Raw genomic sequence first — 56,154 nt, forward strand, 5'->3', positions numbered from 1 at the left:
ACGCATGCAATATCGGCCCGATCTGATCGACGGCTTCTTCGCCGAGACCGGCCTGACCCTCGAACTGACCTAACCCCGGGAATTCATCCTCAGTATCTACTCGCAGTCCGGTAGCTTCTGTCCTCCTCGCTGTCCAAAAGTCCCGGCCGTGCCCACCGCCTCAAGAGCGCCTACGGCGTCGCTACGCGATCGGCTCCGCTGCCCCTTGCCCCGGCCAGACCCGGCCTCGGGGATCGGCAGCTACGAGGAGGAAGGGAAGCAGGCCGGGGGCCAGCCCAGTCGACTCGGCACTGCGCCAGGCCACACGTGTGATCACCGTGCATCGAGTTGCAGTTTTGGTTGCAGTTCGCCGCCATCCCGCCCCGTTCTGGATGGACCGCCGAGCCATCGCAATCCAGGTTGAACGGATCTGGACGCTTGAGATCCGAGCTGCTAATGCGGTATGGCGCAGATTTGGATGCCGCCGTAGCGATGCGGGTCTCCCGATCGCCTGACTGTGGCTGGCCGCCGTAGGGTGTTGGGGGCGATCGAAGGTCCAGGGCTTCGTTCCTCAGCCCCGGCCCACCGGGTAACGTGGCTGGTCAGGGTTCATCCTGACACCATGGTGGCGATACCTAAGTGTGCCAAGCCCAGTAGAGGAGCCGGATTCCAAGATCCGGAGTATGCGCGGAACGATCAGTCTCGGAGAGGGTGTGGCAGCACCTGAAGCGCCAGGTCAGAGCGTCACGAAGGGCAAGAAGCGCCTTCCATTTTTAATCCGTGGTTTTTGGTATCAAGTTCTAGGCGCCTTGCCAGCGAACCCCCCGGAAGGATTACTTTCCGGAGGATTCGCTAACGGCTTGGCACAAGCAGGAGATCTTGAAGTGCGGATTTTGTATCCTATAGCTTTTGCGTTACAACAGCTTGAGGGCGTGAAGCACCCCTAGGAGCAGTGCCACTGTTCCAGCAAACGCACCACCGCCAGCAATGAAGCACCGGGAGACACTTCCCTCGTCGATGGCGACGAGGATGCCTGTTGTCTCGCCAACGATGACTCCAATGAGCATGGCGACAAAGATCAACAGCATTCTGCGGGAGGTTTCGCTCACGGTTTCCCCTTATCGGCTCTGCCTACCCAGGAGTCCTTGATCGACGTCGATCAGGACATAGCTCCGCCTGGGTAGTATCCAAATTCGCCGCGGGGAAGTCGCGGTGGCGTGGCAACCATGGTTGACTCACGCGGCCCATCTCATGGATAAGGCCCCGATATTGTAAGCTGCCCGATGTCTGTCAGCAAAGTGTTTGGTTCGCCTGTTTATGCGAAGCTGGTCAGCTCGACGAGGAGACGGTCACGCGGGTCAGTCCTCAGCTCTGGACCATCGGACACCGGGGTTGCACTTCGGGTTGCAATACAGGGGCGTTCAGAGCCGTTCAAGATGGACCACTCACGCCCTCTGACCTGCATTGAACCGTCCGGAACGGCCTGAGGGCGATCTTTTAATCCGTAGGTTCTGGGTTCGAGTCCCAGGCGCCCTACTCTTCAACCCCTTGCCCAGCAGGGGGTTCTTCTTTTTCCCGGCCCCCGTGGAATCCGTAGGGGCGATCGCACGCCTGGGGGAGACCACGGGTGCCGGACGTCTCCCCACGATGACCTTCCGCGGCACCGGGGCGGCGGACGGTGCCGTGCGCCACGCCGTGTTCCTGCCGGCTTTCGGTCGTGGCCGTGTACCAGAAGTACAGTTCAGAGCCGATCTGGCTGATTCTCGTGGTGTCCGCTCCTGCTGCGGTCGCGGCCACAGTGGGGTTCGTGCGGGAGAGACGGGAAAGGCGACGGCGCCCCGAACGGGCAGCGGAGGATCCCGGTGAGGTTTTGCGGCGTCGCGTCGAGGCCGTCAACGCGACGTTCACCGTTGTCCGCTTCTGGCCAGGGAGCGGGACCGCTCTCCCGGGTTACCTTCGAGGCGCTCCCCGAACGGTCTCGCCAGCCTCCTCCGTGGAAGGGCACCCCCATGTCCTTGATCAAGCGCCTCGCTGTCACTGCTGCCGCCGTGGTTCTCGCTTCCCCGTTGGCGGCGATCCCGGCCGCCGCCTCCGCCAGCTCCAATTTCGTTTGCGCTCAGGGGAGGTGGGAGAGCGGGGAGCCGCTTTTCCACTTCTTGTGGCTGATCGGAGAGGACTGTACTGGGACCGCGGACCCGGCGCCCGGTCCCAACGTGATCACTGTCACCTCCTGGAACGCGACCTATAGCTGCGCGAAATTGCGCACACTTGACGGGAAGCGCGTTTTCGCCGACGCAAAGAAATGCGTCCAGGTGTAGCGGCTGCGTGACTTCATGACGGCGCCCCTGCCCAGGAGGACAGGGGCGCCGTGGCGTGCCGGGTGCCGGGCTCATCGTCAGCGGGGGCGGAAGCGCAGACCCTGGCGGTGGCCGGTCACGGTTCCGGCGTGGTGGCCCAGCCGGTAGGCGATGAGCGACACCGGTTCGGTCACGACCGCACACAGCCGGGCGTCGTCGCCTTCGGTGCTGTCCCACACCTGTCGGACGGCGATCAGCATGCCTCCGCTCTGGAGGACTCGATGCGGGCCGGGCGGACGACCGTGTAGCCCTCTCCAACAGCGTGGCGAGGGGTGTGCATGCCAACCTGGTTTCCGTACTCGGTGCAGAGCCGACCCGCGCCGAAGGGGAGTCGATCGCGAGGACTCCAGCCATCGAAAAAGAAGCACCCCGTTGGCGCTCCCGGAAATGAGTTCCGTCGGCCGGCTCCCGTCACCGGCCACAAGGACTCCCGAGTGATCATCGGGCTCTTGCCTCGCACGCCAGGATGTGTCCATGGCTGATCCGACAGACGACCTGACGGTCGAGGTCATTGAGCGCTACGCGGTCGCCGCGCCGGAGCATGAGACCGCCCGTTACCTTGATCTTCTGCATGGCAACTTCGTCGACCTGGCCGACCAGGAGCGAACCAGGTTCCTCCGCTCGTTGGGCCACGACGCTCGGCAGATCACCGACGCCGACCTTGAACGCATGCTTCGACGGGGAGAGTTCTCCGGTTGGCGGGAGCGGCTCGCCGCGGCGTGGCTCATCGGCCTCGACCGGCGTACCCGGTTCCGTGAAATCCTGGCCGACCTCCTCCTGGAAAGCGGCCTCGTCTACGCCGGTCAGGGGTACAGCTTCGCCATCACCCGATTCGGGCAACCGGAGGACGCCGGCGTTCTCACCGCCTACCTGGAGAGGTACCTGCCGCAGCGCGACTGCCATTACGACCAGGACTGGGTCCTCGGCGGCCTCCTCCACCTCGACGAGACGCTGGGCACGGACCACGCCCCGGGATTCCTCACTCCCGACGGTCTCTGGAGCGGCTCCTCGTTCTCACGCCAGGACCCGGCCGACTGCCACCGCCGGATCGCCGGACTTCTCCGTTTCGCCGACCAGGCGATGGAAGCCGCCGCCTGAGACCGCCACGGCCCGACTCGGTCAGATCCTGGCGCACTGTTGTGTCCCATGCGCTTCGCGCCGAGCGTCAAGATCGACGGGGAATCTATGTCCCTCATCCGTGATGACAGACCCAGGCCATCATGTGGACCGACGAAGCCCTGGACTACGGCATGGAACCGGGCGACCGGCGCGTCATCTCCTGTGTCCTCATGCGCAAAAGCGCCCTCGCCGGCAAGTTCGGCGACCACGGTCCCGGCCTGACCAATGCCAAGGCCGCCCGATGGCTCTGTTCCCCACCAGGGAAGGCTCGCAACAACCGCATGCTCTCTATGCTGCGGTACAGCGCAGCGATCAGAGGAAGGCCGGGGATGTCCGAGCGAAGCACCTGGACCATGCACCACTTCTCCCAGGCCAACCCGAAGGGGCCAGAGCAAGGAGATGTGCCCGCGCTCCTTCGTAGGGTCGCAGATTCCATCGAGGAACTGGGCGCTGTCGAAGTCCACGACGTGATCATGCACAACGAGATCACCGAGGACGGCGACTGGCCAAGCCTCACCGTGTACTTCGACTACCGGACCGATAGTGCCTGACCTGGAGTTCGGCTCTGATGGAATCCACCGGCCACCTCCATCCCTACCGCTGACGCCCTTGGCTCATGAAGATCGGAACATGGGCGGAACGGTCTCGACACCGCCAGGGGTCAGAGAGTGGCGCCGAGGATGGGGCGGTGAAGGTGGTGGGGGTTGATCGTGACGCCGGTGATGCGGCCGGCGAGGGCCAGGGCCGCCGGGATGGGGTTGTCGACGCTGTCCTCGGCGGTCGGATCGATGCCCAGTTCGCGGAGGTGGTGGTTGAGCCGGTCGGGGTCCGTACCCCACCTGTCGATGGGAAATCCCGGGTTGATGTCGGTGATGAGCCGGCCGTCGACGGCATAGGCGACATGGTGCCGGGCGTAGTCATGCCGATGCACCGTCACGACCTCTCCGCCGTCGCGTGACAGGGCGACCAGAGTCTCTCGTCGTGCTCCGCGCCAGCCGCAGTCCTCGACCGCGACGGTCCAGTCCCCGATTCGCCTCACGGTGACGATCTGTGGTCCCTCTGGACAGGAGTGGTCCCCGTCTTCGATCAGCCGGATGTCCTCGTCCGCGGCGCCGAGTCGGCGCAGCACCTCGTGTTCGTCGAGCCCACGGACGAAGACGATCGTGTAGACGTCCCCGAGCCGGCTGTTCCCCTCCCACGCGTAGTCCTCCGGCGACGGGCCGGGGGTTCTCGCGGTGGCGTGGACCATCTCGAACGTTCTCGCCTGCTCGACAACCTCGGGATGGGCGGTGAGGAAGGCGTCGATGACCTCCTGTGCGACCCGGCCACGCCAGCTGACGGTGTAACCCTTCGCCTTCGCCCATGTGCGCATGCGGAGGGAGGTCTCGCGGGAGAGCCCCACACGGTGGGTGACGCGGAGGGGCGTGAGGTCGGCATCGGACATGATCAGAAACTACCGACGGGGTTGATGTCCTGCCTCGCCGTCCAGGCATCGTGCTTCTCGCTGCGGGCCATGGTGACGAAGCGCGCTCTGGCGGAAAACGTGAGTTGACGAGGTCTTCGGCCGCGACACCCCATTCCAAGATCCGGAACATACACGGAGCTTTTCGTCTCGCTTCACAAAGTTGAGGCGAGATGATCCTTTGACGAGTTGACCTGCGCGAAGAGGGCGGCAGCGCGGGACGCGCCAGGCCTTCGGCTGCGTGTTCACCCGCTCGCCGGGGTCACGAAGCCTGGCGTGGGTGGAGTTGGAGCCCTTCTGCGAGACGGGCCTGTTCCCGTCCTTGTACGGCACGCGGACGTGCTCACCGGCACCGAGGCGGCCCTTGTCGGCGAGCGTGATCAGACCGGTGGTCTTCAGGTGGTGCGGGGTGTGGACGACCACGCCGCACGGAAGGCACTGTGGACGGCCCCGCCCAGGGCCGAGTGGGCGGCGTGCCCCGCGCTGGTGGCCGAGGCGCGCCTGTCAGGCTCAGGGAATGTAGACGGCGTAGTAATAGCCGTCCTGCCACTGGTACGGCCGGTCCTCGTAGTGGCAGGCGCGTGCCCCGTTGATTCCGCCGTTCTCGGCTTCTTTCTGCAGGCGTGCCTTGCAGATCTCCAAGGTGGCGAAGGGGCCTCTCTCGTACCAGTCCGGCGGCAGCGTCGGGGCGACGGCGGGTTCGGCACCGGACGGGGTGGCGGGTGCGGCGCTGGCCACGGTGGCGGATGTGACGCCCGCCAGGGCGGCGGTGCCCAGTGCCGCCGCGAGCAGAGCTGCGGCTGGTAATCGGCGGATCTTCACGGGGACTCTCCTCGGTCGGGTGGGTGGGAGAACACCTCAAGGTGATCATCGATCGGCGTCGGCGGGGAGCTTGCATTTCTTCATATTTCGGCTGCATGGTCCCGCTTCGGCGCCCGCTGGATCGGACCCGAATCAGCTGCTCGCCTGGCCGGTTGTCACGCCTCTGCGGCTTTCAGTGCCTGCTCGGCTGTCCGGTCTTTGAGCGGGGTCGGAGCCGGTCTCCGATGAGTGCGAGAACCTGCGGCCGTAGCTCCTGGAAACCGCCCCTGGCGACGCCCGCCGAGGTTGGCCATGGGGGGAAGCGAGCGAGCGTCCATAGTGGGACACACATCCGATCCTCCCCGGGCGAGGCGTTCAGGCTTCCCGCGCCGGGCTGCGGGGACGACCTCGGGCGGGGGCCGAAGCGTGGACGACTCCGGTCCTCACCCATCCGTGCGTCATGAAGGAGGCATCGGTGGTCACGAGGTGAACCAGCGGGGCCGACTGTTGTCCGGTCAGTTGTGGGAGCCGGATTCCGCGGCGGTCTTGAGATCGTTGAGCCAGGCTTCCAGGCCCATGTCCGAGGTGGGGTCGGCTTGGGGGCCGGTGTGGCTTTCCTCGGTGCGGACGAGGACGCCGCCGGGGACCTTGACGAAATTCCAGACGTGGATGCCGTCGATGTGGAAACCGGCGCCGTCGGCGGGTCCGGTCCAGCGGATGCATCTGCCGTACTGGAGTTGCCGGACGGTGGAGGTGATGACCACCGTGGAGGGCGGGGACGGGGGGTTGGGGGGCAGGTGAACGGTCGCCCGGAACCGTGAGCGCTCGCGCAGTGGACCCGGGTCGAGACGCTTTATGGTCATGGGCGCGACGGGCTTCTGCCAGGAGGGCCAGTCTTCCACGTCGGTCTGCAGATCCCAGATCGTGCGGAGCGGCGCCTGGATGAGGATTTCGGTCCGGTAGCGGGCCTTGGCGGCCGGGTCGACACCTCTGCCTTGGCAGGTCAGCGAGGCCGGGCCGGTGCCGTGATCGTGGGTGACGGCCTGGACGGGCACGGCGGTGGCGCCGAGGACACCGGCGACGGTCAGCGGAACCGCGAGCAGGGCGGCGCGCGTGCCGCTCCGGCGGCGAGGGGTTCGCGAGGTGGCCGAGCGAGTACGGAACATCCTTCTCCTCTGTTCGTCGACCGGGTCGACCAGTCGAGCTATCAGCACTAGCGACCGTTAGACCATATAACGATTAACAGTAAGCAGCAATAGGAAAAGTTAGAACCAATAACTGTCGTGAACCTGCTTTCCGGACGGCGTCCATGGTGGCCGTGCCGCGAAAAGAGGGCCGGACCGGCGGGAGCCCTGTCCCAGGGGCCGGGCCGCGTACGGGGTGCCGGCCGAGGCGGCTTCGAGGGGGTTGTGAGGGGTAGGCACGGATCAGAGAGGCCGCGGAAGGCCGCTGTCACACCGATCGTGACCGGCGCGCGGTCAGGTGACGGAAGGTGGCGGGACGCGTGAAGGACCGGGTTGTCCGCGCCGTCGGCGCTGGGTTGGCGGCCGTCTCCGAGAAGGCGGCGCGACTGCGACACGGGAGGCCGCTGCACCCTGACGGGCTCGTTCTCCACGCCACCCTGCGTTTGCGGGGCGTGTCTCCACAGATGGGCGCCGCCTTCCTGGACGAGCCCATGACCCTGACCGGGGTGGCTCGCCTGTCTCGCGCGGCCGGCCTGCCGCCGCCGCTGCCGGACATCCTCGGCCTCGCCGTCCGCTGGTCCGCGGCCGGGCTGCCGGGTGACACGGGCGAGGGTGTCTGCGACCTGCTGCTGGCCACCACGGGACACACCGTCCTCGGCCGGCGTGCGTTGCGGCCCACGAGGCGGTGGGGGCCGGGCATGTACGGCTCGCTGCTGTCGTTCGCCCTCGACGGCCGGAACCGGAAGGTGTTGCTCGGCGCCGTCGCGCGGTCGTCATGGGCCTCGTGGGCCGACCTTGACGAGCTCGCACTGGCGGTTGAGCGTGAACCGCTGGTGCTGGACCTGGTGGTGGCCTGTCCGTTGACGCCCTGGCGGCGCTTCGGCCTGCTGGAACTGACCGGCCCGCCGCTACCGGACTCCGCGGCGCCGATGCGGTTCGACCCGGCCCGGCATCCGATTCCCGGCCTGCCTCCTGCGGGTGTGATGCAGCGGGTACGCGGACCGGTGTACGCCGCCGCCCAGCGCGTGCCACAGGCGGGGGTGCGGGACCGTGACCGGGTCACTCCCGGCTGACCTGCCGGGCCGGGTTCGAGACCCCCGCCGCAGTCGCGACCATGCGCCTTTGCCGTGCGCCTCCGCTGTGCCGAACGTGCGCACCAGCGAACTCCAACCCGGGCGCAAGCACGGGGCGACATGGTGCTCTCATGCGGAAACCTCGTTCGCGTGGCCAGTACCGGCGTTCCGGCCGACCGACACCCGGTAGGCGGCTGTCGTCACGGCGTTCGAAGTACGGCAAGCGCGACTCTCTGGGTTCTCATCTCTGGACGGCGTGCATCGCCGTGTCCGCGACCCTCATGGTCGGGTATCTGGGGTACCAGGCGGTGACGAGTCTGATGAACGCCGCGTTGTCTGCCGGTCTGGTCGGGGAGCCCGGAACGCTGCTGGTCACCGAGTGTCGCTCGGGCAGCGGCCGCAGGAGCCTGCGGGCCTGCACGGGGGTCTTCACCTACGCCTCCACCGGTGACCGTGTGATGGTCAAGGCCTTCTCGTGGGCCGAGAGCAGCGCGGTCTATCCCGCCCAGATCAACGCCGGTGGGGACCGGGCCAGCCTTCGGGGCGTGCTGGGGGTGGCGGCGTCGTTGCCGTTCTTCTGGTTCCTGCTGGCCCTGTGTAGTGGCGGGCTCTGGATCTGGTACCTGGACGAGCTGGTGGGGCGGGTGGCGGGCCGGGTCTGCCTGGTGGCGGCGGCCGGGTTCCTGGTCGGCCTCTTCGCGATGGTCGCCAGCTGAGCGGCCGTGCCGGTCATCGGCCGGCCGTGCCGACCGATGACCGGTGCTCCGCCCGGTCGCCCTCACGACCGGCGAGCGAGCGGCCGAGTCGATGTGCCGGCCGCCTCACCCGGCCGCGGGACGGTAGCCGCGGACGTAGTCGACCGTGAACTCCCGTGGATACGGCCGTGCCGGCTCCGGGCCCGTACGGGGGAACTCGTAAATGCCGAGCATGAGCTGCATCGGGTAGCGCGGCGACTGGGGCACGGTCCTGACGCGTTCCCCGTCGATGAGGAAGGTCACCCGGCCGGGTGTCCACTCGGCCGCGTACACGTGGAAGTCACGGGCGTCGATGGGTACGGACTCCACGGTGAAATCGTCGGTGATGTCCGGGTCGCCGAAGGGGTGCAGCCCCATGCCGATCCGCGCGCCGTCCGGCCGGACGTCCCTGCCGAAGATCTCACAGACGCAGATCTCGGCCGAACGTTCCGGCTCGTCCTCGTAGCCGATCATCCACAGCGCGACCATGGCACGGGGGTCGTCGGTCGCCTTGGCCCGCATCTCGACGAGGCCGTACCGGGGGGTGTAGAGCCTGACGTCGGCCTGCGCCTCGCGGACGACCATGCCGGGCCCGCGGCCGTGCTGCCCGACGCCGCTGCCCACGGGTCCGGCGAAGAGACCGGTCTGCAGGGAGGAGACACGGAGTTCCCCCTCGGCCTCGGGGCACCACGGCGGCTGGTCCTCCTCGATCAGGAGCCGCAGCAGGCCGCCGCCGACCCGGTACCGGGCGAGGGACGCCGTACCGGTGGTCCACTGGGGCAGGTAACGGGGCACCCATCGGTTCTCGTCGAGGCGATCGCCGTCGAAGACGTCCTCGAACTCCAACTCGTAACCGTTCTTGGTGACCGGATCGGGCGTGCCCTCCACGTGTCTCTCCTTCCGAGGGAACAGGACGGGGTTCAGCGGACGGTCCAGCCGCCGTCCACGACGAGCGTGTGCCCGGTGACCAGCGAAGCGGCCGGCGAGGCGAGGAACAGCACCGCCCCGGCGACCTCCATGGGCTCTCCGATGCGGTGCAGGGCCGCGATGCGCTCGATCACGTCGGCTTCGAACTCCGGGTCGGCCAGTGCCGCGGCCGTCCCGGGAGTACGAGGGCGACCCGCCCGGCCACGCCGAAGTCGGGAAACGATGTCACGGAGCCTCCTGTCGACGGCGGAAGCCCGCACGTTCGTCATTACCGTAATGGTTTAGCTCATGACATTACACCGCTGCCGACGAGCCCGTAGGCTGCCCCTGTGTCCACCGTTGCGCCCGCCGCACCCGCCGCGACGACGGGCGGCAGCCCGCTGACGCCCTCCCCTGCCGCCGAACTGGTGCTGGCCTTCGTCAACACCCGGGCGCTGCGCGGTGAGCGGGAGCGCCTGGCGGACACCGAGTCCTTCCGCGACTGGCTGGCCGCCGCCGGGCTGGCGGACTCCGGGGTCCGCGTCACCGCGACCGACCTGGCCGCGGCACGCGAACTGCGCGAGGCCCTGATCGGCGTCCTGCTCTCACACGCCGGCGCCCCGGTCCGTGACGAGGACGTCGACCGCCTGCGGCGCTTCGGGGAGCTGTATCCGGTCCGTCCCGTCGTCGGCGTCCTCGACGCCGCGCTGTGCCCGGTCGCCGGAGGTACGGCGGGCGCCTTCGCCCGGGTGCTCGCGTCCGCCGCCGAGCTGGCCCTGCGCGGGACGTGGAGCCGGGTGAAGGCGTGCCGCAACCCGCCCTGCGAACTCGGCTACTACGACCGCTCCCGCAACCAGGCCGCGGTTTACTGCGACGCCCGCACCTGCGGCGCCCAGATGGCGACACGGGCGTACCGGGCCAGAGCCAGGGCGAACTCCGGTCCGTAGGTTCGGAGGCCGGATCCAGGCATTTCCTTGGTCAGACATCGGTCCCCTGCCGGACCCACCCGGAAACGATCACATTGGCGTTCTCACAGCAATCAGACGTGTCCCCAACCGTCCGTTTCCACGCCGCATACAGGTCCATCAACGTCCCCGACAACCAAACGTCCCGCAGGCGGTGATCTCCGGGATCCGCGCCACCGGCATCCACTCGGCCGGGCCTGCCCCAGTTCACCCATAACCCGACCTCACGCGTGAGGAGGCAGGTTGCGCTCGGGGACGACCAGGATGGTTCCTCTCATGTTGGCGAATCTCCTGGATATTTCCCGCTGCCCGTACGAAGACACATGTGATCCTCTATGGTTCTGCCGGTCGGGCAGGACGGCAGGCAGGAGGGCCAATGGTCGACTTGAGCGAGTGGTCGAGCCTGGTCACAGGCCGCCACGACGACTTCGACGCCCTCACCGTACGCGCCTTGACAGGTAGTGCGATGGGCCAGTCGTTCGCCAGCCCGTTTCCCGTGATCGGCAGTGACAACCGCAGGTATTTCGTGAAGGCGCTGGGAGGCTGTCCTGAACATGCTCGCGGATCTCTAGCCGTGGAATACGTCGTCGCCCAGGTGGGACGACTCATCGGGGCTCCTGTCTGTGACAGCGGTCTGATCCGCATCCCGGATGATCTCGCGGGTTGGCCGATGCCGTTCGGCAAGCTCCAGCCAGGGATCGCTCACGCCTGTCTCGCACTGGACCGTGCCATCGAGACTCGGCCACAGCTGACCAGCCGGACTCAGGATGACAACCGTAGACGTCAGGTCGGTGTCTACGCCCTTTACGACTGGTGTTTCGGGTCAGACCCTCAGTGGCTGCACGATCTGAGCAACGACCGCTCGATCTACAGCCACGACCACGGTCTCTATCTGCCTCCCAACGACGGGACTGTCCGTCGTGCATACCTGGAGCTCAGCGTCGATGAGCCAAATGAGTTGCCGGACCCCCCGAGTGGACTCGACCCTGATGCGATCGACGAAGTGTCGGCCGCGCTTGAGAGAATAGGTCGCGATGCTCTCGTCAAGGTTGTGCGTGGCGTGCCAGCATCGTGGCCAGTGAGCGACGACGATCTGGAAGCACTCGGCTGGTTCCTGGAACGCCGGGCGCCCACCACAGCCGCCAGGTTGCGAGCATTGATCTGAAGGGAGGTCGGTCCAATGAGTCGTTACGTTTACTCGATTGTCCGCTGTCTCCCGGACCCACGCACAGGTGAGTTCGTCAACGTCGGAGCGGTCGCCGGCGATCCGGTGACAGGCGACTGGACGATCAGGCAGATCAGCAACCTGGACCGTGCGCGGAAGTTCGCCGGTACTGCGGCACTGGAAACCGCGATCAGTCAACTGATCCATCTGGACGAGGAGATCGACAGAAGTCGCACGGCTCTACTGGAGGATCGCGGCGAGCCCCTGGGCGAGGAATGGCTGCTCAAGCTTCACCGCGATCACCGCAATGTGGTGCAGTTCAGCGAACCGGCGCCCCTGCTGGCTCACAGCGCCGAAGAGGCGCTGGCGTTCGTCTTCGAGCACCTCATCATCGACCCCGTGTCCGCGTCGAAACACCCCTCGGTCACTAAGCGTGATCTACATCGCGATCTCCGAGAGGCGTTCCGGGCCGCTTTGATCTCGGAGGAGTACATCCGGGCAAAGGTCCAGATCCACGTCGGAGCACGAGTTCACACCCCGGTTGACTTCGCCATCGCGAACGGTCGAGTGGTCCAGCTCACGCAAACCTGGTCGTTCCGGCTTGCGCAGGTTGAAGATGTTCCTCTCCAGGTGAAGGCGTGGGGTTATGCCCTGGAGCGACTTCGCCGAGGCGAGGATGCCAGAGTCATCGACTCGCTGGGCCGGACCAGCACCATCTCACCGGACGTGGATCTTCAGGTTGTGATCGCGCCACCGGAGACACGTAAGCAGACAGAGGCCTTCGAGGAGTCCCAGCAGGTTTTCGACACGCTCTATGCGCATGTCCACTCCCTCGACGAAGTCCAGGCCGTCACCTCCCGGGCCGCAGAACTGGCACAGGCCCTCCACTAAGTGGTCCGCGCCGCCGTCTTCCCGGGTCGCGGTAGAAGGCGTTTGGGTACCGTGCGCGGTACGACCGCCGGTCGGCGCCCGCGTCTGGTGGGGGTGTTCCCCGATCTCTTCGTTGACATCATCACTCTGCTATGCGCCGCGGGCGAGGACGGCCCTCTGGCGGACACGGTCGGAGACCTGCTGTTCCTACGGCATGTGCACCTGTCGTACCGGCACCCGCGAGGTCGAGCGCGTTTCCTGGACCCCATGTGGACGGCCGTGAACTGAGCCGAACGCCGTCGTGTGGAGGTGGGCGTGGGTACGGCTCCGCTCGGGCGAGGAGTGCCGGTCGGTCCTCAGAAGGACGACGCCCGGTGGTTTCCGCGCCTACCTTCCCAACCTGACCGCCCTGTTCGTCGCGGTCTTCATGGAAGGGGAAGGTCAATGTCGGTGCTCGCGGATCCCCGCGCCTTTCGCAGAACGGTGGCCGGGCTCAGCCTGGTCGTCGCGCCGCTGCTCTATGTGGTGGCCGTCGTCGCCGACCCGGCGCTCAGACAGGGCGGTGACACCGTCGGCGTCTACGGCCGATATCCGGAGCAGGTCTCGGTCAGCGCCTCGCTGCTCCACTGGAGCTGGGTTCTGCTGCTCCCGGGCATCGTCGGGATGGTCCACCTGATCCGGGGGCGTGGCGTCGTCTTCGGGCACATCGCCGGAGGGCTCGCGTTCTTCGGCGTCGTGAACTTCTCGGGGCTGATGCTCGGCGACTTCTTCTACTCGTATCTCGAAAGGGCTCTGCCCGCCGCGCAGGGCGCCGCGCTCGCGGACCAGGCGATCACCGATCCCGGGGCCCGGTACGCGTTCCAGATCCCGGGGTTCGTCGGGCTCGTCGGCCTGCTCCTGCTCGGGCTGGCCCTGGCCTACGCCCGGCGCGGGCCGTGGTGGGCTCCCTTCGCGATGCTGGCCGGCATCCTGACGGGGCCGATCTTCCCGTTCGGCACGATCGCGGGCGGGGCGCTCTACATCGCCGGTGCCGGAGTCATCGGGCTCAGGATGCTGCGCATGAGCGACGAGGAGTGGTCGGGAGAGCCGGTTCAGCCGACCCCCACCGGGTCGCCGAGCGGGAACCTCGCGAACACCCGGTAGTGCCCGCCCGGGATGGGGCCGACGGACAGTTCGCCACCGTGCATCTCGATCCGTTCCCGCATCCCGATCAGGCCGTGTCCGCCCTCTGGCGGACGGCGGGCCGTGTCGCCGGCGGCGGGGTCCGCCCCGTCGTTGATCACGAGGATGCTCAGCTCGGCGGGGCCGTACGCGATGGTGATGTCGACGTTGGAGGCGCGCGCGTGTTTCAGCACGTTCGTCAGCGCCTCCTGGATCAGGCGGTAGGCGGACAGGTCCAACCCCGACGACAGGGGCGTCGGGGTTCCGATGATCCGCGGCTCGATCCGCGGCCCCGCCTCCCGGACCTGGGCGATCAGCTCGTCCAGACGGTCCAGGCCGGGCTGGGGGGCGGGGACGTCGCCGTCACCCAGGGACCGCAGCATCCCCAGCATGAGCGTGAGCTCGGCGACGGCCTCCCGGCCCGCCTGTTCGACGCCGAGCAGCAGGGTGCGTTCGCGTTCCCTTTCCCGGTCGTCGCCGAGCATCCTGCGTACCCCGCCCACGTGCAGGGTCATCAGGCTCACGTTGTGGGAGACGATGTCGTGCAGTTCGCGGGCGATCCGCGCGCGTTCCTCTGCCACCGCCCAGCGGGCCCGCTCCTCACGTTCCATCTCCAGGCGGGTGGTGTGCTGGGCCAGCCGTGCCGTCCGGTCCATCTGCCTGCGCAGCAGGATGCCGCTGGTGTACGCCACCCCCACGAAGATCGCGCTGATCAGGACCTCCGGGATGTCCACCAGTCTCAGGGTCTGCAGGTGGCCGTAGGCGATCAACAGGCAGAACAGCCCGGCGATCCCCCGGCGGCTGCGCAGCTCGGCGGCGCTCGCCACGCTGTGCAGCAGGATCAGGGTCGAGTAGAAGTGCCACGCGGCGTAGTACTCCGGGTTCGTCGTCCTCTGCATGGTGAAGCCGAGCACGGTCAGCATCAGGAGAGCCGTCATCGGAAACGCGCGCCGGAAGAGCAGCAGCACCCCGGAGACGATCGCCCCCGCCGCCATCGTCACCGGGTTCTCGATCTGGCCGTATCCGGCCCCCTGACGGCCGTAGGACTCCACCAGCCCGGCCACGGTCACGGCGAGGGAGAGCAGCAGGTCGGGCCAGGTGGGACGTCGGCCGTTGAGCAGTCGCGTCAGCACGACCCGTCCCTCACGTCGTCCCGCCCCCTGCCCGGCCGTACGACTCCGGCCTCGTAGGCGAACACGACCGCGTGGATGCGGTCGCGCAGGCTGAGCTTGCGCAGGATGTGCCCGACGTGGGTTCGTACGGTCACCTCGCCGATGCGCAGGTCCCGCGCTATCTCGGGGTTGGACATCCCGTCCGCGAGCAGCCGCAGCACCTCCAGCTCACGTGGGGTGAGCGTGGCCAGCTCGGGCGCCGGGACCGGCTGGGGCTGGGTCGCGAACGAGTCGATCACCCGCGGGGTGACCGCGGGGTCGATGACCGCGCCTCCGGCCGCCGCCACGCGCACGGCCTCGATGAGCTGCTCGGCCGGTGAGCTCTTGAGGAGGAAGCCGTGGACCCGCGCGCGCAGTGAGGCGTGCAGGTTGTCGTCGGTGTTGAAGGTGGTCAACATGATGATCTTGGGTGGTTCCGGATCCTCAAGGAGTTGCCTGGCGGCGCTCAGCCCGTCCAGTCCCGGCATGGCGATGTCCATCAGCAGGACGTCCGGCCGCAGCTGACGGGCCACGGTGAGAACCTGACGGCCGTCGGCCGCCTCCCCCACGACCTCGATGCCCGGCGCCGTCTCGATGACGAGCCGCAGCCCGGTGCGGATCATCGCCTGGTCGTCCGCGATGACCAACCTGATCGCCACTGGATTCTCCGGTCTTTCAGCAGGACAACAGGGTAGAAGGTACGGGAGGCCGGGGGCGGTGCGCCTCCTCCACGTGGTGGACCCCGCCTCCACCACGTGCACGACCCGGTCCCCGCTAGAGCTCCGCACGCTTTCGGCGCCTACCAATCCGGTGAGCGAAATGTCTCGTACTTTGGGCTGATTATGGGGGGGGTGCGGGCTCTCGTACCATGACTTCGTGCGCGGCCTTATTCGCTCCGTGTGGCATGAGCCCCGTTCCCCCGACGCGCCACGACGGGTGTGGCGAGACTGGGTGCTCGTGGGGGTGTTGCTGCCGGTCGCGCTGCTCGAAGGAGTGGTACGGCCGGACATGCCCTCGCGGGTCGTCTCGGTCGGCCTCGCGGCCGGGCTGGTGCCCACCCTGTTGTGGCGCCGCACCCGGCCGTTGCCGATGATCGTGATCGCGTTCGGCCTGTCGGGTGTGGCCCAGGTGCTGACGGGCGGGGTCTCCCCCGAGTCGAACACCATGGTCTATCTGCTCCTCCTGCCCTACGCGCTGTTCCGGTGGGGGTCCGGGCGGGAGGCGATCGTCGGGTTGGCGGTCATCCTCGTCAAGACCGCGTTCTCGGTGGTCGTGGACCACCGAGGTCCCGCCGACACGGCCGCCGCGTTCGCCGTCGTGTTCTCGGTGGTCGCCGTGGGAGCCGCGTTCCGGTACCGGACGAGGGCGCGGACGCGGGAACTCGACCAGGTCAAACTGCTCGAACGCGAACAACTGGCCCGGGATCTGCACGACACCGTCGCCCATCACGTCTCGGCGATGGCGATCCGGGCGCAGGCGGGACTGGCGATGGCGGCCTCCCAGCCGGACGCCGCAACCGAGGCGTTGCGGGTGATCGAGGCCGAGGCGGCCCAGGCGCTCACCGAGATGCGCGCCATGGTTCACGTCCTGCGCCGGAACACACCCGCCGACCTGGAGCCGGGGCGCGGTATCGCCGACCTCTCCCAGCTGGAGGGTCCGGGGCGGTCCGGGCCGTCCGTCCGGGTGGAGGTCGAGGGGGACACCGCCGGTCTTCCCCCTTCCGTCGAGGCCGCGATCTACCGTCTCTCCCAGGAGTCGGTCACCAACGCCCGGCGGCACGCGCGGCACGCCACCCGGGTCCTGGTCCGGATCAGCGCGGGCGACACCTCGGTCCGTCTGCACGTGAGCGACGACGGCGATCCCGTCCGCCCCGCGGGGACACCCGGTTACGGGATCACCGGCATGATCGAACGGGCCGACCTCCTCGGGGGGACCTGTGTGGCGGGCCCCAATCCCGACCGGGGGTGGAGCGTCACCGCCGTACTACCGCGCACCGGGGTGACCGGGTGAGCGTCCGGGTGCTGGTCGCCGACGACCAGGAGATCGTCCGTACCGGACTGGCGATGATCCTCAACGCGCAGCCGGGGATCGAGGTGGTCGGCGAGGCCCCGGACGGGCGGCGGGCGGTCGACCTCGCCCGGCGGATCCGGCCTGACGTGTGCCTTCTCGACATCCGGATGCCCGTGCTCAACGGCATCGAGGCCACCCGGATGCTCGCCGGGCCCGCCGTGGAGGACCCGATCCCCGTCGTGGTCATCACCACCTTCGACCTCGACGAGTACGTCTACGCGGCGCTGCGCGCGGGGGCCAGGGGGTTCCTGCTGAAGAACGCCGGCGCCGAACTGCTCTCCCAGGCCGTGCACACCGCGGCGGCCGGTGACGCCCTCATCGCTCCGAGCGTCACCGCCCGTCTGCTCACCGCCTTCGCGCACGCCGGGCCCGCCGCGCCGCCCGCCCGTCCCGTCGAGGCGCTCACCGAGCGTGAGGAGCAGATCCTCGTCACGGTGGCCCGGGGACGTACCAACAACGAGATCGCCGACGAGCTTCACATCTCGCTCAGCACCGTCAAGACCCACATCGCCAGCCTGATGGCCAAGCTCGGCGCCAGGAACCGGGTGGAGATCGCCATCTGGGCGTACGAGACCCACCGGGTCAGGCTCTGAACCGGGAAGGTCAGTGGCCGAGGCCGGCGTCGCGGGCTCGGATGATCGCCTCGGCCCGGTCGGCGACGTGCAGCTTGGCGAAGATGTTCGAGACGTTGTTACGCACGGTCTTCTGCGACAGGAACAGCGTGGAGGCGATCTGCGCGTTCGACCTTCCCGCGGCGAGCAGCGACAGGACCTCCCGTTCGCGTGGCGTGAGCTGCGGGAACACATGATCACCCGACGCCGTCGGCCCGTTGGTGAGGAACTCCGCCACGCGGCGCGCGACCGCGGGACCGAAGATCGCCTCACCGTTGGCGACCGCGGTGATCGCGCGCCCGATCTCGGCCTGGTTGGCGCCCTTCAGCAGGTAGCCGCGCGCCCCGGCCCGCATCGCGGCGAACAGGGTGGCGTCCTCCTCCGACATCGTCAGCACGACCACCGCGATGTGCGGGCTGTGCGCGGAGATCCGCCGGGTCGCCTCGATCCCGTCCAGTCCCGGCATCCTGACGTCCATGACCACCACGTCCGGCTGTGTCTCCGTGGCCAGTTCGACCGCCTCCAGCCCGGTACCGGCCATGCCCACCACCTCGATGCCGGACATCGAGCTCAGCAGCGCCGCCAGGCCTTCGCGGTACACCGGGTGGTCGTCGGCGAGGAACACCCGGATCGGCTCATGGGACACCCTCCACCTCCACCACCTGTTCCAGCGGAAGTCTCGCACGGACCAGCGTTCCGCCGTCGGCCAGGCAGGCGATCTCGCAGTCGCCGCCGAGTTCGGCCGCCCGTTCCCGCAACGAGGACATCCCCACACCGGCTGTGACGTCCGCCCCGATTCCCGCGCCGTCGTCGCGCACCAGGACGTCGAGGACCCCCTCGTGCACGCTCAGAGCGATGTCGCAGCGCGAGGCGCCCGCGTGCCGGACGACGTTCGTCAGCGCCTCCGACACGATCCGGTACGCCGCCACCTCCACCGCGGCGGGCAGCGCGCCGAGCGCCCCGCCGCCGGTGACGACGACCTCAAGGCCGCTCGGACGGAAACGGTCCACCTGCTGCCGGACCGCCTGGATCAGGCCCAGCTCGTCGAGTGCCGGCGGACGCAGGTCGTGCACTATGCGCCGGATGTCCGCCACGACCGTGGCGACCTCGGCGGCCGTCCGGTCGAGGATGCGCTCGGCCTCACCGGGTGACGTGCGGGTCAGGTTCCTGGCGGTCTCGATCCGCAACGCCACCGCGCCGAGGTTCGGTCCCAGCCCGTCGTGCAGGTCGCGCCGCAGCCTGCGACGTTCCTCCTCACGGGCGACCACGAGCTGGGCGCGGATGCGCTGCAGGTCGGTGCTGAGTTCAGAGGCGCGTGCCGCCGCGGCCGCCTGCCGTACCAGGTCGCCCAGGAGCCGCTGGTCCCGTTCGGTCAGGTCGGTCCGGCACAGCACCAGCCGCCCGACCAGCTCGGAGCGGTACGCGACCGGCAGTGAGAGCGACGGCCCTCGCGGTGACCCGTACTCCACCACGGAGCGCTCACCCCCCGGGCGTTCGATCTCCACCCGCACGTAGGACAGCCGGAACGCCTCGGCCAGCGTCCGTGCCACCGCGACCAGCTGCTCCCGCGGGTCGGTGGCCAGTTCGAGCCGCTTCGCCAGCGTCGAGACCGTCGCGTACGGGTCCTCCCGCGACCCGCGCACCAGCACGCGGACCACCCGCATCAGCCAGGTCCGCAGCGGCATGTAGACCGCCGCGACGATCACGAGGGCGGCGAGCGCGGCGTTGCGTTCGTCGATCACGGTGCCGACGACGGTGAACACGGCGATGTCGACCAGGATCACCAGCGCGGCGAGCATGCCGTACAGGGCCGTCGCCGAGAGCAACCGGTCGATGCCGTACAGCCGGTACTTGGTCACCGCGACCACCACGGCGGAGGAGGTGAGCGCGATCGCGAGACCGAGCGTGGCCCCGGAGAGCTCCGGCGGCAGCATGTACCCCAGCAGCAGCACGAACATGTCCACCAGCGCGGCCCACATCAGCCAGCGGATCTGGGCCCGCCGGTCGGGGTCGGCGGCGCGGTAGCGGCGCACCATGACCGTGAACGGCACCACCAGGCTCACCACGATCCCGGTGTAGGCGATCTTCAGAGCCGGATGCCAGAAGCCGTACGGCAGGTCGACGCCGAACGGGTCGGACGCGAGCCGTGCGATCTCGGGAGGCAGCGGCGTGGCGAGGTAGCGCGTCAGGACGGCCTGCGGCACCACCATCATCACCGTCGGCAGCAGCGCGGTCAGCGCGAGGCTGACGACGGACAGCCGGCGCCACAGCCTGTCCTTCGGCAGGCGCCCGTCGGGGAACACCAGGATCAGCAGCGGCAGCCCGAGCAGCAACGTCGCGCCGAACCGGGCGTAGAACCAGTGGGCGGCCGACGCGCCCGGCGTGCCCGGCGACACGTGGACCGCGTACGTGGTCCAGGCCGCGGCGAAGCCGTCCAGGACCCAGACGAGGCCGGAGACGGTCAGCACCCAGGCGACCGAGTGCCGGGGAAGCCGCCGGAGCAGGAGAACACCGGGGATCACCTGCGCGAGGCCGGTCAGTGCCAACGTCCAGCCGGGGTCGATGCCGCTCGGTGCCTTCACCTCCCGGTTCAGGACGTCCAGAACCACCGCGCCGACGGCCAGCGCGACGGCGACGGCCGGTACGGCCACCAGGAGGGATCTGCGTGTCGCCGTCGGACCACGTGGGGTCACGTTCTTCACGAAATGCATTCTCACCAAGAGTGTCCCGATTGTCGCGAGACTGCCGTCCCGCCGGGATCGGGAACTTCGAGGGCCGGGATCGGGACGGTCTGCTCTGCTCAGCCGGGGCCGAGGGCGCCGATCGTGGAGGCCGGGCGGCGCACCGGCGGCCCTCGTGGAAAGGAGCCGACCGACGATGGATGCGCAGGGGCGTATGGATACGAGGGCCGCCGGCTCCCCGCCCGCCGGGCACCGTGACACGATCCGCAACCTCGGGCTCGGGCTGACGGTCTGCACGCTGCCCTGGGTGGTGAGCAACGTCCTGTTCGGCCCCCACGGTGACGGGCCGGGCTCGCGGATCAACGACCTGACCGCACTGCTCTTCCAGATCGGCCTGTTCGCGCTGGTCACGGCGCAGCTGCGGACCCGGGCGACCGGGACCTCGCGCGCCTCCGTGATCCTGCTCAGGGTCGAGACGGTGCTGCTCGTCCCGGCCTGCCTGTGGTCGCTGCTGCACGGGATCCTGCCCGTCGAGGCGCGCGGCGCCACATGGCTGGCCGTACTCGACGTCTTCTGGCCGCTGTCGATGCTGGGCATGTTCACGATCGGGGTGAAACTCGCGTTCGCCGGACGGTGGCGGGGAGTGCTGCGGTGGTGGCCTCTGGTCGCGGAGAGCTGGGCGTTCGTGGCCATCCCGTCGCTGTGGCTGCTGGGCGAGCCCGTCGGACGATGGATCGGCGCCGGTCACCTGGTCGCCGGGTACGCCACGCTGGGACTGCTGCTCGCCCGGAGTCCGGAGCTGACCGTCACCCCGCGTGAGCGTGGCTAGGGCCTGCGGATGATCCACTCGGCCACGGCGAGGTTGATGACCCATCCGGCGCCCACGAGCAGGGCCCTGGGGATCTCGTCGAGGGGGCCGACGAGGAGCATCCAGGGGAGTTGGGTGAACGCCTGGGTGCCCGCGGCCACGCCGATCGCGTAGCCGCGGATCATCCAGGCGCGGTGGCGGCGAAGGTCCCTCCGCAGGACGGCGGCGAGGCCGAGCACCAGGGAGACCGTCATCGCCGTGCCGAACACGAGCCGGAACAGCGCCAGGAGGTCGCCGTCGCCCGGTGGGCGAGGGTAGAACACGGTCATCCACAGGCCGGAGAGCGCGGCCACGAGTCCGCACCCGACGAGGACCCGGCCTGCCGTACGGTGCCAGCCCGGCCTCCGGCGCCGGAACTCCCCCGCGAACTGGAAGACGCCCACGATGCCGTAGACGGACGCCCCGATGATGTGCAGCACCACGGGGAGCGGCGTCGCGAGGAACCGCGCGTTGGCGGGGGTGACCGCCGCGCCTCCCGCCACCTCTCCCAGCCGGAGCGCACCGGCGACCACCGGGATCACGCTGAGCGCGATCAGGCCGGTCGGCCCCACCCATCCGGGGACCCTGGAGCCCCGCCGGGCCTTCTGGATCTTCTGGGGCCTCGCGCCCCTCACGCTGCTCTCGGTCATGAGGGGATCGTGACTTTTTCGCCTGTATCAACTCATCGCAAGAAAGGCCCGATTCGAGTCGGCCGATCGTCCGGGGATCGGGCGTACTTTCGGCTGAACCGGCGGCGTGGAGGGCACTCGCGCGCCGATCAGTCGTCGTCCCCCTTCCGGACCCTGGCGTAGTGCCGGGCCGCTCGCGCCCGGTTGCCGCAGCCGGGTGAGCACCACTCGCGCCGCGGGGTGTCGCGGACGAAGTGCAGCACACAGCCCGGACCGTGGCAGGCGCGAAGCTGACGGCGCGACGGCCCGGCGAACAGGTCGGCGGCCTCCTCGGCCAGCGCGGCGAACACGGCGGCGACGGGACGGCCCTCGAAGCGCACCACCGTGTGCGGCTCGGGAGCGGTGCGCAGCTCACGCCAGCGGGGGGTCCGGCCCGCGTGCCGGTTGAGGGTCGCGACCGCGTCCGGATCAAGGTCGCGGCCGTCCACGGTCGCGGCGGAGAGTGCCCCGATGGCGTCCCTCAGCTCCCTGGCCAGGCACAGGTCACGGTCGGTCACGCCGTGGATGTCGGCGTCGGTGAGGTCGACCGCGAGGCGCGGGCGCATGTCGCGCAGCCACGCGCCCAGGTGCTCGACGCTTCGCAGACCGTCCTTGGGACGGCCTCTCACGGCGTACGCGGTGTTGCCCAGCTCGACGGGCGGCGGTTCGCCGAGGAGCGGAGCGCCACCGCTCACGAGGTCTGCCACTTTCACCCTTCTAACGGTACATCCCGGTTGACAGCGTTAGAGACACCCGGCATATTCTAATGGCGTCAGAGGAATTGAACCGTTAGAAAAGTTGGAGGCATCCCATGAGCACACCGGCCCTGCGAACCGGGCACGTCGGCCTGAACGTGACCGACCTGACGCGCTCCGTCGCCTTCTACCGTCAGGTCTTCGGCTTCGAGGTCCTGGACGAGCGGAGTGACGGCGAGCGCAGATTCGCCTTCCTCGGCCGCGAGGGAACCCTGATGGTCACCTTGTGGCAGCAGAGCGGCGGCGTCTTCCCCGTCGACCGGCCCGGCCTGCACCACCTGTCGTTCCAGGTGCCCGACATCGAGGCCGTCCGTCGTGCCGAGGCCACCCTGCGCGAGCTCGGCGTGCGGCCGGTCCACGACGGGGTCGTCCCGCACGGCGAGGGGGCGTCCTCCGGCGGTGTGTTCTTCACCGATCCGGACGGCATCCGCCTGGAGATCTACGCGCCGAGCGGCGCCGACACCGCGCCGGCGCCTACCCAAGGTGCCCCGACCTGCGGTTTCTTCTAGGAGGATCGCCATGTTCCACCAAGGCGAACACGTGGTGCAGCGCCACGCCGGGGTGACCGCCGACGGCTGGGGATCCGCCGGTGTGGGGACGAGCATCCCGCCGGTGGCCGCGGAGTTCCTCGGTCTGCAGCGTCTGGTGGTGCTCTCGGCCCCCGACGAGACAGGCGCGGCATGGGTCACGATGCTCACCGGCCCGCCCGGATTCACCACCGCCGCCGACGACCGCACCGTCGCGGTCGACCGGTTGCCCGGGACCGGCGATCCCCTCGAAGGCCTCTTCGACGGCCTTCCCGGCACCGGGCGGCAGGTGGGGATGCTCGCGATCGAGCCCGCCACCCGGAGACGGATGCGCGTCAACGGCCGGGGCCGCCGGCACGGGGACCGGCTCCTGATACACACCGAGCAGGTGTACTCCAACTGCCCGAAATACCTACAAACCCGTACCTATGTCGAAGACTCGTTCCCGGCGCGCGGGACAGCGCTCGTCACCGAGGAGCTCACCGCCGGGCAGCGGCGGTGGATCGCCGCGGCCGACACGTTCTTCGTCGGCACGTACGCGGCGGGGCTGGGGGCCGACGCGTCGCATCGCGGCGGTAACCCCGGCTTCGTCACGGTGACCGGCGGCCGCCGGCTGACCTGGCCCGACTATGTCGGCAACTCGATGTACATGACGTTGGGCAACCTCGAACTCGAACCGCGCTGCGGGCTGCTGTTCCCCGACTGGGAGAACGGCAGGACCCTGCATCTGACGGGCCGGGCCCGGGTCGACTGGGACCCTGACCGTGCGACCGCCGTACCGGGTGCGCAACGGCTGGTCGATTTCGACGTCGAGCGAGCCGTCGAGATCACCGGTGGTCTCCCCCAGCGGTGGTCCTTCGGCGGACACTCCCGTTTCAACCCCGCCTGAGACCCCTTACCGCTGAAGGAGAACCATGCGCGTCCGTGTCGACATGACCCTGTGCCAGACCCACGCCCAGTGCGTGTTCGCCGCCCCGGAGGTGTTCACCCTCGACGACAACGACGAACTGGTGTACGACGCCGCGCCCGCCGACGCGTCGTGGCCCGCCGTTGAGCAGGCGGCCCGCGCCTGCCCCGTGCAGGCCATAATCCTCTGATCAGGGAGTACTCATGACCCGTCCACCCGTCCCGCCCTTCACCTCGGAGACCGCCCGCGCCAAGGTCCAGGCCGCGGAGGACGCCTGGAACACCCGCGACCCGCGGCGCGTGGCACTCGCCTACACACCCGGCTCGGTCTGGCGTAACCGCGACGAGTTCGTCACCGGCCGGGATGAGATCATCGCCTTCCTGACCCGCAAGTGGGCGAAGGAACTCGGCTACGCGCTCCGCAAGGAGCTCTGGGCGTTCACCGGCGACCGGATCGCCGTACGGTTCCAGTACGAATGGCACGACACCGACGGGCGGTGGTGGCGCAGCCACGGCAACGAGCTCTGGGAGTTCGACGCCGAAGGACTGATGCGACGACGCGAGGCGAGCGTCAACGACCTTCGGATCACCGCGGACCAGCGACGTATCCTCGGTCCGCGCCGACCCGGCGAACAGGACCTATGGCGTTGACCGCGCTCGCGCCGGGGTGGTGAGACGCCGGGTCGAGAGGGCGGTGAGGAGTCCGAGCGCGGCGTAGCAGGCACCGAACAGGCTCGCGGCCGGCCATCCCGCGACGCTGTGGGCCCAGGTCGTGGTGACCGCGCCGAGCGCGGAGCCGAGGGAGTAGAAGACCATGTAGGCGCCGATGACACCGCTGCCGCGGTCGGGGTGGGCGGTGGTGAGCAGGTGCTGGCTGCTGACGTGCACGGCCTGTACGGCGAAGTCCAGGACGACGACGCCGACGACCAGCAGCCACAGCGACGTCCCCGCCTGGGCGATCAGCAGCCAGGAGGCGGTGAGCAGGGCCAGCGACCAGCCGGTGACCGAGGACGCCAGGCCCCGGTCGGCCCATCGGCCGGTCCTGGCCGCGCCCAGCGCCCCGGCGAGGCCCGCGAGCCCGAACAGGCCGATCTCGGTGGTGCCGAGACGCCACGGCGCGGCACCGAGCGGGAGCGCCAGCCCGCTCCACAGCGTGCCGAAGGAGGCGAACAGGAAGAACGCGACCAGTCCACGGCTGAGCAGGAGCCGGTCGCCGACGACCAACCGCCCCAGCGACGCGAGCAGCGGGCCGTACCGGACCCGGGGGCGGCGGGTCTCGGCCCCGAGGGTGAGCCGGACGGCGAACGCGAGCGTCACACAGAGCCCCGCGATCACGAGGTAGGCCGTACGCCAGTCGGCCAGCTCGCCCAGCGTGCCCGAGAGCACGCGCACGCCGAGGATCCCGACGACCACGCCCGAGGTGACCGTCCCGATGTCGCGGCCACGTTCGCCGGCCGGTGAGACGGCGGCGACGTAGGCCACCGTGGTCTGGACGACCACGGCGAACAGCCCGGCCAGGGCCAGTCCCGCGATCGCGACGCCGCCGTTGGGCGCGGTCGCGGCCACCCCGGCGCCCACCGCCGTGAGCAGCAGGTGCGCGGTGATGAGGCCGCGGCGGTCGAACAGGTCACCGAGCGGGACCAGCAGCACCAGTCCCGCGAGGTAGCCGATCTGCCCGGCGGCGGCCAGCCGGCCCAACGCCCCTTCCCCGAGCCCGAGGTCCTCGCCCGCGGCCTCAAGGACGGGCTGGATGCCGTAGACGGCCGACACCGCCACCGCGCACACCAGCGCGAGCACGGTCCGCTGCCTTCCGGTCAGTCCTGACGACATGCCACCCCCAAAAGGTTTCAAAATGCAACCTATCCAGATTGGGGCATAATGGTTTCAGATTGCAACTCATCGTGGAGGGGCCGGTGGACGTCACACCCGCTGCGGGAAACGCCTGGACAGACCCGGCCTGCCCGGTCGCACGGACCGTCGACCTGGTGGGCGACCGGTGGAGCCTGCTGATCGTCCGCGACGCGATGGACGGGGCGACGACCTTCACCGAGTTCCGCCGGCGGCTCGGGATCGCCCGCAACATCCTCACCGACCGGCTCCGCAGGCTCGTCGAGTACGGCATCCTCGACCGGAGCGCCGCAACCGACGGCAGACGGCACACCTACCGGCTCACCGAGGCCGGGCAGGACCTCTTCACGACCGTCGTCGCCCTCCGCCAGTGGGGTGAGCGCCACGCCTTCGCCCCGGACGAGCCGCGCTCCTTCCTCGTCGACGAACGTGGGCGGGAGCTCGCCCGTCTCCGTCCGCTCAGCCAGGACGGCACACCGCTCTCGGCGGGAACGTCACACGTCAGGAAGACCGGCTGAGCCCGGCGGTCACCGGCTCACCGGTGGCCGGGGAGCGTCGCCCGCGTTCCGCGGTCTCCCTGGGCGTCTCCGACCAGCTCGCGGGCCATCGCGGTCACGTCGTCCCTGCTCAGAGCCTGACCGGCGGCGAGGGCCCGGCGGAAGTCGTCCTCAGGAAGCGCCGAGCGTACGGCGGCGACGTTACGCCGGCCGTCCACCGGGTCCATGATCTCGGGGGAGTAACCGACCCGGCCGCCGATGGCCTGCACCGCGCCGAGCAGCATGGCGCCCTCCTTCGCCCTCCCCGCCATACCGAGCGCGCCGCCCAGCACGTGCACGACGGCCAGCCAGCTGGTGACGTCGAGGCTCCGATCGAGCTGGACGACGGCGTGCGCGGCCTGCCGGATCGCCCGCTCCGCTTCGCCCAGGTCCATGGACACCTTCGCGGCGATCCACCACGCCGAGATGGACGCCCAGTCGTGCCCGCACAGGTCGCTGATGTCCGCGGCCTGGATGAGCTGTGTGGCGGCGAGCGGGAAGTTCCCCGTCGCCCTGGTGATCTGACCGCGGATCATCATCATCTCCGCCTCGACCCATGGCAGACCGACGGCCGGGACGAGCCGGGCCGCCTCCTGGATCAGCTCCTGCGCCAGCGCCGAGTCGCCGGTGAGCTGCTGGAAGTAGGCTCGGTACGGCAGGCTGCGGGCGAGGATCTCGATCTCACCGGACCGCTCCGCCGCCTCCGAGGCGTGGACGGCGTCGTTGTTGCCGCCCACGGCGTCGCCCACGAGGTAGCGCAGCATCGCCCGGCCAAGCAGTGCCTGCCCGCGCCCCTGGTGATCGGGACCGGCGGCGTCGAGCGTCCTGGTCAGCCAGCTGATTCCCTCGTGCGCGTACCCGGTGCGATACCAGTACCACGACAGGGCGCAGGCGAGCCGCAGGGCGCGGTCGACGTCACCCGTGACCATGGCGTGGCCCAGCGCCGCCCGCATGTTGGCCTGTTCGTGCTGGAGTCGGCGCATCCAGGTGTCGGCGTCGAGCGACCTCAGCCGCCGGCTCGCCGTCTCGGCCAGCTCCGTCGCCCAGGCGAGGTGCCGGTCCGCCCAACGACCCGCCTCGTCGCCGGTCAGCAGGCGCCCCGCGTACTGCCTGATCGTCTCCAGGATCCGGTAGCGCCGGGGAGTGCCCTCGGTCTCGGACCTGACCAGCGACTTGGAGATCAGGGCACTCAGGTTCGGCAGTATCCGGGACCGGTCGGTCAGCCACTGGGCCGCCTCCAGGTCGAATCCCCCCTCGAAGAGGGCGAGGCGGCCCAGGAGTTCCCGCTCGTCCTCGGTGAGAAGGCGGACGCTCCACTCGATCACCGCTTCCAGGTCGCGGTGCCGTGCCGGGGCCGTACGGGATGTCGTGGCGAGCAGGCCGAACCGGTCGGCGAGGCCGTCGGTGATCTGTTCCAGTGACAGGACGCGCGTCTGCGCGGCGGCCAGTTCGATCGCCAGTGGCAGTCCGTCGAGGTCGCGGCAGATCTCCGCCATGAGCTCCCGCTCCGAATGGCGGGGCTGCCAGCCCGGCCGCAGGGCCGTGGCCCGTTCGACGAACAGTTCGACGCCGGGGCCTTCGGGGTCCAGCGGCGGGATCTCCCAGGTGACCTCTCCCGTGATCGCCAGCGCCTCCCGGCTCGTGGCCAGCAGCCGCAGGTGCGGGCAGCGCGACAGCACCATCTCGGCCAGGGCGGCCACGCCCTCCACCAGGTGCTCGCAGTTGTCGAGGACGAGCAGGACCTCCCGGTCACCGATGATCGTGATCAGTTCCTCGGCGCCCCTGACGAACGGCGCCCCCATCGCGGCGCCGACGAGGCTGGGCAGGAGTGCCAGGTCGGTCAGGTCGGCCAGGAGCACCGCCCACGGCCCCTCGCCCGAGCCGTACCGCCTGGCCGCCTCGAACGCGGTGCGTGTCTTGCCCGCCCCGCCGGGCCCGGTGATCGTCACCAGTCGATGGGCCCCGAGCAGGTCCCCGACGGCCGCCACGTCGTCGTCTCGGCCGATCAGCCTGGTCAGCGGTGTGGGGACCCGGATGCCCGGCGTCGAGTCCGGCAGCGGCCGTGTCACGACGGAACGCGAGTCCGACGGTGAAACGTTCTCGTCCAGCGCCGAATCCTGGTTCAGGATCGCGGACTCCATGGCACGCAGCGCGGGGCCGGGATCGACTCCCAGTTCCTCCAGCAGATGGTCACGGGCGGTGCGCAGCGCGCCCAGCGCGTCACTCTGCCGTCCGGTCCGGTAGAGGGCGAGTGCGAGCAGTTCCCAGGCGCGTTCGGCCAGGGAGTCCTCGCGGACCAGCGCCTCAAGCTCGACGACGGCCGAGGTCGCCGCTCCGGCGGCGATCAGAGCGAAGGCGTGGTTCTGGCGGGCCTCAAGCCGGGCGCTCTCCAGCCGGGCGATCTCGGCCGCCACCACCTCGCTGTCCCGCAGGTCGAGGTAGGCGGGGCCCCGCCAGAGGGAGAGCGCGGCCGACAGGTCCTCCACCGCGGCCGCGGGATCGCTGTCCAGCGCCCGGGCGCCGCGTTCGGCGAGTGAGACGAACCATTCGGCGTCCACCGACTCCGGACGTGCGCGGAGCACGTACCCGGGGCCCTGCCGGTCCACGATCCCGTGTACCGCCCTGGGAGGCCGGTCCGGCTCGATCGCCCGGCGGAGGTTGGTCACGTAGGAGTGCATGGTGGCGACGGCGGTTTTGGGGACGTCCTTGTTCCACAGGGCGTCGATGACGCGGTCGACGGAGACGACCTTGCCCTGGGCGACGAGCAGTGTGGCGAGCAGGGTCTTCAGCCGGGGGGCGAGATCCAGTTCGACGCCTTTCCGCGTCACGGTCAGCGGACCAAGGACGGAGAACCGGATATCGGAGCTCGTCACGTCTACACCGACCGTTCCCATGCGCCGTTCCTAAATTACGCAGAATATTGGCATTTATACCTTGCTTCCCTGCCGTACGCACGGGTGGCCCACGTCCCCGGCGAAGGTCGGCGCATGAGTCTTCCCAGTTGGACGGCGTGGTGGGGGGAAACGAGGGCGACTGCCGCGTGCCCTTCCACGTCCACGGCCCAGGACCGAAAAGAAGGCGCCCGCCGGGGCGTCCCACATCCGCGGAACCGACCTGCCCGGGGGCGACCTCCTGGACCGGCTCTCCCCCTGGGCACGCGGGACGGCGAGCCTGGACGGACGGTGCCGCCGGGTCCGGGGCGCCCGTCGACGTCCGTCGACACAGCGCCGGAAAAATCACTACAAAGTATGCTGTCCGCACGTGGAAGACCACGACCAAGGCAGGTGCCTCGCATGGGCAACACACGGCTTGTCTCAGTGGAGGACGCACCCTCACTGGTGGAACGACTGAGAGAGAACCGCGACTTCCTGGCCCCGTGGGAACCCACCCGCGACGACGACTTCTTCACCGTCGCCACACAGCGCGACCTCCTCGAAACGGCGCTCAGGGCGTACTCCGACGGCACGATGCTCCCGCTCGCGATCCTCGACGACGCCGGAACACTCGTCGGCAGGCTCACCGTCAGCGGCATCACCCGGGGCGCCTTCCAGTCGGGCAGCGTCGGTTACTGGGTCAGCAGGACCCACAACGGCCGGGGAATCGCCACCAGGGCCGTGGCCGAGACCAAGGAGATCGCCTTCACAGAACTGGGGCTGCACCGCCTCCAGGCTGAGACGCTCATCCACAACACGGCATCCCAGCGCGTCCTGAAGCGCAACGGATTCGTTCCCTACGGAATCGCTCCGCAGTACCTCAAAATCGCCGGAAAATGGCAGGAACACGTTCTCTACCAGGTCCTGAACCAGGCGCCTGAGAAAGCCGGAGGCCGGTGAGGTCGCGTGCGACCGATGGATCCGGCCGAGTCTGGCGTGGACGACCGCACCGACCCCGAACCCGGCTGTGCCCTCGGCAAGGGTCTCTCCTTCACGGAGACGCACGAGAACGAGCAGAGCTTGGCGGCCGGGGTCGATGCGGCGCCAGAGAGAACCGGTCGCCGGGCGGTGGCGACCGGTCAGGCCGGACGACGTCTGATGTGACGACGAAAGCCCGGCACGATATGAAAACGGCCGAAAGCAGCCGGCGCAAAGATTGATCTTGGTCGACGACTGACGATCAGACGCGACTCACCACGCCGCGTCCACACCCTGCGGCTTCAGGCCGAAAAGGCCCAGCCGAAAAGGCTCGGGGTCAATAGGGGAGATGAACGTCAAGGTAGTAGGTGCCGATCCCGCCGTAACACCCGTCCACCCAGTAGTTCACCAACTGGTATCCCCGCTTGTCCTCGTTGCACTGGTCCCAGCTGTTGTACCAGTAACGCTCCCAGTGGCCCTCTTCACTGACATTCGCCGTCGGTGCCGAACCGCTGTTCGCCTGGGCGGCCTGGGCGGCCGTTCCCCACAGGGTGACCGCAGTGGCCGCGACCACACCGATCGTGGAGATCTTTCGTGCGACGCGAATCATGTCGCCACCTTCCTCTGACAGCCGTACGGGGGGAGGAGCCGCACCGCACCGTGAAATGCGAGGTGGATCCTCCCTGGCGGATGCGATGGACCAAAGACTTTCACGGAACCCACACCGGGCCGTGAGCGGGCGAACTGCCAACATCAGCAGGTTTCCTGCCACGAAAATCGAGAGCACCACGGTGGACAGGAAACGCTTTCACGCTTACTGGAGTGCGGCCGAGAACCAGGGCGCGGACATTGTCCAGGAGCTCACGAAGGCCCATCTTCCTGGCGGCTACTCGGTTGAGGTTCCCGCATCCCGGCGATGACTCCACCCGGCTGAGACCACGGCGGCCCTCACTTTCCCTCCTCGGGGACCAGGTCGAAGCGGCCGTCGACGAGTGCCGTGATCGCGGCTTCCATGTGGGCGCGGGTGACCTGGTCGATCACGATGAGGTTGGGCTCCCTGAAGGCGGCGTGGAGCGGCGCGGAACCTGCGAAGGCCGGGGGCTCATCTGACGCGGCCTCGGCGCCGGGGCAGAGGAGGGAGTTCGCCTATCGGGGCCACCGTGTGTCCTTCATCGGCCGTGCAGCGCCATACGGCGGTCTCGTTCTCCGCTTCGGTGTACAGACCCCGGTCGTGCACCGGGCAGACGGGCCACGCCCTCCAGATCACCTCCATGATCGCCTCCTGGGCGGCGTCGGCCACGTTCAGGACTCCCCCGGCTCCGGGCGGGATGCCGTTGCCCTGGAAGGCGCCGTCGAACTCCACCCACGCCATGCCCATGGAGTCCCAGTCGGGGATGACCATGCGGAGCGTCCCGGTGACCCCAGGTCTGACGTAACTCGTCGGGATCCATGCCGCAGTGTCCCCCCGCCCCGGTGATCGCGGCAACGGGTATACGCCCTCCCCCACGTGGGGGAGGCTCCTCCGTCCGCCGACGACCAGGCTCGGGGCCGGTGGGTTCCGGATCGGGAGGATGAGCAATGCGCCGGTTGTCGGCATCGGTGGTTTCCCTGGTCACGCTGGCGGTAGCGGCCCTGTGGTGGTTCGTCCCCGGCGGTTATCCGTACGGCGCGGCCAGCAGGGTCACGGTTGGCTTCAACCACTGGATCGAACGCGACGTGGGCGTTGGCCTGCTGGTGGCCTCCGGGGTGCTGGGGGTGCTGCTGGCGCTGGGCATCCGGTCCCGGCCGAAACTTGTCGGTGTGGGCGCCGCGGCGCAGAGTGTCTTCTTCCTCCTGGTCATGTCAGACGCGTCCGTACTGTCGTCCATCGGCTACCTCCTGGTCCCGGTCGTCTTCCTGGCAGTGGGAGCGCTGGTGGTCGTGGGGTGCGTACGGCGGCGACCCGTCGCGTACGTGACGGCGGTCCTGCTCCTGACCGGGCTGGTGCTGGGGCTGACCACGACCGACGTGATCTCGCGCTACCTGACCAACCTCGCCGTCGGGTTCGGCGTGTACGGCGGGCGGATCGCCTGGTCGTGGGTGATGGCGGCCATCACGGTCGGGTGGGCGTGGCTGGCGTACGGATCGTTCGCCCATGAGCGTGGGACGGCGAACCCGAGGTGGGGGAAGACCGTCACGATCCTGACCGCCTGCTGCGGCGTGCCGTACGCGCTGGCACGGTTGTCCTGGGTGACGCCGTGGCCGTTGGGCGGTTACGACCCGAGGACCGGCCGCATCGAGTTCCTCGTCTCGGCGAACATCGACGCGGCCACCCGGCTTCAGGGGTTCACGATCGGCATGGGTTCGGTCCTGTCCGTCGTTCTGACGCTGGGCCTGATCAGCCGCTGGGGCGAGGTCTTCCCCCGGTGGGTGCCCCGGGTCGGTGGGCGGCCCGTCCCGGTGGTGCTGGCCGTCGGTCCCGGCCTTTTCGCGACCGTCGTCCTGTGCGTCTCGGCCCCGGGGGTGCTGGCCGGGGCCGTGCAGAGCGGCTCGGCACTGGACGGTGTCCTGTTCGTCCTGTTGTTCCCGTGCCCCGTCTGGGGACCGCTGATGGGCGCCGCACTGCTGGCCTACTCACGGCGGCGTAGCGCGCCGCCACGGGAGTCGGCGAGGGTACCCGCGAAGATCAGGCCGAGTTCGTAGGCGAGAACGGCCGCCTGGGTGCGGTCCCGGGCGCCGAGCTTGTCCAGGACGTTGCCGACGTGCGTCTTGACCGTCTCCCTCGTCACGCGCAACGCCGCCGCGATCTCCATGTTGTTCTCCCCGAGCGAGATGTGCCGCAGAACGTCCAGCTCACGGGGGGTCAACTCGACCGGAACGCGGCGCCTGGCCGTACTGACGTGGGGGGAGGCGATGCGGCGCAGCGCGTCGGGGAAGAGGACGGCGTCGCGCGAGTGCACCAGCCGTACGGCCTCGACCAGTTCGTGGACGGGGGCGCGTTTGAGCACGTAGCCCGCGGCACCGGCACGCAGCGCACCCCAGACGAGCTGGTCGTTCTCGAACGTGGTGACCACGACGACGCGGGTCGCCGGGGAGCGGTGAACGAGTTCCTGGGTCGCGGCCAGGCCGTCCATGCGGGGCATCCGGACGTCCATCAGCACGACGTCCGCACCGACGCCCGCCTCGACGGCCTCCCGGCCGTCGGCGGCCTCGGCCACCACCTCGATGTCGTCGTGGAGGGAGAGGATGGTCGCCCATCCCGAACGGATCAGCTTCTCGTCGTCGGCCAGGACGACCCGGATCACAGCGGCAGCCTCGCCTGGACGCGCCACGTCTCGCCCTCCTCCTCCCAGGCGCACGTCCCACCGGCGAGGCGGGCCCGCATGCGCATACCGGTCAGGCCGCGTCCCTGTTCACCGGCGGTTCCCGTGGTCGTGTTCCTCACGGTCAGGACCAGGTCGGCACCGACGGTGACGTCAACGGTGACCGGGCCGTCGCCGTGGCGCAGGGCGTTGGTGAGCGCCTCCCTGAGGATGGCGTAGGCCGTACGCGAGACCGGGGCGGGCACCCTGCCGAGGTCGGCGACGTTCGTCCGCACGTCAAGACCCCGGGTGAGCGTGCCGAGTTCCTCCAGCGTGGGACCCTCGGCGGTTGTGCCGTCGTCGAGCACGGTCAGCAACACGTCGAGGTCCTGCTGGGCGTGTCGGGCGATGTCCGTCAGATGGCCGAGCGACCGCGCGACGAGTGCGGGCTCGGTCCGCCCCAGCGCCACCTCGGCGGCCATGGCCTGCACCAGGACGACGCTGAGAGCGTGGCCGACGGAGTCGTGCAACTCCAGGGCGAGGGTCTGGCGGCGGCCGAGTTCGTCGATCACCTGTGACGGCTCGGCGCGCAGCAGACGACGCGCCGCCCAACGCTGGCCGAACCCCGCGGCGACCATCGCGGCCAGTACGGCGACGGCCAGCGCGAGCGCCTCGGGCAGGTCACCGGACGCCCGCCGTGACCCGAACGACGGCAGCAGGGCGGGAGACAGCGCCAGCGCGCCGGCGCTGAGCGTGGCGCCGCCGTACAGGTGCAGGCTGGTCAGGACGACCAGGTAGACGCGGTCGGCCCGCCTGGGCACGGTGACGTCGAGCAGTTCCGACAGGGCGGTCACCTCAAGGCGCCGCATCAGCGGTGTCATGGCGAGCAGCACCGCGGCGGGCAGGCACGCGGCCCACAGCACCACCAGACGTCCCGGTGTCGGTTCGGCCAGGATCAGCAGGCCGAGCACCACGGCGACCGGGGTGAGCAGCGCGGCGCCGAGCAGTTGGTAGATCCCGGCCCGCAGGGCCGTGACGATGGGGCGCCTCACGGGGACCGACGTTAGCCGACCGGTCTCCGGGCGACCTCCCCCACCTGGGGGAGGTCGTCCGGCCTGGCCGTTCATAGCGTGAGCGGCATGACGAGAACCGACGCGCCACCGGCCGGTGGCCCGACGCGCGCCATGTGGAGAGCGGCCCACACCCCGGTGGCCGGGGTTCCCCGCTGGGCGCGGATCACCGCCTACGCCGTGCCGTTCACGGTGCTGCCGTCCGGCCTCTGGCGGCTGCCCATCGTGTTCGACGGCGGGGTCGGCGTCGGCGAACGAGCGTACGTCGTCCTGCTGTCGATCGTGTCGGAACTGGTGGCGTTCACGGCGGTCGGACTGGTCGCCGCCTGGGGTGAACGGTTCCCGCGCTGGGTCCCGGGGTTGCGTGGCCGGGGAATACCGAGACTGTTCGTCATCGTCCCGGCGGCCCTCGGCGCCGTGGTCCTGACGACCGTGTGGACGATCACCTTCGTCACCCACTTCGCCGGAGTCACCCTGCGCGGCGAGCCGATCCCCTCGGCCTTCCCCACCGAGGCGGGCGGCTGGGAGGCCGCGACCTTCTACGTCTGCTACCTGCCGTTGCTGCTGTGGGGACCCCTGCTCGGCGTCACCGCGTACGCCTACCACCGGCGCCGCAGGAACCGGTGAGAGCACGACCGGGCCACCGGTTCATCCCCGTTCCTCCCCGGGAGCCCGGCCCAGGCCCACGACGATGACGGCGCCGACGACCAGGTGCATCAGGAGCAGCACGAGCATGGTCCCGCCGCCGACGGAGCTGCCCAGCGGGCCGAGGAACGACAGCAGCCACACGGTCACCGCGACGATCGTCCAGGTACGGCGCGGCCGGGAGACCCGGCGCCGGAGGAGGGCCAGGAGCGCCCAGCCGGCGAGCCCGGCCACCAGACCGGCCACGACCACCGGCACCGGGCCCAGAGTCTGTGTTTCCTCGCCCATCCGTACGGTCACCCTCGTCCCGCTCACGGGAACCGCCAGGATCCAGACGGCCAGGGCGGCGACGGGGGCGACGAGCACGGTGCTGAGGTGTCTTCCACCGGAGATGTTCATGCCGAGGAGGATGGCCCGGCCGGGTGGTCCGCCACATCCGGCGCGTGGCCGCCTCCGGCCCTCCCCCGGCAGGGCCGGGGTCCTCCTTTGGTAGGTGACGGCGTCGCCGTACCCGTGGTTAGCCTGAGCCGATGAGCGAGATGTTGTCCCCGTGGTCGGCGGCGGTCGCCGGTGTGGTCCTCGGGATCGGAGCGCTCACCGGCGCGACGCTGTGGGGGTTGAGCGGCGGGGCCCTGATGTGGCTGGACGTCGCGGTCGCGGTGGCGAGCCTGGTCGCGGCGCTCGCCCAGCTGTGGTGGCCGGTCCCCGGGGCGCTCGCCGCCACGCTCCTGGCCGCGGTCTCCCCCACGGGGACGCCCGCGGCGACGATGGGCGCGCTGCAGGTGGCCCAGCGCGGGCGTTTTCCCCTCGCCGCCGGGGTGGCGGTCGCGGGTGCCGCGGCCCATCTGGTCCAGGGCCTGTGGCGGCCCAGTTCCGGCATCTCCCTGGGCTGGTGGCTGCTGCTGATCTGTTCCTCGTACGGCGCGCTCCTCGGCTGGGGGACGCTGGCCCGCTCCCACCGCGCCCTGCTCGCCTCGTTGCGTGAACGCGCCCACCGCGCCGAGGCCGAACAGGGCAGGAAGGTCGCCGAGGCGCGGACGGCCGAGCGCCGCAAGCTCGCCAGGGAGATGCACGACGTGCTGGCCCACCGCCTCTCGCTGGTGGCCACCCACGCCGGGGCGTTGGAGTATCGTCCCGACTCCTCCCCCGAGCGGCTCTCCCGGGCCGCCGGGGTGGTCCGCTCCGGGGTGCACCAGGCGCTTGAGGAGTTGCGCCAGGTCATCGGCCTGCTGCGTGAGGAGGACGACTCCTCGGACGACCTCCCGGGCGGGCTCTCGGACAGGCGGGAGCCCTGGCCCACGCTGGCCGACCTGCCGAGGCTGGCCGACGAGGCGCGGCAGGCGGGCCAGAGCGTGTACCTCAGCGACGAGACCGCCGGTGACGTGCCGCCCGCCGTCGGGAGGACCGGCTACCGCGTCGTCCAGGAGGGGCTGACCAACGCCCGCAAGCACGCCCCCGGCCGGCCGGTCGAGGTGTCGCTGGACGGTTCCCCGGGAACCCGCCTGACGATCACCGTCACCAACCCGCTGCCCTCCCCGGACGCGCCCCCGGCCCCGCCCGGTGGCGGCGTCGGCCTGGTCGGGCTCACCGAGCGGGTACGACTGGCGGGCGGGCGGCTCGACCACCACGAGAGCGACGGGCGGTTCCTGCTCCGGGCGTGGTTACCATGGCCCGCGTGATTCGTGTGCTCCTGGTCGACGACGACGCCCTGGTCCGCGCCGGATTGTCCATGATGCTGGACGGCGCCGCGGGCATAACCGTCGTCGGTGAGGCGGCCGACGGCATGCAGGCGATCACCGAGACCGACGCCCACGCCCCCGACGTCGTCCTGATGGACCTGCGGATGCCCCGGGTGGACGGCATCACCGCCACCCGCCGGTTACGCGCCAGGACGCGCCCGCCGGAGGTGATCGTGCTGACGACCTTCGACACCGACGAGAACATCCTGCACGCGCTGCGCGCGGGCGCCGGCGGGTTCCTGCTCAAGGACACCCCACCCGCGCTGATCGTCGAGGCGATCACCCGGGTCGCGGCGGGTGATCCGATCCTGTCGCCGGGCGTCACCCGGCGGCTGGTGGAGCGCACGCTCACCCATGCCGACTCCTACGAACGGGCCCGTGCCACGTTGGCCACCTTGACCCCGCGCGAGCACGAGGTGGCCCTCGCGATCGCGCGGGGCCGGTCGAACGCCGACATCGCCGCCGAACTCGCCATGGGCGTCACGACGGTGAAGAGCCACGTCTCCAGCATCCTCACCAAGCTCGGTCTGGACAACCGCACCCAGATCGCGCTTCTCGCCCACGACGCGGGTCTCATCTGAGGGCGGCGTCGCCCCGTGGGCCGCCCTTGAACCAGGTCGCGGAACCCGGCCTGCGGGCCTCGCGGCGGATCCTCGACATCGCGAACCTGCAGGTGAACTCCTTGTACATCGCCGCCACCCGGCCGTCGAAGTAGAGGTTCGTCGCGGTGTCGTCCTTGCGGGCGAACTGCCGGACACCCGCGTGGCGGCCGAGGCTGACGCACGACCCGACGAAGGCCAGGTCGATCAACGCCGGGGCGGCCCCCGCGACGCGGCTCAGCACCGTGTCGGCGGCCCGCGCCCCGAGCGGCCCGGCGGCCTGGCAGCTCATCCGCAGCGGCTGTCCCGATGGGGCCGCGGCGTCCCCGGCGGCGACGACACGCTCGTCGTCGAGGCTGGTCAGCGTCTCGTCGGTGAGCAACCGGCCGAGCGCGTCGGTGCGCAGCCCGCTCGCGGCGGCCAGACCCGGCACGCCGAAACCGGCCGCCCAGATGGTCAGCGCGCTCGCGCGCACCCCGCCGTCGTCGAAGACGACCGCGTCCCGCCGTACCTCGCGCACCGTGGCCCCCTCGATCACCGCCACGCCGTGCCGCGTCAGCCATCTTGCCGTTGACCTGCGGCCCGGCTCGCTCAGTGAGGGCGCCAGCGTCCTGCCGCACACCAGCGTGACCTTCCGTCCCTGTTCGGCGAGTTCGGCGGCCGTCTCGACGCCGGTCAGGCCGCCACCGACCACGGTGACCGGGGCGTCCGGGGCCAACTCCTCCAGACCGGCGCGCAGCCGTCGTGCGGACTCCAGTTCGGCGACGTCGAAGGCGTGCTCGGCCGCGCCGGGCACCGAGGCCGGGATCGCCCCGGTGCTGCCGACCGCGTAGACGACGTGGTCGTAGTCCAGCGCCTCGCCCGAGGCCAGCCGTACCGTGCGGGTGGCCGTTTCGATGCGGGTGGCGCTGTCGACGACCAGCCGGACGCCCTCGCCGAGCAGTGTGTCGTAGCCCGCCGTGGCCTCGCCGGTACCGGCCACGAGCTGGTGCAGCCGGATCCGCTCGACGAACTCCGGGCGGGGGTTGACCAGCGTGATGTCGATGCCGGGGTGCGCACGCAGACGGTTGGCCGCGAGCGTGCCCGCGTAGCCGCCTCCGATGACGACGACCCGGTGGGAAGGTGTGGACATGGGGAGGTTTCCCTTCTCGATTCCTGACCTGCCCCGTCCGACAGCGTGGAGGCCCGATGTGTGAGGACCTCACAGTTCGCCACGCTGTCCTGTCGGACGGATGAGGGCGGAGACGAACGAAGGGGGTGCGGAGGCACCATGGCCATTCCGTCGGAACCGGTTGATCCCGGCCTGAGCGTGATCATGGGTGAACGGCGTCAGCTGATCAATCTGGCGTACCGGATGCTGGGTTCCCTGGCCGACGCGGAGGACGTCGTCCAGGAGACCTACGCCCGCTGGTACGCCATGTCCCGGCCGGAGCAGGACGCCATCGTGTCGCCGGGGGCCTGGCTGACCAGGGTCGCCAGCCGGATCTGTCTCAACGTGCTCTCCTCGGCGCGGGTCCGGCGGGAGACCTACGTGGGTGAGTGGGTTCCCGAGCCGCTGCCCGAACCCACGGAGTGGACCAGCGTCGATCCGGCGGACCGGGTCACCCTGGACGAGTCGGTCAACATGGCCTTCCTCGTTGTGCTTGAGTCGATGACCCCGGCCGAACGGGTGGCGTTCATCCTGCACGACGTCTTCCGCTACGCCTTCGCCGAAGTGGCCGAGATCGTCGGCCGTACCCCGGCGGCCTGCCGCCAGCTCGCCTCGTCGGCCCGCCGTCGCATCCGCGACGCGCACACCCCCGCGGCCCCGGCCTCCCGGCAGGCCCGGATCGTCAAGGACTTCAAGCACGCCCTGGAGGCCGGGGACGTCACCGCCCTCATCGGTCTTCTCGACCCCGGCGCCACGGTGACCAGCGACGGCGGCGGCCTGGTCAGGGCCGCGCTTCACCCGGTCGAGGGTGCCGAGCGGATCGTGCGCTCCCTGCTCCGCCTCCGGGACAGGTTCCACGGCCAGACGCTCCTCGAACGCACGGTCAACGGCCAGCCGGGCCTGGTCGCCCAAGAGGACGGCGTCACCATGACGGTCTTCGCGTTCGAGATCACGGACCACCGGATCACCCACATCTGGGCCGTCCGCAACCCCGACAAGCTCCGGCCGTGGGGCGTGGACATCGCTCAGGAGGGAAGGTGATCCCGGCGTTCGTGTTCTCGGGGAGCAGGAAGTATCCGATGGGGGTCGAAGCGGGCGACCCGCACCCCCTCGGGTGCGTTGTCACCGCACCAGGCCAGGACGATGAGGGGATGCCCCTGGGGGTCGACACTGATTCCGGCCGTCCCGACCACGCGGGGCGTGCAGCCCGTAACGCTCATGACCCCGATGACCAGCAGGACGATTCCACATAAGCGCCGCATGATCGCACCGTAGGTCTCCCTGGGTGGAGATCGGCGCCCTCCTCATGAACCGTGATCGGAATGCCTCCCGGCCGTAGTGCTCAGGCGAGGACGGCGGGGCTGAGCACCTCCTGGCACCACTGACGGAAGCCGGTGGGGGAACCGCCCCCCGAGGCACGGGACACTCCGTTGTCGAGACCGGCCTCCTTGGCCCGCATCATGTCGAGCATGCTCCGGGCCACGGCCTCGGTCATCCCGAAGCCGACCAGCCTGGCCCTGAAGTCCTCGTCCGGGACCCGCTGGAAGCGGACCGGGCGGCCCAGCACCTCGGACATGATCCGCGCCATGTCGTCGTGGGAGAGGTCCTCCGGGCCGAGCACCGGGACCTCCTCGACACCGGTCCAGGTGTCGTCGCGCAGCAGTTCCGCGGCGACCGCGGCGATGTCGCCGGTCGAGCAGGTCGGAGCCCTGAGGTCCCCGGAGACCGGCGCGGTGAACACGCCCCGGTCCCTGATCGTTTCGGCCTGGCGCAACAGGTTGTCCATGAACGAGGGCAGCGCCAGGGCCCGGTAGGCGACGCCCGTGCTCGCGATCAGGTCGTCCAGGGCGAGCGTCGCGGTCACGTGACCGGCCTTGCCGGCCATCGCCGTACCCCGGCCCAGGGCGGAGACGCCGACCACCCGCGCGACCCCCTGGGCCGTGAACGCCTCGCAGGCCGGGCGGCTGAAGTCGAGGTAGGCGGCCTCGACGCTCTCGGCCCGGGGGTTGGGCGGTACCAGCCAGAAGACGGCGTCGGCTCCTGCGAAGGCCTTGGTGACCACGTCGAGGTCGCGGTGCGAGCCCTCGACGACCTCCACGCGCTCGCGTGCCCCGGCGGGCAGGCGGGCGGCGTCACGGACGATCACGCGGACGTGCTCACCTTCGGCCAGCAGGCGGCCGAGGACCTGTCGGCCGATCTGACCGGTGGGCGCGGTGACGACGATCATGGAAGCTCCATGGAAGGGTTGGTTGAGGGAACGCCGCCCAGTCAACCGGGGGCCGCACCGAAGCTGAAGGACCGATCTTGTGGCGATTGATACCTTACGAGTATGAATGACCTTGAAGTCCGTCAGCTCCGGTATTTCGTGGCCGTCGCGGAGGAGCTGCACTTCGGGCGCGCGGCGGAGCGGCTCGGTATGGCGCAACCGCCGTTGTCCAGGATGATCCGGAACCTGGAGCGGCAGCTGGGTGTGTCGCTGCTGACGCGCTCCACCCGCCGGGTCGCGCTGACCTCGGCGGGCGAGGTCCTGCTCCGCGACGCCAGGACCGCGCTCGACGCGGTCACCGCCGCCGGACGACGAGCCAGGAACGCCGGTCGGCCCGAGCCCGAGCTGCGGCTGGCGTTGAAGGCCGACTACGACGGCGGGCTGCTGCCGCTGATCCTCACCCGCTACCGGGAGGAGGCCGCGGCCCTGCCGGTGCGGCTCGTGCTGGGCGGGCGGGGAGGGCAGGCGCCCGCGCTGCGCGACGGCCGCGCGGACGTCGCGCTGCTGCCCATCCCCTTCGACGACCACGGTCTCGACGTGGAACCGCTGCTGACCGAACCCCGGCTGGTCGCCCTGGCCGCGGCCGATCCGCTGGCCGCCCGCCCCCGCCTGCGGCTGGCCGACCTGTCCGACCGGATCCTGCCCGACGGGACCCCTGCCGACCGGGAGGATCTCCCGCCCGTTCCCGGCGACGACGACCGGCGACCGCGCGGGGCGGTGGCCGGGCCCAGGTCGAGGACCCTGGACCTGGCCCAGATCTTCAATCTGATCGAGGTGGGAAGCATCGTCTGGTTCCCACCCGCCTCGGTCGTCCGGCGCCATCCGCGCCCCGGCGTCGTCTACCGGCCCGTCGAGGACCTCCCGCCGCTCACCCTCGTCCTGGCCTGGCCGAGGGAGTCGCGGTCACCGGCCGTCGCCGCCTTCGTCCGTACGGCCACAGCCGTCGCGGCCGGTCCCGCAGGACCGTGACGCCCCGGCCAGGGTCCCTCCCGGCCCTGTGGGACCGGGAGGGACGTCGGAGGTGACCGGTCACCGGCCGCCGGGCAGCGTGAACCAGTACCTTCCGAAGGTCGCCGACGTCACGACGCCCACCCCCGTCGGCGGGGGCAGACTCACGACGCCGAGCTCGAAGGCATGCTGACTCGGGTCGGCCACGGAGGCAACCCCGGCGGCGGCGACCCCGAACAGGCGGTGGGCGGGCACCGCGATCCCGGCGCTCGCGGCCTCGCCCTGGACGAAGCCGTTGACCGACGCGGGGTCGTTGGCGCCGTTCGTCCAGCCCAGCCGTGCGCTCCCGCCGAAGCCGGGAGTGCCCAGGCTGCCACGTGGTTCGTTGACGGTCACCTGGCCGTACCTGGTAAGCGTGAGCCCCGCCGTTCCCCCGGCTCCGCCCATACGGCCGGTGGGCACGATCGCCGTGTAGTCGACCGAGATGTAGTCGGGAGTGAGGTCGTGCCCCATCTGCTTCAGGATGTGGTTCGAGGGGGGAAGTATGTTGGCCCAGGCGCCCTCCCATGCGCAGTTGAAGAGGCCGTCGACGCAGAAGGGCGCCGGCTCCGAATTGTCGATCTTCCGGTCCCAGCCCATCGGGGCGACCTCGTACTCCTGGCAGGGCCGGGCACCGCACGGACCACCGTTCAGAGGCGACATGTTGTCGCCGCGCGGGCGGGCGCCCTGCGGCCCCCAGTCCGCGTTGTCCGCGGTGGGACACGGCCTGGCACCGCACGGACCGCCCTTGAAGCCGGGGTTGTAGGGCGGGTTGTAGTCGTGCGCCGGGTTGTGGGCGCGGTTCTGGTGGGCGCCTCCCTTGCCGTCGCTGCACTCGCCGTCGGGGCACGAGCGGTGGATCAGCCCGTCGGGGTCGGTGAAGGAGAGCGGGTTGTTGTTGGCGTAGGTGTAGCCGTTGACCTGCTGGGAGTCCTTGATGTCGATGAGCGGGTCCACCGAGATGAACCGGCCCATGGCCGGGTCGTACTCCCGGGCGCCGAGGTGGGTCAGCCCGGTCTCGTCCATGGTCCCGCCGACGAACCCCTTGTTCATGGAGGTCGGCCACGTCCCGGTGAGGCCGCGCGCCTCGCCGAACGGGGTCATGCGGCGTACGGCGACCGCCTGGGTGTCGGTGTTGGCGATGACGTTGCCCGCGGTGCCGTGCTGGTCGCCGCTGAGCCAGCTGACGGTCGTCGAGGTGTTCCCCGAACGGGTGGCGACGACCTGTCCGCCGTGGGAGTAGTAGCGGGTGCCGGTCTTGGCCCCGCCCGAGGTGGTGTAACGCAGCTCCTGTCCCGGCAGGTACAGCGTGGCCCCGGCCGGGTCACGCTGGACCAGCCGGCCGCCGTCGGCGTCGTAGACGTAGCCGGTCGTGCCGGTGCCGTCCTGCACGGAGGTCAGGCGGCCCTCCCTGTCCCAGGTCATGGTCTGGGTCCCGGCGGCCGACGAACGGGTCTTCATGTTGCCCGAGGCGTCGTAGGTGTGGGCGGTCGAGCTCGTGCCCACGCCGTCGGTGGTCGAGGAGGCGCTCAGCCGGTGCGCGCCGTCCGGCACGGTGTAGGTGGTGACGGCGTCGCCGGAGGTGGTGCCGTGCTTGACCATCTGTGTCCGGTTGCCGATGTCGTCGTAGGTGTAGGACTGCCAGTACGGGTTCGTCCCGCCGACCACCCCGGCGCTGACCGTCTGCGCGCACGTCGTGGACGTCTGCGTCCACGCCTGTTCGAGCCTGCGCAGGAAGTCGACGCCGAAGCACTGGGTGTCGCCGCCGGCCAGGTCCGACATCCGGGTGACGTTGCCCCCGGCGTCGTAGGCGAGACTCAGCTCGGAGACGACGGCGGGAGAGCTCTCCTTCACGGTCTTGATCGTCTCCAGGCGCCGGGTGTCGCTCTCGTAGACGCGGGAGATGTCGGCGGTCCTGCCCGCGTTGTTCCTCAGCTTGATCTTGGAGACCTCGCCGAAGCTGGTGTGGTCGGTCCCCGTCACGTAGCTGCCGCCCATGGTGGTGCCGAGCGTGGTCGGCAGGTCCAGCGCGTCGTAGCCGTGGCTCAGCTCCTCCTGGCCGAGGGTGCCGACGGCGGGCAGGCGGGTGGTCCTGGGCAGGCCGTTGGGCCAGTAGGTGTTGACGTAGGTGTAGGTGTTGTTCAGGCCCGTCTGCGCGGCCGGGATGCCGTAGACCACCTGGGTCGGCTGGTAGCCGACGGTGTACCCGGTGATCGTCTTGGTGTACTGGTCGGTGCCGTCGTACCTGGTCGACTTCGAGAGCTGTCCCTTGGCGACCGTGTCGTAGATCCATTCGGCACGCTTGTCGCCGGTGACCGAGTCGTCCCTGACGGTCGTCCTACGTCCGAGGGCGTCGTAGGTGAAGGCGGTGACCTGGCCGCTCGCGTTGGTCGCGGTGACCAGGTCACCGGCGTCGTCGTAGGTCTTGGTGACCGTCCCGATGTCGGGGTCGGTGCTGCCGACCAGGCGACCGCGCAGGTCGTAGGTGTAGAGCCACTCGTTGCCCTCGGCGTCGGTCGTCTTGGCGAGCCTGCCCTTGTTGTCGAAGGCGTACGACGTCCTGATGAATCCGGCCGCGCTGCCCGCGACGTTCCCGGTGCGGTACTGACGCGTCTCGACGACCCGTCCGGCCGCGTCCTTCACCGACGAGGTGACGACGCCGCCCGCCGGCGGGGTGACGTCCTCACGGTCGCCGCCGTAGCCGAACACCGTGCGCCAGCGCTCGTCCACCCCTCCCGGGCTGGCGGGCGCCTCGTCCACCAGGTGCACCTGGGCGCTCGTACGGCCCGCGGCGTCGAAGAGGGTGTACTCGGCCGAGGGGACGTCCTGCGCGGGCACGACGAGCGTCGGGCCGGGCGCGGCGTCGGCGAGGTAGGGGTTGTGCGTCTTGAGGACGCGTCCGGCCGAGTCGTAGAAGGTGTCGGTCACGACCACGTGGTCGGCCGTGCCCGCCGCGTCGGCGCTCTGCGTCTGCCGCTGACGCATCAGGCTGTCGTAGAAGGCGTAGGAGGTGATGTAGTCGCCCGCGTGGTTGAGCTTCCTGCTGGTCACCACGATCGGCCCGGTGTCGCTCACCTGGTAGGCGTGGCCGATCGACGGCTTGTCGGCGTTGGACGCCCTGTCGTTGCCCGGCAGCCACACCGCGGTCAACCGGCCGAGGCCGTCGTGGGCCAGGGCGGTCACCCGGCCGTTGGCGTCGGTCGTGGTCCGGGGAAGGCCGAGGGCGGGGTCGAGGACGGTGACGGTCGTCCAGCCGAGCGGGCCGGTGACCGTCTTCCCGGTGAGCGGCGCGCCCGAGGCGGGCGTGTACGCGGTCGTGACGGTGGCGCCGCGCGCGTCGGTCTCGGTCAGCACCCGCCCGTAGGCGTCGTAGGTGACCTTCCTGTCGGTCACGTACGACCAGGTGGACCCGGTGAGGGCCTTGACCGACTCGACCAGGGTGACGTCGCCCTTGGTCGGGGCGGGCGCGCCCTCCCAGGCCGTGGCGCCGTCGTAGGCGGTGCGCACGTCGGTGATCAGGTCCGTCTCGGTCACCGTGCCCGCGGTCACCTTGGCCTTGGCCGTGGCGCAGTCCAGCGCGAAGCTGCGCACGCGCGAGACCCGGTCGACCAGCCAGATGCCGGCGTTGCGGGTGTACTCGGTGGTGGAGCACTCCTCGTCGCCGGTGACCGCGTCGTCCCCCTTGTCCTCGGCCCACACCGGCATGCCGTAGGCGTCGAACTCGGTGGAGGAGGTGGTCGTACGGGGTGCCCTGCCGCCGTCCCTGGTGGTGCGGGTGTAGGTGGCGCCGTTGCCGACGAGGCGGGCGTGGACCGTCGAGCCGTCGATCGTACGGCTGGCGGTCGGGTCCGACTGCCAGGGCCGGTAGACCGTGGCCCCGATCTCCACGCCGTTGACGTCGCGGGAGACGACCTCGCGGACCATGCCGGCGAAGGCGTCCTCGTCGGCCGTCGCGGGGGCGCCGCCCGCGGCGGGCATCGTCACCGACCGGGTCCCCGAGGGCAGCCGGTCGCCGTTCATCCCCCGGAAGTAGCGGGTCTCCTCCAGGACGCGGGTGGGTCCCTCACCGGTGGTCCTGGTGACCAGGCCGTAGCCGCGCCACACCGACCAGGTCTTGTCGTCGTCCTGGAGCAGGCCGTCCTCGTCGGTGTAGTGCCAGGCGGGGGCTCCGCCGTACGTGAAGCCGGTGATCGTCCGGGGGGAGGAGCCGGTCGCCTCGGCCTGGGTGACCTGGGACACCACGTACTTGTGGAAGAAGTCGGTGATGGGTTCGGTGTGGCCGGACGGCGTCCACTTGACCGGGTAGCACCGCAGGCCGTGGTCGTGCAGGTTGTCCAGGGCGGGCGTCCTGGTGCCCGCGACGCAGTCGGCGCCGGCGTAGGTGACGTCGATCGTGCTCCCGGTCTCCGTCTTGATCGCACCGATCCGGTACCTGTTCATCGCCGGGTACTGGTCGCCCGCGGTGTCGACGCGGTTGGGCAGCAGCTTGGGGGTGAACCGCACCTTGGGCAGCGTCACCGCCGAGCCGGTCTCGGTGCTCGCCCGGCCGGTGTGGGTGATGGTGTTCAGCCACAGCACGGGGGTGACCGAGGTGCCCGAGCCCCGGTCGTCGGGGTCGGGGAAGGTGTGGTCGAAGGTCCACGACTCCACGTCACGCCAGGCGGACCCGGCGGTGTTCCACACCTGGGTGGTGACGGTCGAGAGCCGCTTGGTCGTCCAGAAGGTCGGGGAGATCTGCTGCGGCTTGCACGGGGAGGCGGTGCACTCCTGGTCGAAGGGAACATCCGGCCAGTGGGCGGCGTCCTTGGTCCCGCAGTCGGCCAGGCAGCGGTCGGCCGTGCCGAGCACCACCCGCGTCTGCGGGGCGTCGTCCAGGCCGCGCGTGCCGTACTCGATCTTCTCCGGGTAGCCCGCCCTGTCGTAGTCGGCGGCGTCCGTCGTGGTGGAGTTGCGGCTGTAGCGGTTGGTCTCCTTGGCGTAGGAGACGCGCATCGTGTTGCCGTGGGTGTCGACCACGTAGTCGAGCTGCCAGCGGAAGGCCTGACGGCAGCTCGACGCGGCGAAGGTGCTCTGGTGGCACGCCTCCCCGTCGTGGTTGCCGAAGACCGGCACGCTCAGCGTGGACTGCGAGCCCGCGCGTCCGCCGAACCAGTACTGGGTGCCGCCGGTGTCGGTGGCGACCCACCACTCCCCGTTGTCGTCGCCGTTGGTCGCGCCGGTGCGCCGCTCGACCTTCAGGCCGTCGTCGTCGCGCAGGTGCCAGCGGTCGCCGTTCCTGATCAGCTCACCGGAGTGGCCGGGCAGTGACAGCGTCGCGTTGTCGGTGACCCAGCACAGGTCACCGGTCTCGGCCTGGTTGTTAGCGCCGTTCTCCATGTCCTTGGAGCAGGCGCCGTAGCGGCGTTCGATGAAGCCGGGGTTCCAGTCGAAGCCCTCCCCGACCCAGGAGGGCTGGGTGTTGGCCGCGGCCATGAGGCCGTCCACGCGTGCCGAGGAGTACGACAGCGTGAGCTGCGGCTCGGGTCCGCCGAGGCCGGGCGGCACCCGCATCGGGTAGGACCAGGTGAAGTCGCCGCTGTTGCCGCCGGTGTTCCACGTCGACGACGGGGTGAGCGAGGTGGCGGCGTAGTCCCCGGTGGGACCGGAGGAGTCGGCGGCGAGCATGACCAGCCCGGTGGCGTTCACCTGGGCGCTGACCGTGCCCTTGTCCCTGTCCACGGTTGAGGGCAGCTCGACGGGGCCGCACCCGGAAGCCGTCCCGGTCGGGGCCGCGTCGGGGGTCGGGGAGACGGCCGGGGAGTCGGGGGGCTGCAGGGGCAGGGAGCCGGGGGTGGGGGTGAGGGTGGGGATGGGCCCGGTCGGGGCGGGGATGGGGGCCCTGGACCCGGTGCCCGCGGGGACGGGAGTCTCGGGCGGTGTGGGAGTGGAGGCGGCGGTGTGCTCGGGAGCGGGGGAGGCCGTGTGCGCGGGGGTGAGAACGCACGTGGAGACGCTCCACAGCCGCAGCCGGGAGGCCCAGTCGCCGCCGACGGCCGAGGCCATGCCCCGGTAGTCCACGGTGAGCCGCACCTTGTCTTCGGCACCCTGAACCTTGTCGGTACGGGTCAGGCGCAGCGTCAGGGCGTCACGGCTCTGCCCGACCGAGAGGTTCTCCACCCGCACGGTCGCCGGGCCGTGGCCGGCCGTGGCCGCGAGCCACACCGGCAGCCCGCCCGCGCGCACCGCCGTACCGCCGTCGGCGCTCCTGCCCGCCGCACCGTCCGGTACGGCGGGCAGGACGACGTCGGCGCTCTCCCGCCCGGGCCACACGGGCCGCTCGGGTCTCCACGCCTTGACCTTGGGCACCTTGCCCGGCGTCGGTGGTTCGAACCGTTTCACCTTCACCGCGCGTTCTCGTGGGGGTCCGGTGGTGGCGGCCGAGGCGACCCCTCCGACCTCACCGGCGACAAGGGACGCGGCCAGCATGGTCGTCATCACCGTCGTCATCACCGCCGCGCCGACCAGTTTTCGGTTTCGTTTCCGCATAGGGACGTTCCTCGCCATGGGAGAAAGTGGCACTTTTCCGCCGACCGCACCTGATGGGCTTTATGCGCGAAAAGCCGCCTAACCAGGTGAAAAATAATTGCACTTCTCTTATCTCCACATCGCCGGAAATCTGCCATTTTTGGCTGGTTTACTGCCATTTTTGGCAGCGCGGCGACCCTGACGAGATGCCGACGGCTACAGTCCAGCCCGGCAAGATCTACTCGGATAGGGGAAAACGGTGGCGGCACTTCGGCGGTCGGCCGTACTCGCAGCGTCGTTATTACTGATCATCGGCATGGTGTCCGCGACCGGCACCCCGGCGGCGGCGCAGTCGCCCCCGACCGCCGCCCCCGACTGCGCCGAATCGGCGCCTCGGACCGACGCGGCGATCAAGATGTCCAGGGCGTGCAAGACCAGAGTCGAGGTGGAGAGCGAACGCACCCCCACCACCCAGGTCTTCGTCAACCCCGACGGCAGCAGCACCGTCGAGCAGTACGCCCACCCCCGCCGGGTACGGCAGGCCGACGGCACCTGGACGAAGCCGGACCCCACCCTGGTGCCCGGAACCGACGGCCTCCTGCGGCCCAGGGCCTCGACGGTCGACGTCCGCCTGTCGGGCGGCGGCACCGGCCCCCTCGTGCGGGCCGTACAGGGCAAGGCCGAGCTGGCCCTCTCCTGGCCCTCCAGCCTGCCTCAGCCCACGGTGAGCGACGCCCGCGCGACCTACCCCGACGTGCTCGACGGCGTCGACCTCGTGGTGACCGCGCTCGACACCGGTTTCTCCTTCGTGCTGGTGGTCAAGACCCGCGAGGCCGCGAAGAACCCGGCCCTGCGGGAGATCACCCTGCCCACGGCCCTGACCGGCCTGAAGTGGGACGGGCCTCGCGCCGTGGACAAGCAGGGCAGGACGGTGTTCGCCGCCGACGCCCCCGCGATGTGGGACTCCTCGGGAAAACAGCCCTCGACCGCGGCCGCTCCGGCCGAGGACGCCAGGAGCGCGCCCGTCGAACTGGGCGTCGCGGCGGGCCGCGGACTCACCCTCAAGCCTGACACCGCCCTGCTGACCGACCCCAAGACGACGTTCCCGCTGTTCATCGACCCCACGGTCGGTTACACGTACTGGACGATGATCAACGAGGCGGCCCCGAACCAGTCGTACTGGGACTACGACCGGCGCAACTGCTCCGGCGGCTGGGACACCGACTGCGCGAAGGTCGGCTACTACCCCAGCGGCAACGACGGCGCCACCTACTCGCGCTACCGGTCGATGTTCCAGTTCTCCGCCGCCCCCTTCTCCGGCAAGCAGATCCTCACCGGCTCCCGGTTCACCATCGACCTGCTCAGCTCGACCTCCTGCTCCGACAGCACCACCTGGCTGCACACGGTCGGCACGACCCTGGGGCCCGGCACGACCTGGAACGCCGAATTCTCGAAGTGGAGCGGCACCGAGGTCTCCAGCGTCGCCAACAACAGCTGCCAGTACGCCAGGAAGTTCACCGAGTTCCCGCTGGACTCGTGGGTGGTGTCCGGCAGGCAGTACGGCGGCTGGCTCACCCTTGGCCTGCGGGCCGACGACGAGGACAGCTCGTCGGGTTGGAAGAAGTTCGACGCCACCACCGCCAGGCTCATCGTCAACACCAACACCGTCCCCAGCCCGCCCGGCTCGCTGACCGTGGACGGCAAGGCGTGCGCCACCGGCGGCGAACGGCCGTACGTGAGCACGCTGACGCCGAGTTGGCGCGCCTACCTGGCCGACGGCGACGGCGAGGCGATGACCGCCTCCTTCTACTGGCAGGCCATCGACCCGGCCGGAGCCCAGCAGGGACCGTTGACGCAGTCGAGCGTGGGCTCGGGGACGACGGCCGTGGTCACCCCGACCTCCGGCATCGCCGACAACACCGCCTACCGCTTCTGGGCCAGGGCGTCCGACGCCAACGCCACCAGCGACGAGTCGGTCAAGTGCGAGTTCGTCACCGACACCGTCAGGCCGCAGACGGCGACCGTGACCTCCGACATCTACCCCGAGAGCGACAACGTCGCGGGCGGTGTCGGCCAGACCGGCAAGTTCACCTTCCAGAGCTCCCCCGACGTGGCCTCCTACAAGTGGGGCTTCTCCGACCCGCCCTCCACGGTCGCCATCCCCACCTCGGTCGGCGCCCCCGTGACCGTCGGCTGGACCCCCACCGAGGGCGGCGCCCACACCCTGTACGTGGTCGCGGTGGACCGCGCGGGCAACCAGTCGCCGCGTAGGACCCACTCCTTCGTCGTCGGCTCACCGGAGCCCGAGCTGGCCAGGTGGCTGCTCAACGACGACCCCGGGTCGGCCACGGCCTTCGACGACACCGACAAGGGACGCGCCCTGACGATCAACGGCGGCGCCACCCTGGGCGAGCCCGGACGGCTGGCGCCCGGCCCCGACGGCAGGTCGCGCAGCGCGCTGCGCGTCGACAGCGCCGACGACTACGCCAGCCGGGCCGACTTCCTCAACACCGCGACCAGCTTCACGGTCTCCGCCTGGGTCAAACTGGCGGGCAAGGGCGCCGACAGCACCGTGGTCTCGCAACGGGGCACCGGCAACCGCGCCTTCTTCCTCTCCTACCTCGCGGCCCAGGACCGGTGGGCGATGACCGTCCCGGCGCAGGACACCGCGGGGGCCACCGCCTCGTCCGCCCTGTCGACCACCGTGCCGAGGGCCGGCGTCTGGACCCACCTCACCGGCGTGTACGACGCGGGGACCAGGTCCGTGCAGCTGTACGTCAACGGCACCCTGGAGGCCACCGTCGGCGACGTCACCGCCTGGGACGCCTCCGGCGCCTTCCAGGTCGGCGGCGGCTGGGGCGGCTCCCCCCTCGACGGCGCGGTCGCCGAGGTCAGGGCATGGAACCGGGCCATCGCCACCACCGAGGCGGCGGCCATCGCCGACCCCACGCTGAACAGCAAGGTGGCCGAGTGGCACTTCGAGGAGGTCGGGCCGGGGCCGGCCCACGACTCCTCCGGCATGTTCCGCGACCTCACCTTCTACGGCGGCGTGCAGGTCCCGCCCTCCGGCGCGGGGCACGGCGGCGCGACCGGTCTCCGTCTCGACGGCGTCGACGACTACGTGGCGCCGGACGACCCGGTCGTCCTCACCGACCAGTCGTTCACCGTCTCCACCTGGGTACGGCCCTCGGACCTGACCCGCGCCCAGACGTTCGTCTCCGGCGGGTTCACCCTGTACTACGAGCCGGGCGGCGACGGTAAGTGGGTCTTCTCGATGCCCGCCTCGGCGACCGACACCGCCAACTCCACCTTCGCGATCACCTCCGTGGCCAACCCCACCGAGTACCACCACCTGGTCGGCATCTTCGACGCCCAGCAGCGTCACCTGCGGCTCTACGTCGACGGGGCGCTCAAGGTCACCGTGGGGATGCGCCCGCAGTGGCAGCCGTGGCGCTCCCAGCAGCCCCTGCTGATCGGCAAGGGCGCCTCGGGCGGCTTCGTCAAGGGCGACCTCGACGAGATCCAGATCTTCCAGGGCGTCGTCCCCGACGTCGCCGGTCCCACCGGGGTCGTGCGAGGCCTCGTCGACTTCAACGGCGACGGCAAGGCCGACTTCTGCCGCCGGGTCGGCGCGGTGCCCAACAGCAAGGTGGCGTGCACGCTGTCCACCGGCAGCGGGTACGGCATCACCATCACCTCCGGCGTGCTCGACTGGGGTCAGGACGCGGGCCGGGCCTGGGTGGACGTCAACGGCGACGGCAAGACGGACTTCTGCCGGCTGCGCGGCACCCAGAACCACACCGACGCCTACGCCAGCTGCACCCTCTCCACCGGCAGCGCCTTCGGCATGGAGGTCAACTCCCGCAACTTCGACCGGGGCTTCCCCGAGGACCGGGCCTGGGTGGACGCGACCGGCGACGGAAAGATCGACTACTGCCGCCGAGTCGGCGGTGTCCCCGAGTCGCGTCTGGCCTGCACGCCGTTCACCTCCGGCGGGTTCGGTGAGACCTTCATCTCCGACGTGCTCGACTGGGGTCAGGCCACCGGCCGGGCCTGGGTCGACGTGAACTCCGACGGCAAGGCCGACTACTGCCGGATCCGCGGCACCCAGAACCACACCGACGGCTACCTCAGCTGCGCCCCCTCGACCGGTACCGGCTTCGGCAGGGACGTCAACTCCGGCAACACCGACTGGGGTTACACCGAGGACCGGTCCTGGACCGACGTCAACGGGGACGGAAACGCCGACTACTGCCGCAGTGTGGGAGCCACCTCCGCCCGGACCATCGCCTGCAACACCTCGACCGGCACCGGCTTCGGCCCGCTGTTCCTCTCCGGCGCGCTCGACTGGGGCCAGGCGACCGGCCGGGCCTGGGTCGACGCGACCGGTGACGGAAAGGCCGACTTCTGCCGGGTGTTCGGCACCCAGAACCACGTCGACACGCACGTCGGCTGCCTGACCTCGACCGGCACCGGCTTCGGCGCCGAAATCACCTCGGACACGATCGACCAGGGCTACCCGGAGGGGCGCAACTGGTCCGACGCCAACGGCGACGGAAAGATCGACTACTGCCGCCGCACCGGCTTCGCCACCGACCAGAAGGTCGGCTGCACGCTGGCGACCGGCACCGGCTTCGGCACCTCCTTCTACTCGGGCGCCCTCGACTGGGGACTGGTGAACTGACCATGAGCACACGACCGACGACAAGACTCGGGACGGCCCTGCTCACGCTGCTCGTCGCGACCGCCGTACCGGGGGCCGCGCGGGCCGGGACCGGCCCGTCGTCCGCCGGCTGCATCCCGTCGGGCACCGAGACCGCGATCAACGCCGCTTTGACGGGGCCCGGCGCCCAGGCGGTGCTCTGCCAGGGCGCGGTGTTCACCCTGTCCGAGCCGGTCCGCTTCACCGCCGCCGACCAGGAGCTGCTCACCGAGGGCCTGCCCGAGGGCACGACACGCGCCACCCTGCGCCTCGCCTCCGCGACCGTCACCACCGCCGTCGACGGAGTCGGCCGGAGCCGGGTGGCCGTACGAAACGTCCAGATCGACGGCGACCGCCCCACCCTCGGGCAGAAGACCGGGTCGGCCCTGGTCCAGATGGGCGGCGCCGCCACCGGGCAGATCGTGGAGAACAGCGCCATCAGGAACCCGCGAAGCTGGTCGGCGCTGCACTACTACGAGGGCGCCGTCAGCTCGGGGACGCCGCAGTGCCAGGGCGCCCGGATCACCGGCAACCGCGTCGGCCCCGCGGGCGTCGACCGGCCGAGCGGCCAGTGGGCCGACGGGATCTCGCTGGCCTGCGGCGACTCCGTCGTGAGCGGCAACACGGTCGTGGACGCCACCGACGGCGGCATCGTCATCTTCGGCGCCCCCGGCTCGACCATCGAGAACAACACCGTGCGGGCCGAACACAGCGAGCTGCTCGGCGGCATCAACCTGGTCGACATCGCCCCGGTCGACGGCAACTACACCGGCACGACGGTCCGCGGCAACGTGGTCGACGCCAAGAGCGCCTTCATCAAGGTCGGCATGGCCATGGGCTGGCAGGTGTGGACGTGCGGAACCGGCACCGTCCACGGCGCGACCGTGACCGGCAACACCCTGCGCGGCCTGCACATGGGGTACGGCTACGCGGTCAACGGCGTCCGCGACTGGACCGTCACCGGCAACGTGGACGAGTCCCGGCACGTCGGCGTCCCGACCACGGGCTGCGGCGGCACCCCGCTGTCACGGCCGGGCGGCTACCAGGTGCAGGCGGCCTCGACCTCGACCCTGCAGCCGGAGTTCGCCTCCGGGCAGGTCCACCACGTGCTGGGCGTCACCGAGCCCGCGATCCTCAAGGTCGGCACCGCCCCCACGGCCTGTATCTGGTTCCAACCCGACGAGGCCCTGTTCCCCGGGGCGTCCCAGACCTCCTGCGACGGGCGTTTCAAACTGACCTACCGCCGGGACGGCGACCTGGTCCTCACCCAGGTGAACGTCGCCGCCCCCCTGTGGTCCTCGGGTACGGCGGGCAGTCCCGGCGCGGTCGCGTTGATGCAGCAGGACGGCAACTTCGTCATCTACGACGCGGCCGGAGTCGCCCTGTGGTCGACCAGGACCGGCGGCTCCTCCGGCGCCCGCCTGGCCGTACAGGACGACGGCAACGTCGTCGTCTACACCCCCACCGGCACCCCTCTCTGGAGCACCCGCACCGGAGGCCGGTAACCCCTCGCGAGACGTCCTCCGGCCACGTCCGACGAAAGACCGCATGGGCGGTGGCCGGGGCGGCGCGGGGCGGGCGACGGTGCCGCTCTTGAAACATCCGTCGTGATCGGTAGCGCTGTCCCCTCCGTATCGATGATGCTGTGGAGAGGATCTGCTTTCCCGCAGGGGAGCCACGCCTTCAGATCAGGAGCGATAGGTGGAGCGCCAGGAGGCATCGGACGGAGTACCCCTGTCTCCGGAACAGATCTCGGCCGCCCAGCAGGGGGCCCGGGGCTGGGTGCTCCGGGCGGCCGGCCGCCAGTTGGCAAAGGCGACGCCGCGACTGCTCCTGGCGACTCTGTGCGCCAGCGCGCTGACTCCGCTGGCCCTGGCCGAACCGGGGCTGGCGGTGCAACTGGCCGGGATGAACGTCATCGGATCGGTCGGCGGCAACATGCTGGCCACCGTCATCAGCTCCGCTCTGGACACCGCCATCGCCCGTACCGGCGGCACCGAGGAGGAGCGTGCCGCGCGCCTGGAAGAAGAACTGGCCGTACGGCTGGAAGAGGCCCTGCGGTTGGGGGACGCCCGTGCCGACGCGCTGGCCGAGGCCCTGGTGGCGACGCTGGAGGCGGTGGACGCCACCCGCGCGGCTCTCGGCGAGGCGCTCGCCGGTGGGCATGCGGAGCTGCTGGAACGGATGGCGTCGGGTTTCGCCGAACTGGGCCGGCAGAACACGGCACTGGCGCCGATGCTGGAGCGGCTCGACGCGGCGGCCGGGGAGATCCAGGAGATCCTCTACCAGCAGGACGCCGAGCGCCGCCACCAGACCGCGTTGCTGGTCACGGTACGCGATCGGCTGAATGTTCTGGAGCACCGTCTCACGACGGGGGTGTCCTCGGCGCCGGAACCGCAGTGGATCGGCGGTTGCCCTTATCAAGGGCTGGCGCCGTTCGGGCCGGCGCAGGCGACGGTCTTTCACGGGCGCGGACAGGCCGTCTCCCGGCTGGTCGCCATGGTCAACGGCGGAGGCCTCGTCGTCGTGACCGGGGCATCCGGTGTGGGAAAGTCCTCACTCCTGCATGCCGGGCTGCTGCCCGCGCTCACGGCTCCGTCTCCCCACCATGATCTCGATGACGCGCATCAGATCACCTTCACCCCGGGGACGACCCCCTTACGGCGCCTGGCACGGGAGCTCGCGGTCCCGTGCGGCGCCGACAGCGGCGCGGTCCTCGGCGAACTGCGTGAAGATCCCGCGCAGGCCGCCGACTGGACACGGCAGATGCTGTCCGCCGTGATGATCCGCCGGCGGCAGCAGGGCGGGAACGGCGAGGGTCCGCGAAAAGTGGTGATGGTGGTCGATCAGTTCGAGGAGCTGTTCACCCTGTCCGCTGAGGGACCCGCGGAGAGGGCCGCCTTCGTGGACGCGCTGCACTCGATCGCGACGGGAGGGTCCGGGGTGGTCGTGGTGGCCGTACGCGGCGATTTCGTCGTGGAGCA

At 70.2% G+C, this 56,154-nt stretch carries 51 protein-coding genes (1 of these 51 only partly in view); 27 read left to right on the plus strand and 24 right to left on the minus strand.

Features of this window, described 5'->3' with window-relative positions:
- Positions 1 to 893: 893 nt before the first annotated feature.
- Both ACIBVQ_RS24045 and ACIBVQ_RS24050 read right to left on the minus strand, forming a co-directional pair.
- Positions 894 to 1,088, minus strand: a complete 195-nt coding sequence (locus ACIBVQ_RS24045) for a hypothetical protein (RefSeq protein WP_399180039.1) — start codon at positions 1,086 to 1,088, stop codon at positions 894 to 896.
- Positions 1,089 to 2,374: 1,286 nt separating this feature from the next.
- Positions 2,375 to 2,536 carry a hypothetical protein gene (locus ACIBVQ_RS24050; RefSeq protein WP_386191787.1) on the minus strand — a complete coding sequence of 54 codons (162 nt, stop codon included), beginning with the start codon at positions 2,534 to 2,536 and terminating at the stop codon, positions 2,375 to 2,377.
- 274 nt (positions 2,537 to 2,810) lie between these two features.
- On the opposite strand from ACIBVQ_RS24050, the gene ACIBVQ_RS24055 reads away from it, so the two are divergent.
- Both ACIBVQ_RS24055 and ACIBVQ_RS24060 read left to right on the plus strand, forming a co-directional pair.
- Positions 2,811 to 3,434 (plus strand): DUF6000 family protein, encoded by a 624-nt coding sequence (locus ACIBVQ_RS24055; protein ID WP_399180041.1) that lies wholly within the window; start codon positions 2,811 to 2,813, stop codon positions 3,432 to 3,434.
- 122 nt (positions 3,435 to 3,556) lie between these two features.
- Complete coding sequence (locus ACIBVQ_RS24060; protein ID WP_399180043.1) at positions 3,557 to 4,006, plus strand: hypothetical protein; 450 nt, start codon at positions 3,557 to 3,559, stop codon at positions 4,004 to 4,006.
- Between the two features lie 110 nt (positions 4,007 to 4,116).
- Here ACIBVQ_RS24060 and ACIBVQ_RS24065 read toward each other — a convergent pair whose 3' ends face one another.
- The 3 genes from ACIBVQ_RS24065 to ACIBVQ_RS24075 all read right to left on the minus strand — a co-directional run bounded on the left by ACIBVQ_RS24065 (position 4,117) and on the right by ACIBVQ_RS24075 (position 6,884).
- Positions 4,117 to 4,899 (minus strand): DUF6461 domain-containing protein, encoded by a 783-nt coding sequence (locus ACIBVQ_RS24065; protein ID WP_399180045.1) that lies wholly within the window; start codon positions 4,897 to 4,899, stop codon positions 4,117 to 4,119.
- Between the two features lie 528 nt (positions 4,900 to 5,427).
- On the minus strand, positions 5,428 to 5,739 hold the full coding sequence (locus ACIBVQ_RS24070) for a hypothetical protein (protein WP_399180047.1): 312 nt from the start codon (positions 5,737 to 5,739) through the stop codon (positions 5,428 to 5,430).
- A 494-nt stretch (positions 5,740 to 6,233) separates the two neighbouring features.
- Complete coding sequence (locus tag ACIBVQ_RS24075) at positions 6,234 to 6,884, minus strand: SRPBCC family protein (RefSeq protein ID WP_399180049.1); 651 nt, start codon at positions 6,882 to 6,884, stop codon at positions 6,234 to 6,236.
- Positions 6,885 to 7,222: 338 nt separating this feature from the next.
- Here ACIBVQ_RS24075 and ACIBVQ_RS24080 point away from each other — a divergent pair, with 338 nt between their 5' ends.
- The gene (locus tag ACIBVQ_RS24080) at positions 7,223 to 7,975 is read left to right on the plus strand and encodes a hypothetical protein (RefSeq protein ID WP_399180051.1); all 753 of its coding nucleotides are present in this window, start codon (positions 7,223 to 7,225) and stop codon (positions 7,973 to 7,975) included.
- Positions 7,976 to 8,241: 266 nt separating this feature from the next.
- The gene (locus tag ACIBVQ_RS24085; RefSeq protein WP_362913769.1) at positions 8,242 to 8,691 is read left to right on the plus strand and encodes a hypothetical protein; all 450 of its coding nucleotides are present in this window, start codon (positions 8,242 to 8,244) and stop codon (positions 8,689 to 8,691) included.
- A 105-nt stretch (positions 8,692 to 8,796) separates the two neighbouring features.
- Here ACIBVQ_RS24085 and ACIBVQ_RS24090 read toward each other — a convergent pair whose 3' ends face one another.
- Entirely contained in the window at positions 8,797 to 9,597 is an 801-nt protein-coding gene (locus ACIBVQ_RS24090; RefSeq protein ID WP_399180053.1) for a glycoside hydrolase family 16 protein, read from the minus strand.
- Between the two features lie 32 nt (positions 9,598 to 9,629).
- Positions 9,630 to 9,905: an SDR family oxidoreductase gene (locus ACIBVQ_RS24095; protein ID WP_399180055.1), complete on the minus strand. Its 276-nt coding sequence runs from the start codon at positions 9,903 to 9,905 to the stop codon at positions 9,630 to 9,632.
- A gap of 60 nt (positions 9,906 to 9,965) precedes the next feature.
- Here ACIBVQ_RS24095 and ACIBVQ_RS24100 point away from each other — a divergent pair, with 60 nt between their 5' ends.
- The 4 genes from ACIBVQ_RS24100 to ACIBVQ_RS24115 all read left to right on the plus strand — a co-directional run bounded on the left by ACIBVQ_RS24100 (position 9,966) and on the right by ACIBVQ_RS24115 (position 13,758).
- Entirely contained in the window at positions 9,966 to 10,562 is a 597-nt protein-coding gene (locus ACIBVQ_RS24100; RefSeq protein WP_399180057.1) for a CGNR zinc finger domain-containing protein, read from the plus strand.
- Positions 10,563 to 10,956: 394 nt separating this feature from the next.
- The gene (locus tag ACIBVQ_RS24105) at positions 10,957 to 11,745 is read left to right on the plus strand and encodes a hypothetical protein (RefSeq protein WP_399180059.1); all 789 of its coding nucleotides are present in this window, start codon (positions 10,957 to 10,959) and stop codon (positions 11,743 to 11,745) included.
- Positions 11,746 to 11,760: 15 nt separating this feature from the next.
- Entirely contained in the window at positions 11,761 to 12,636 is an 876-nt protein-coding gene (locus ACIBVQ_RS24110; RefSeq protein ID WP_362778291.1) for a DUF3037 domain-containing protein, read from the plus strand.
- 423 nt (positions 12,637 to 13,059) lie between these two features.
- A complete protein-coding gene (locus tag ACIBVQ_RS24115) occupies positions 13,060 to 13,758 on the plus strand; it encodes a hypothetical protein (protein WP_362778296.1) in 699 nt (232 codons plus the stop codon).
- Here ACIBVQ_RS24115 and ACIBVQ_RS24120 read toward each other — a convergent pair.
- Positions 13,707 to 14,909 carry a histidine kinase gene (locus tag ACIBVQ_RS24120; protein ID WP_362913757.1) on the minus strand — a complete coding sequence of 401 codons (1,203 nt, stop codon included), beginning with the start codon at positions 14,907 to 14,909 and terminating at the stop codon, positions 13,707 to 13,709. The two genes, ACIBVQ_RS24115 and ACIBVQ_RS24120, sit on opposite strands and share 52 nt — an antisense overlap.
- On the minus strand, positions 14,903 to 15,586 hold the full coding sequence (locus ACIBVQ_RS24125) for a response regulator transcription factor (RefSeq protein ID WP_362913755.1): 684 nt from the start codon (positions 15,584 to 15,586) through the stop codon (positions 14,903 to 14,905). Before ACIBVQ_RS24125 ends, ACIBVQ_RS24120 begins: the two co-directional genes overlap by 7 nt.
- A 217-nt stretch (positions 15,587 to 15,803) precedes the next feature.
- Between ACIBVQ_RS24125 and ACIBVQ_RS24130 the strand changes: the two genes are divergently transcribed.
- Positions 15,804 to 16,937, plus strand: coding sequence for a sensor histidine kinase (locus ACIBVQ_RS24130; protein WP_399180062.1), 1,134 nt, complete (start codon positions 15,804 to 15,806; stop codon positions 16,935 to 16,937).
- On the plus strand, positions 16,934 to 17,590 hold the full coding sequence (locus ACIBVQ_RS24135; protein ID WP_362778303.1) for a response regulator transcription factor: 657 nt from the start codon (positions 16,934 to 16,936) through the stop codon (positions 17,588 to 17,590). The genes ACIBVQ_RS24130 and ACIBVQ_RS24135 overlap by 4 nt, the downstream gene beginning before the upstream one ends.
- Positions 17,591 to 17,600: 10 nt before the next feature.
- Here the strand turns inward: ACIBVQ_RS24135 and ACIBVQ_RS24140 are convergent, their stop codons facing one another.
- A complete protein-coding gene (locus ACIBVQ_RS24140; RefSeq protein ID WP_352015986.1) occupies positions 17,601 to 18,254 on the minus strand; it encodes a response regulator transcription factor in 654 nt (217 codons plus the stop codon).
- Positions 18,244 to 20,310, minus strand: a complete 2,067-nt coding sequence (locus tag ACIBVQ_RS24145; RefSeq protein ID WP_399180064.1) for a histidine kinase — start codon at positions 20,308 to 20,310, stop codon at positions 18,244 to 18,246. Before ACIBVQ_RS24145 ends, ACIBVQ_RS24140 begins: the two co-directional genes overlap by 11 nt.
- Positions 20,311 to 20,503: 193 nt before the next feature.
- On the opposite strand from ACIBVQ_RS24145, the gene ACIBVQ_RS24150 reads away from it, so the two are divergent.
- On the plus strand, positions 20,504 to 21,118 hold the full coding sequence (locus ACIBVQ_RS24150; protein WP_352015984.1) for a hypothetical protein: 615 nt from the start codon (positions 20,504 to 20,506) through the stop codon (positions 21,116 to 21,118).
- On the opposite strand, the gene ACIBVQ_RS24155 is transcribed toward ACIBVQ_RS24150, so the two are convergent.
- Complete coding sequence (locus ACIBVQ_RS24155) at positions 21,115 to 21,786, minus strand: DUF2306 domain-containing protein (RefSeq protein ID WP_399180067.1); 672 nt, start codon at positions 21,784 to 21,786, stop codon at positions 21,115 to 21,117. The two genes, ACIBVQ_RS24150 and ACIBVQ_RS24155, sit on opposite strands and share 4 nt — an antisense overlap.
- 128 nt (positions 21,787 to 21,914) lie before the next feature.
- Complete coding sequence (locus tag ACIBVQ_RS24160) at positions 21,915 to 22,517, minus strand: CGNR zinc finger domain-containing protein (protein ID WP_399180069.1); 603 nt, start codon at positions 22,515 to 22,517, stop codon at positions 21,915 to 21,917.
- Positions 22,518 to 22,615: 98 nt separating this feature from the next.
- Between ACIBVQ_RS24160 and ACIBVQ_RS24165 the strand changes: the two genes are divergently transcribed.
- The 4 genes from ACIBVQ_RS24165 to ACIBVQ_RS24180 are packed head-to-tail and all read left to right on the plus strand — an operon-like array spanning position 22,616 to position 24,643.
- Positions 22,616 to 23,068, plus strand: a complete 453-nt coding sequence (locus ACIBVQ_RS24165) for a VOC family protein (protein WP_362913740.1) — start codon at positions 22,616 to 22,618, stop codon at positions 23,066 to 23,068.
- Positions 23,069 to 23,078: 10 nt separating this feature from the next.
- Positions 23,079 to 23,975, plus strand: coding sequence for a pyridoxamine 5'-phosphate oxidase family protein (locus tag ACIBVQ_RS24170; protein WP_386191831.1), 897 nt, complete (start codon positions 23,079 to 23,081; stop codon positions 23,973 to 23,975).
- Positions 23,976 to 24,000: 25 nt separating this feature from the next.
- Positions 24,001 to 24,183, plus strand: coding sequence for a ferredoxin (locus tag ACIBVQ_RS24175; protein ID WP_352015979.1), 183 nt, complete (start codon positions 24,001 to 24,003; stop codon positions 24,181 to 24,183).
- A gap of 13 nt (positions 24,184 to 24,196) precedes the next feature.
- Entirely contained in the window at positions 24,197 to 24,643 is a 447-nt protein-coding gene (locus tag ACIBVQ_RS24180) for a nuclear transport factor 2 family protein (RefSeq protein WP_362913736.1), read from the plus strand.
- Here ACIBVQ_RS24180 and ACIBVQ_RS24185 read toward each other — a convergent pair.
- A complete protein-coding gene (locus ACIBVQ_RS24185) occupies positions 24,632 to 25,822 on the minus strand; it encodes an MFS transporter (protein ID WP_399180072.1) in 1,191 nt (396 codons plus the stop codon). The genes ACIBVQ_RS24180 and ACIBVQ_RS24185 overlap by 12 nt on opposite strands.
- 59 nt (positions 25,823 to 25,881) lie before the next feature.
- Here ACIBVQ_RS24185 and ACIBVQ_RS24190 point away from each other — a divergent pair, with 59 nt between their 5' ends.
- Positions 25,882 to 26,358: a winged helix-turn-helix transcriptional regulator gene (locus ACIBVQ_RS24190; RefSeq protein ID WP_399180074.1), complete on the plus strand. Its 477-nt coding sequence runs from the start codon at positions 25,882 to 25,884 to the stop codon at positions 26,356 to 26,358.
- A 17-nt stretch (positions 26,359 to 26,375) separates the two neighbouring features.
- Here ACIBVQ_RS24190 and ACIBVQ_RS24195 read toward each other — a convergent pair whose 3' ends face one another.
- Positions 26,376 to 29,249, minus strand: coding sequence for an AfsR/SARP family transcriptional regulator (locus ACIBVQ_RS24195; RefSeq protein WP_399180076.1), 2,874 nt, complete (start codon positions 29,247 to 29,249; stop codon positions 26,376 to 26,378).
- Positions 29,250 to 29,669: 420 nt separating this feature from the next.
- On the opposite strand from ACIBVQ_RS24195, the gene ACIBVQ_RS24200 reads away from it, so the two are divergent.
- The gene (locus ACIBVQ_RS24200; protein WP_399180078.1) at positions 29,670 to 30,209 is read left to right on the plus strand and encodes a GNAT family N-acetyltransferase; all 540 of its coding nucleotides are present in this window, start codon (positions 29,670 to 29,672) and stop codon (positions 30,207 to 30,209) included.
- Between the two features lie 15 nt (positions 30,210 to 30,224).
- Positions 30,225 to 30,413 carry a hypothetical protein gene (locus ACIBVQ_RS24205; protein ID WP_399180080.1) on the plus strand — a complete coding sequence of 63 codons (189 nt, stop codon included), beginning with the start codon at positions 30,225 to 30,227 and terminating at the stop codon, positions 30,411 to 30,413.
- Positions 30,414 to 30,564: 151 nt separating this feature from the next.
- Here ACIBVQ_RS24205 and ACIBVQ_RS24210 read toward each other — a convergent pair whose 3' ends face one another.
- Positions 30,565 to 30,837, minus strand: coding sequence for a hypothetical protein (locus ACIBVQ_RS24210; protein ID WP_352015973.1), 273 nt, complete (start codon positions 30,835 to 30,837; stop codon positions 30,565 to 30,567).
- A gap of 492 nt (positions 30,838 to 31,329) precedes the next feature.
- Positions 31,330 to 31,629 (minus strand): hypothetical protein, encoded by a 300-nt coding sequence (locus ACIBVQ_RS24215; RefSeq protein WP_399180083.1) that lies wholly within the window; start codon positions 31,627 to 31,629, stop codon positions 31,330 to 31,332.
- 176 nt (positions 31,630 to 31,805) lie between these two features.
- On the opposite strand from ACIBVQ_RS24215, the gene ACIBVQ_RS24220 reads away from it, so the two are divergent.
- On the plus strand, positions 31,806 to 32,909 hold the full coding sequence (locus ACIBVQ_RS24220) for a hypothetical protein (protein ID WP_399180085.1): 1,104 nt from the start codon (positions 31,806 to 31,808) through the stop codon (positions 32,907 to 32,909).
- Here the strand turns inward: ACIBVQ_RS24220 and ACIBVQ_RS24225 are convergent.
- Together ACIBVQ_RS24225 and ACIBVQ_RS24230 are read right to left on the minus strand one after the other, a co-directional pair.
- A complete protein-coding gene (locus tag ACIBVQ_RS24225) occupies positions 32,837 to 33,511 on the minus strand; it encodes a response regulator transcription factor (RefSeq protein ID WP_352015969.1) in 675 nt (224 codons plus the stop codon). The two genes, ACIBVQ_RS24220 and ACIBVQ_RS24225, sit on opposite strands and share 73 nt — an antisense overlap.
- Positions 33,508 to 34,560 (minus strand): histidine kinase, encoded by a 1,053-nt coding sequence (locus ACIBVQ_RS24230; protein WP_352015968.1) that lies wholly within the window; start codon positions 34,558 to 34,560, stop codon positions 33,508 to 33,510. The genes ACIBVQ_RS24225 and ACIBVQ_RS24230 overlap by 4 nt, the downstream gene beginning before the upstream one ends.
- 87 nt (positions 34,561 to 34,647) lie before the next feature.
- Here ACIBVQ_RS24230 and ACIBVQ_RS24235 point away from each other — a divergent pair, with 87 nt between their 5' ends.
- Positions 34,648 to 35,205: a hypothetical protein gene (locus ACIBVQ_RS24235; protein WP_399180087.1), complete on the plus strand. Its 558-nt coding sequence runs from the start codon at positions 34,648 to 34,650 to the stop codon at positions 35,203 to 35,205.
- A 21-nt stretch (positions 35,206 to 35,226) separates the two neighbouring features.
- On the opposite strand, the gene ACIBVQ_RS24240 is transcribed toward ACIBVQ_RS24235, so the two are convergent.
- Positions 35,227 to 35,622 (minus strand): DUF6069 family protein, encoded by a 396-nt coding sequence (locus tag ACIBVQ_RS24240; protein WP_352015966.1) that lies wholly within the window; start codon positions 35,620 to 35,622, stop codon positions 35,227 to 35,229.
- Positions 35,623 to 35,753: 131 nt separating this feature from the next.
- Here ACIBVQ_RS24240 and ACIBVQ_RS24245 point away from each other — a divergent pair, with 131 nt between their 5' ends.
- Positions 35,754 to 36,902 carry a histidine kinase gene (locus ACIBVQ_RS24245; protein ID WP_352015965.1) on the plus strand — a complete coding sequence of 383 codons (1,149 nt, stop codon included), beginning with the start codon at positions 35,754 to 35,756 and terminating at the stop codon, positions 36,900 to 36,902.
- On the plus strand, positions 36,890 to 37,543 hold the full coding sequence (locus ACIBVQ_RS24250; RefSeq protein ID WP_399180090.1) for a response regulator: 654 nt from the start codon (positions 36,890 to 36,892) through the stop codon (positions 37,541 to 37,543). Before ACIBVQ_RS24245 ends, ACIBVQ_RS24250 begins: the two co-directional genes overlap by 13 nt.
- Here the strand turns inward: ACIBVQ_RS24250 and ACIBVQ_RS24255 are convergent.
- On the minus strand, positions 37,536 to 38,693 hold the full coding sequence (locus ACIBVQ_RS24255; RefSeq protein ID WP_399180092.1) for an NAD(P)/FAD-dependent oxidoreductase: 1,158 nt from the start codon (positions 38,691 to 38,693) through the stop codon (positions 37,536 to 37,538). The genes ACIBVQ_RS24250 and ACIBVQ_RS24255 overlap by 8 nt on opposite strands.
- 138 nt (positions 38,694 to 38,831) lie before the next feature.
- On the opposite strand from ACIBVQ_RS24255, the gene sigJ reads away from it, so the two are divergent.
- Positions 38,832 to 39,752 carry an RNA polymerase sigma factor SigJ gene (gene sigJ / locus ACIBVQ_RS24260; RefSeq protein WP_399180094.1) on the plus strand — a complete coding sequence of 307 codons (921 nt, stop codon included), beginning with the start codon at positions 38,832 to 38,834 and terminating at the stop codon, positions 39,750 to 39,752.
- On the opposite strand, the gene ACIBVQ_RS24265 is transcribed toward sigJ, so the two are convergent.
- Positions 39,737 to 39,973, minus strand: a complete 237-nt coding sequence (locus tag ACIBVQ_RS24265; RefSeq protein ID WP_399180096.1) for a hypothetical protein — start codon at positions 39,971 to 39,973, stop codon at positions 39,737 to 39,739. The genes sigJ and ACIBVQ_RS24265 overlap by 16 nt on opposite strands.
- Before the next feature lie 80 nt (positions 39,974 to 40,053).
- Positions 40,054 to 40,938 carry an NAD(P)H-binding protein gene (locus tag ACIBVQ_RS24270; RefSeq protein ID WP_362778351.1) on the minus strand — a complete coding sequence of 295 codons (885 nt, stop codon included), beginning with the start codon at positions 40,936 to 40,938 and terminating at the stop codon, positions 40,054 to 40,056.
- Between the two features lie 102 nt (positions 40,939 to 41,040).
- On the opposite strand from ACIBVQ_RS24270, the gene ACIBVQ_RS24275 reads away from it, so the two are divergent.
- The gene (locus ACIBVQ_RS24275) at positions 41,041 to 41,946 is read left to right on the plus strand and encodes a LysR family transcriptional regulator (protein WP_399180098.1); all 906 of its coding nucleotides are present in this window, start codon (positions 41,041 to 41,043) and stop codon (positions 41,944 to 41,946) included.
- 60 nt (positions 41,947 to 42,006) lie between these two features.
- On the opposite strand, the gene ACIBVQ_RS24280 is transcribed toward ACIBVQ_RS24275, so the two are convergent.
- Positions 42,007 to 48,489 carry an RHS repeat-associated core domain-containing protein gene (locus ACIBVQ_RS24280; protein ID WP_399180100.1) on the minus strand — a complete coding sequence of 2,161 codons (6,483 nt, stop codon included), beginning with the start codon at positions 48,487 to 48,489 and terminating at the stop codon, positions 42,007 to 42,009.
- A 295-nt stretch (positions 48,490 to 48,784) separates the two neighbouring features.
- Here ACIBVQ_RS24280 and ACIBVQ_RS24285 point away from each other — a divergent pair, with 295 nt between their 5' ends.
- The 3 genes from ACIBVQ_RS24285 to ACIBVQ_RS24295 form a co-directional block, all read left to right on the plus strand.
- Positions 48,785 to 53,152 (plus strand): LamG domain-containing protein, encoded by a 4,368-nt coding sequence (locus ACIBVQ_RS24285; protein ID WP_399180102.1) that lies wholly within the window; start codon positions 48,785 to 48,787, stop codon positions 53,150 to 53,152.
- A gap of 2 nt (positions 53,153 to 53,154) precedes the next feature.
- Entirely contained in the window at positions 53,155 to 54,675 is a 1,521-nt protein-coding gene (locus ACIBVQ_RS24290) for a right-handed parallel beta-helix repeat-containing protein (RefSeq protein WP_399180104.1), read from the plus strand.
- Positions 54,676 to 54,871: 196 nt separating this feature from the next.
- A protein-coding gene (locus ACIBVQ_RS24295) for a hypothetical protein (protein ID WP_399180106.1) crosses the window boundary here: on the plus strand, positions 54,872 to 56,154 show its 5' end (the start). The gene runs 2,965 nt beyond the window's last position; 1,283 of the gene's 4,248 nt are visible here — the first part of the coding sequence; it begins with the start codon at positions 54,872 to 54,874; its stop codon lies beyond the right edge, outside the window.

It is taken from the genome of Streptosporangium sp. NPDC049376, assembly GCF_044466505.1.
Classification (GTDB): Bacteria; Actinomycetota; Actinomycetes; order Streptosporangiales; family Streptosporangiaceae; genus Streptosporangium.

Bases quoted from the DNA above. Each gene is read 5' to 3' on its own strand.
- ACIBVQ_RS24050 (WP_386191787.1), bottom strand. From the start codon at position 2,536: ATGCTGATCGCCGTCCGACAGGTGTGGGACAGCACCGAAGGCGACGAC.
- ACIBVQ_RS24055 (WP_399180041.1), top strand. From the start codon at position 2,811: ATGGCTGATCCGACAGACGACCTGACGGTCGAGGTCATTGAGCGCTAC.
- ACIBVQ_RS24060 (WP_399180043.1), top strand. From the start codon at position 3,557: ATGTGGACCGACGAAGCCCTGGACTACGGCATGGAACCGGGCGACCGG.
- ACIBVQ_RS24065 (WP_399180045.1), bottom strand. From the start codon at position 4,899: ATGTCCGATGCCGACCTCACGCCCCTCCGCGTCACCCACCGTGTGGGG.
- ACIBVQ_RS24075 (WP_399180049.1), bottom strand. From the start codon at position 6,884: ATGTTCCGTACTCGCTCGGCCACCTCGCGAACCCCTCGCCGCCGGAGC.
- ACIBVQ_RS24095 (WP_399180055.1), bottom strand. From the start codon at position 9,905: ATGACGAACGTGCGGGCTTCCGCCGTCGACAGGAGGCTCCGTGACATC.
- ACIBVQ_RS24105 (WP_399180059.1), top strand. From the start codon at position 10,957: ATGGTCGACTTGAGCGAGTGGTCGAGCCTGGTCACAGGCCGCCACGAC.
- ACIBVQ_RS24110 (WP_362778291.1), top strand. From the start codon at position 11,761: ATGAGTCGTTACGTTTACTCGATTGTCCGCTGTCTCCCGGACCCACGC.
- ACIBVQ_RS24115 (WP_362778296.1), top strand. From the start codon at position 13,060: ATGTCGGTGCTCGCGGATCCCCGCGCCTTTCGCAGAACGGTGGCCGGG.
- ACIBVQ_RS24150 (WP_352015984.1), top strand. From the start codon at position 20,504: ATGGATACGAGGGCCGCCGGCTCCCCGCCCGCCGGGCACCGTGACACG.
- ACIBVQ_RS24155 (WP_399180067.1), bottom strand. From the start codon at position 21,786: ATGACCGAGAGCAGCGTGAGGGGCGCGAGGCCCCAGAAGATCCAGAAG.
- ACIBVQ_RS24165 (WP_362913740.1), top strand. From the start codon at position 22,616: ATGAGCACACCGGCCCTGCGAACCGGGCACGTCGGCCTGAACGTGACC.
- ACIBVQ_RS24170 (WP_386191831.1), top strand. From the start codon at position 23,079: ATGTTCCACCAAGGCGAACACGTGGTGCAGCGCCACGCCGGGGTGACC.
- ACIBVQ_RS24175 (WP_352015979.1), top strand. From the start codon at position 24,001: ATGCGCGTCCGTGTCGACATGACCCTGTGCCAGACCCACGCCCAGTGC.
- ACIBVQ_RS24180 (WP_362913736.1), top strand. From the start codon at position 24,197: ATGACCCGTCCACCCGTCCCGCCCTTCACCTCGGAGACCGCCCGCGCC.
- ACIBVQ_RS24185 (WP_399180072.1), bottom strand. From the start codon at position 25,822: ATGTCGTCAGGACTGACCGGAAGGCAGCGGACCGTGCTCGCGCTGGTG.
- ACIBVQ_RS24200 (WP_399180078.1), top strand. From the start codon at position 29,670: ATGGGCAACACACGGCTTGTCTCAGTGGAGGACGCACCCTCACTGGTG.
- ACIBVQ_RS24205 (WP_399180080.1), top strand. From the start codon at position 30,225: ATGGATCCGGCCGAGTCTGGCGTGGACGACCGCACCGACCCCGAACCC.
- ACIBVQ_RS24210 (WP_352015973.1), bottom strand. From the start codon at position 30,837: ATGATTCGCGTCGCACGAAAGATCTCCACGATCGGTGTGGTCGCGGCC.
- ACIBVQ_RS24215 (WP_399180083.1), bottom strand. From the start codon at position 31,629: ATGGTCATCCCCGACTGGGACTCCATGGGCATGGCGTGGGTGGAGTTC.
- ACIBVQ_RS24220 (WP_399180085.1), top strand. From the start codon at position 31,806: ATGCGCCGGTTGTCGGCATCGGTGGTTTCCCTGGTCACGCTGGCGGTA.
- ACIBVQ_RS24235 (WP_399180087.1), top strand. From the start codon at position 34,648: ATGACGAGAACCGACGCGCCACCGGCCGGTGGCCCGACGCGCGCCATG.
- ACIBVQ_RS24240 (WP_352015966.1), bottom strand. From the start codon at position 35,622: ATGAACATCTCCGGTGGAAGACACCTCAGCACCGTGCTCGTCGCCCCC.
- ACIBVQ_RS24245 (WP_352015965.1), top strand. From the start codon at position 35,754: ATGAGCGAGATGTTGTCCCCGTGGTCGGCGGCGGTCGCCGGTGTGGTC.
- ACIBVQ_RS24250 (WP_399180090.1), top strand. From the start codon at position 36,890: ATGGCCCGCGTGATTCGTGTGCTCCTGGTCGACGACGACGCCCTGGTC.
- ACIBVQ_RS24255 (WP_399180092.1), bottom strand. From the start codon at position 38,693: ATGTCCACACCTTCCCACCGGGTCGTCGTCATCGGAGGCGGCTACGCG.
- sigJ (WP_399180094.1), top strand. From the start codon at position 38,832: ATGGCCATTCCGTCGGAACCGGTTGATCCCGGCCTGAGCGTGATCATG.
- ACIBVQ_RS24265 (WP_399180096.1), bottom strand. From the start codon at position 39,973: ATGCGGCGCTTATGTGGAATCGTCCTGCTGGTCATCGGGGTCATGAGC.
- ACIBVQ_RS24270 (WP_362778351.1), bottom strand. From the start codon at position 40,938: ATGATCGTCGTCACCGCGCCCACCGGTCAGATCGGCCGACAGGTCCTC.
- ACIBVQ_RS24275 (WP_399180098.1), top strand. From the start codon at position 41,041: ATGAATGACCTTGAAGTCCGTCAGCTCCGGTATTTCGTGGCCGTCGCG.
- ACIBVQ_RS24280 (WP_399180100.1), bottom strand. From the start codon at position 48,489: ATGCGGAAACGAAACCGAAAACTGGTCGGCGCGGCGGTGATGACGACG.
- ACIBVQ_RS24285 (WP_399180102.1), top strand. From the start codon at position 48,785: ATGGTGTCCGCGACCGGCACCCCGGCGGCGGCGCAGTCGCCCCCGACC.
- ACIBVQ_RS24290 (WP_399180104.1), top strand. From the start codon at position 53,155: ATGAGCACACGACCGACGACAAGACTCGGGACGGCCCTGCTCACGCTG.